At 41.2% G+C, this 57,671-nt stretch carries 50 protein-coding genes (2 of these 50 cut by a window edge); 32 read left to right on the top strand and 18 right to left on the bottom strand.

Annotated features, from left to right (window positions below):
• The 4 genes from ilvA to IF202_RS15860 all read left to right on the top strand — a co-directional run.
• A protein-coding gene (gene ilvA, locus IF202_RS15875) for a threonine ammonia-lyase, biosynthetic (RefSeq protein ID WP_191595901.1) crosses the window boundary here: on the top strand, positions 1-730 show its 3' end. Its footprint begins 776 nt before the window's first position; only the last 730 of its 1,506 coding nucleotides appear in the window; the start codon falls outside the window, past its left edge; it ends in the stop codon at positions 728-730.
• Positions 731-864: 134 nt separating this feature from the next.
• Positions 865-2,598: an arginine--tRNA ligase gene (argS, locus tag IF202_RS15870; protein WP_191595900.1), complete on the top strand. Its 1,734-nt coding sequence runs from the start codon at positions 865-867 to the stop codon at positions 2,596-2,598.
• Positions 2,599-2,722: 124 nt separating this feature from the next.
• Positions 2,723-3,709, top strand: coding sequence for a type I asparaginase (locus tag IF202_RS15865; RefSeq protein ID WP_191595899.1), 987 nt, complete (start codon positions 2,723-2,725; stop codon positions 3,707-3,709).
• A 49-nt stretch (positions 3,710-3,758) separates the two neighbouring features.
• The gene (locus IF202_RS15860; RefSeq protein ID WP_191595898.1) at positions 3,759-4,616 is read left to right on the top strand and encodes a DMT family transporter; all 858 of its coding nucleotides are present in this window, start codon (positions 3,759-3,761) and stop codon (positions 4,614-4,616) included.
• Here IF202_RS15860 and IF202_RS15855 read toward each other — a convergent pair.
• The 6 genes from IF202_RS15855 to IF202_RS15830 form a co-directional block, all read right to left on the bottom strand.
• A complete protein-coding gene (locus IF202_RS15855) occupies positions 4,609-5,235 on the bottom strand; it encodes a ubiquinone biosynthesis accessory factor UbiJ (protein ID WP_191595897.1) in 627 nt (208 codons plus the stop codon). The genes IF202_RS15860 and IF202_RS15855 overlap by 8 nt on opposite strands.
• A 43-nt stretch (positions 5,236-5,278) precedes the next feature.
• Positions 5,279-5,662 carry a gamma-butyrobetaine hydroxylase-like domain-containing protein gene (locus IF202_RS15850; protein ID WP_191595896.1) on the bottom strand — a complete coding sequence of 128 codons (384 nt, stop codon included), beginning with the start codon at positions 5,660-5,662 and terminating at the stop codon, positions 5,279-5,281.
• A gap of 33 nt (positions 5,663-5,695) precedes the next feature.
• Positions 5,696-7,018, bottom strand: coding sequence for an ATP-dependent protease ATPase subunit HslU (gene hslU, locus IF202_RS15845; protein ID WP_191595895.1), 1,323 nt, complete (start codon positions 7,016-7,018; stop codon positions 5,696-5,698).
• 47 nt (positions 7,019-7,065) lie between these two features.
• Positions 7,066-7,617, bottom strand: coding sequence for an ATP-dependent protease subunit HslV (hslV, locus tag IF202_RS15840; RefSeq protein WP_191595894.1), 552 nt, complete (start codon positions 7,615-7,617; stop codon positions 7,066-7,068).
• 111 nt (positions 7,618-7,728) lie between these two features.
• Entirely contained in the window at positions 7,729-8,340 is a 612-nt protein-coding gene (locus tag IF202_RS15835) for an SPOR domain-containing protein (protein WP_191595893.1), read from the bottom strand.
• A 56-nt stretch (positions 8,341-8,396) separates the two neighbouring features.
• Entirely contained in the window at positions 8,397-10,628 is a 2,232-nt protein-coding gene (locus tag IF202_RS15830; RefSeq protein ID WP_191595892.1) for a primosomal protein N', read from the bottom strand.
• A 291-nt stretch (positions 10,629-10,919) separates the two neighbouring features.
• Between IF202_RS15830 and rpmE the strand changes: the two genes are divergently transcribed.
• The 6 genes from rpmE to IF202_RS15800 all read left to right on the top strand — a co-directional run bounded on the left by rpmE (position 10,920) and on the right by IF202_RS15800 (position 16,343).
• Positions 10,920-11,135, top strand: coding sequence for a 50S ribosomal protein L31 (rpmE, locus tag IF202_RS15825; RefSeq protein WP_191595891.1), 216 nt, complete (start codon positions 10,920-10,922; stop codon positions 11,133-11,135).
• Between the two features lie 8 nt (positions 11,136-11,143).
• Positions 11,144-11,959, top strand: coding sequence for a thermonuclease family protein (locus IF202_RS15820; RefSeq protein WP_191595890.1), 816 nt, complete (start codon positions 11,144-11,146; stop codon positions 11,957-11,959).
• Between the two features lie 166 nt (positions 11,960-12,125).
• The gene (locus IF202_RS15815; protein WP_191595889.1) at positions 12,126-13,394 is read left to right on the top strand and encodes a malic enzyme-like NAD(P)-binding protein; all 1,269 of its coding nucleotides are present in this window, start codon (positions 12,126-12,128) and stop codon (positions 13,392-13,394) included.
• A gap of 200 nt (positions 13,395-13,594) precedes the next feature.
• Positions 13,595-14,266 (top strand): DUF6796 family protein, encoded by a 672-nt coding sequence (locus tag IF202_RS15810; RefSeq protein ID WP_191595888.1) that lies wholly within the window; start codon positions 13,595-13,597, stop codon positions 14,264-14,266.
• Positions 14,266-15,879 (top strand): CRTAC1 family protein, encoded by a 1,614-nt coding sequence (locus IF202_RS15805; RefSeq protein ID WP_191595887.1) that lies wholly within the window; start codon positions 14,266-14,268, stop codon positions 15,877-15,879. The genes IF202_RS15810 and IF202_RS15805 overlap by 1 nt, the downstream gene beginning before the upstream one ends.
• 32 nt (positions 15,880-15,911) lie before the next feature.
• Positions 15,912-16,343, top strand: a complete 432-nt coding sequence (locus IF202_RS15800) for a hypothetical protein (RefSeq protein ID WP_191595886.1) — start codon at positions 15,912-15,914, stop codon at positions 16,341-16,343.
• A 70-nt stretch (positions 16,344-16,413) separates the two neighbouring features.
• Here IF202_RS15800 and IF202_RS15795 read toward each other — a convergent pair whose 3' ends face one another.
• On the bottom strand, positions 16,414-18,858 hold the full coding sequence (locus IF202_RS15795) for a penicillin-binding protein 1A (RefSeq protein WP_191595885.1): 2,445 nt from the start codon (positions 18,856-18,858) through the stop codon (positions 16,414-16,416).
• Between the two features lie 158 nt (positions 18,859-19,016).
• On the opposite strand from IF202_RS15795, the gene IF202_RS15790 reads away from it, so the two are divergent.
• The 9 genes from IF202_RS15790 (at position 19,017) to IF202_RS15750 (ending at position 31,965) form a co-directional block, all read left to right on the top strand.
• The gene (locus IF202_RS15790; RefSeq protein WP_191595884.1) at positions 19,017-20,072 is read left to right on the top strand and encodes a hypothetical protein; all 1,056 of its coding nucleotides are present in this window, start codon (positions 19,017-19,019) and stop codon (positions 20,070-20,072) included.
• A complete protein-coding gene (locus IF202_RS15785) occupies positions 20,044-20,754 on the top strand; it encodes a hypothetical protein (RefSeq protein WP_191595883.1) in 711 nt (236 codons plus the stop codon). The genes IF202_RS15790 and IF202_RS15785 overlap by 29 nt, the downstream gene beginning before the upstream one ends.
• Positions 20,747-21,928: a type II and III secretion system protein gene (locus IF202_RS15780; RefSeq protein WP_191595882.1), complete on the top strand. Its 1,182-nt coding sequence runs from the start codon at positions 20,747-20,749 to the stop codon at positions 21,926-21,928. Before IF202_RS15785 ends, IF202_RS15780 begins: the two co-directional genes overlap by 8 nt.
• Before the next feature lie 42 nt (positions 21,929-21,970).
• Positions 21,971-22,519 (top strand): shikimate kinase, encoded by a 549-nt coding sequence (locus IF202_RS15775; protein WP_191595881.1) that lies wholly within the window; start codon positions 21,971-21,973, stop codon positions 22,517-22,519.
• Positions 22,519-23,625 carry a 3-dehydroquinate synthase gene (gene aroB, locus IF202_RS15770; RefSeq protein ID WP_191595880.1) on the top strand — a complete coding sequence of 369 codons (1,107 nt, stop codon included), beginning with the start codon at positions 22,519-22,521 and terminating at the stop codon, positions 23,623-23,625. Before IF202_RS15775 ends, aroB begins: the two co-directional genes overlap by 1 nt.
• Positions 23,626-23,686: 61 nt before the next feature.
• The gene (locus IF202_RS15765) at positions 23,687-25,216 is read left to right on the top strand and encodes an SPOR domain-containing protein (RefSeq protein ID WP_191595879.1); all 1,530 of its coding nucleotides are present in this window, start codon (positions 23,687-23,689) and stop codon (positions 25,214-25,216) included.
• Positions 25,217-25,662: 446 nt separating this feature from the next.
• Positions 25,663-30,114 (top strand): glutamate synthase large subunit, encoded by a 4,452-nt coding sequence (gltB, locus tag IF202_RS15760; RefSeq protein ID WP_191595878.1) that lies wholly within the window; start codon positions 25,663-25,665, stop codon positions 30,112-30,114.
• Between the two features lie 110 nt (positions 30,115-30,224).
• The gene (locus tag IF202_RS15755) at positions 30,225-31,646 is read left to right on the top strand and encodes an FAD-dependent oxidoreductase (protein ID WP_191595877.1); all 1,422 of its coding nucleotides are present in this window, start codon (positions 30,225-30,227) and stop codon (positions 31,644-31,646) included.
• A gap of 151 nt (positions 31,647-31,797) precedes the next feature.
• Complete coding sequence (locus IF202_RS15750; RefSeq protein ID WP_191595876.1) at positions 31,798-31,965, top strand: DUF6435 family protein; 168 nt, start codon at positions 31,798-31,800, stop codon at positions 31,963-31,965.
• 4 nt (positions 31,966-31,969) lie between these two features.
• Here the strand turns inward: IF202_RS15750 and IF202_RS15745 are convergent, their stop codons facing one another.
• From IF202_RS15745 to IF202_RS15735, 3 genes are all read right to left on the bottom strand, one after another.
• Positions 31,970-33,685, bottom strand: a complete 1,716-nt coding sequence (locus IF202_RS15745; RefSeq protein WP_191595875.1) for a putative bifunctional diguanylate cyclase/phosphodiesterase — start codon at positions 33,683-33,685, stop codon at positions 31,970-31,972.
• A 54-nt stretch (positions 33,686-33,739) separates the two neighbouring features.
• On the bottom strand, positions 33,740-34,354 hold the full coding sequence (locus IF202_RS15740; RefSeq protein ID WP_191595874.1) for a hypothetical protein: 615 nt from the start codon (positions 34,352-34,354) through the stop codon (positions 33,740-33,742).
• 172 nt (positions 34,355-34,526) lie between these two features.
• Positions 34,527-36,098 carry a cation:proton antiporter family protein gene (locus IF202_RS15735; RefSeq protein WP_191595873.1) on the bottom strand — a complete coding sequence of 524 codons (1,572 nt, stop codon included), beginning with the start codon at positions 36,096-36,098 and terminating at the stop codon, positions 34,527-34,529.
• Between the two features lie 190 nt (positions 36,099-36,288).
• Between IF202_RS15735 and IF202_RS15730 the strand changes: the two genes are divergently transcribed.
• The 6 genes from IF202_RS15730 (at position 36,289) to IF202_RS15705 (ending at position 41,697) form a co-directional block, all read left to right on the top strand.
• A complete protein-coding gene (locus tag IF202_RS15730) occupies positions 36,289-37,521 on the top strand; it encodes a multidrug effflux MFS transporter (RefSeq protein ID WP_191595872.1) in 1,233 nt (410 codons plus the stop codon).
• 123 nt (positions 37,522-37,644) lie between these two features.
• A complete protein-coding gene (locus tag IF202_RS15725; protein WP_191595871.1) occupies positions 37,645-38,973 on the top strand; it encodes an MATE family efflux transporter in 1,329 nt (442 codons plus the stop codon).
• 172 nt (positions 38,974-39,145) lie between these two features.
• Positions 39,146-39,841 carry a MotA/TolQ/ExbB proton channel family protein gene (locus tag IF202_RS15720; RefSeq protein WP_328797237.1) on the top strand — a complete coding sequence of 232 codons (696 nt, stop codon included), beginning with the start codon at positions 39,146-39,148 and terminating at the stop codon, positions 39,839-39,841.
• On the top strand, positions 39,831-40,256 hold the full coding sequence (locus IF202_RS15715) for an ExbD/TolR family protein (RefSeq protein WP_191595869.1): 426 nt from the start codon (positions 39,831-39,833) through the stop codon (positions 40,254-40,256). The genes IF202_RS15720 and IF202_RS15715 overlap by 11 nt, the downstream gene beginning before the upstream one ends.
• The gene (locus IF202_RS15710; RefSeq protein WP_191595868.1) at positions 40,253-40,684 is read left to right on the top strand and encodes an ExbD/TolR family protein; all 432 of its coding nucleotides are present in this window, start codon (positions 40,253-40,255) and stop codon (positions 40,682-40,684) included. The genes IF202_RS15715 and IF202_RS15710 overlap by 4 nt, the downstream gene beginning before the upstream one ends.
• The gene (locus IF202_RS15705) at positions 40,681-41,697 is read left to right on the top strand and encodes an energy transducer TonB (protein ID WP_191595867.1); all 1,017 of its coding nucleotides are present in this window, start codon (positions 40,681-40,683) and stop codon (positions 41,695-41,697) included. The genes IF202_RS15710 and IF202_RS15705 overlap by 4 nt, the downstream gene beginning before the upstream one ends.
• A gap of 94 nt (positions 41,698-41,791) precedes the next feature.
• On the opposite strand, the gene mltA is transcribed toward IF202_RS15705, so the two are convergent.
• Positions 41,792-43,030, bottom strand: a complete 1,239-nt coding sequence (gene mltA / locus IF202_RS15700) for a murein transglycosylase A (RefSeq protein WP_191595866.1) — start codon at positions 43,028-43,030, stop codon at positions 41,792-41,794.
• Between the two features lie 157 nt (positions 43,031-43,187).
• Positions 43,188-43,766 (bottom strand): DNA-J related domain-containing protein, encoded by a 579-nt coding sequence (locus tag IF202_RS15695; RefSeq protein WP_191595865.1) that lies wholly within the window; start codon positions 43,764-43,766, stop codon positions 43,188-43,190.
• Between the two features lie 107 nt (positions 43,767-43,873).
• On the opposite strand from IF202_RS15695, the gene IF202_RS15690 reads away from it, so the two are divergent.
• From IF202_RS15690 to IF202_RS17550, 7 genes are all read left to right on the top strand, one after another.
• Positions 43,874-44,551 (top strand): zinc metallopeptidase, encoded by a 678-nt coding sequence (locus IF202_RS15690; protein WP_191595864.1) that lies wholly within the window; start codon positions 43,874-43,876, stop codon positions 44,549-44,551.
• 453 nt (positions 44,552-45,004) lie between these two features.
• The gene (locus IF202_RS15685; RefSeq protein WP_191595863.1) at positions 45,005-47,248 is read left to right on the top strand and encodes a methyl-accepting chemotaxis protein; all 2,244 of its coding nucleotides are present in this window, start codon (positions 45,005-45,007) and stop codon (positions 47,246-47,248) included.
• Between the two features lie 146 nt (positions 47,249-47,394).
• Positions 47,395-48,894, top strand: a complete 1,500-nt coding sequence (locus tag IF202_RS15680; RefSeq protein WP_191595862.1) for an ATP-binding protein — start codon at positions 47,395-47,397, stop codon at positions 48,892-48,894.
• A gap of 2 nt (positions 48,895-48,896) precedes the next feature.
• Positions 48,897-49,577 carry a response regulator gene (locus tag IF202_RS15675; RefSeq protein WP_191595861.1) on the top strand — a complete coding sequence of 227 codons (681 nt, stop codon included), beginning with the start codon at positions 48,897-48,899 and terminating at the stop codon, positions 49,575-49,577.
• Between the two features lie 92 nt (positions 49,578-49,669).
• Positions 49,670-49,924 carry an EF-hand domain-containing protein gene (locus IF202_RS15670; protein ID WP_191595860.1) on the top strand — a complete coding sequence of 85 codons (255 nt, stop codon included), beginning with the start codon at positions 49,670-49,672 and terminating at the stop codon, positions 49,922-49,924.
• 20 nt (positions 49,925-49,944) lie between these two features.
• Complete coding sequence (locus IF202_RS15665; protein ID WP_191595859.1) at positions 49,945-50,352, top strand: DUF6515 family protein; 408 nt, start codon at positions 49,945-49,947, stop codon at positions 50,350-50,352.
• A 175-nt stretch (positions 50,353-50,527) separates the two neighbouring features.
• The gene (locus tag IF202_RS17550; RefSeq protein WP_235963579.1) at positions 50,528-51,031 is read left to right on the top strand and encodes a hypothetical protein; all 504 of its coding nucleotides are present in this window, start codon (positions 50,528-50,530) and stop codon (positions 51,029-51,031) included.
• A gap of 112 nt (positions 51,032-51,143) precedes the next feature.
• Here the strand turns inward: IF202_RS17550 and betA are convergent, their stop codons facing one another.
• From betA to IF202_RS15625, 6 genes are all read right to left on the bottom strand, one after another.
• Positions 51,144-52,811: a choline dehydrogenase gene (betA, locus tag IF202_RS15650; RefSeq protein WP_191595858.1), complete on the bottom strand. Its 1,668-nt coding sequence runs from the start codon at positions 52,809-52,811 to the stop codon at positions 51,144-51,146.
• Between the two features lie 28 nt (positions 52,812-52,839).
• Positions 52,840-54,297 carry a betaine-aldehyde dehydrogenase gene (gene betB, locus IF202_RS15645; protein ID WP_191595857.1) on the bottom strand — a complete coding sequence of 486 codons (1,458 nt, stop codon included), beginning with the start codon at positions 54,295-54,297 and terminating at the stop codon, positions 52,840-52,842.
• Positions 54,298-54,579: 282 nt separating this feature from the next.
• Positions 54,580-54,885, bottom strand: coding sequence for an isoamylase early set domain-containing protein (locus IF202_RS15640; protein ID WP_191595856.1), 306 nt, complete (start codon positions 54,883-54,885; stop codon positions 54,580-54,582).
• Between the two features lie 463 nt (positions 54,886-55,348).
• On the bottom strand, positions 55,349-57,064 hold the full coding sequence (locus tag IF202_RS15635; protein WP_191595855.1) for a GNAT family N-acyltransferase: 1,716 nt from the start codon (positions 57,062-57,064) through the stop codon (positions 55,349-55,351).
• Between the two features lie 154 nt (positions 57,065-57,218).
• Complete coding sequence (locus tag IF202_RS15630) at positions 57,219-57,419, bottom strand: hypothetical protein (protein WP_191595854.1); 201 nt, start codon at positions 57,417-57,419, stop codon at positions 57,219-57,221.
• A 192-nt stretch (positions 57,420-57,611) separates the two neighbouring features.
• Positions 57,612-57,671 carry the 3' portion of a hypothetical protein gene (locus tag IF202_RS15625; RefSeq protein WP_191595853.1) on the bottom strand. Its footprint extends 132 nt past the window's final position, so only the last 60 of its 192 coding nucleotides appear in the window; its start codon lies off the right edge, out of view; its stop codon occupies positions 57,612-57,614.

The raw sequence follows: 57,671 nt of genomic DNA, 5'->3' as shown, positions 1-57,671 counted from the left end.
AATGTGTGCCGCGATTAAAGACATCTACGATGACACTCGCGCTATCACAGAACCTGCAGGTGCTTGTGCACTAGCAGGACTTAAAAAATACATTGAGCGCGAAGGTGCAAAAGGTCAAACCTTAATCGCTATAAACAGTGGTGCGAACGTTAACTTTGACCGTTTGCGTCATGTTTCAGAGCGAGCAGAACTTGGCGAAAAACGTGAAGCTATTATTGCAGTGAAAATTCCAGAACACCCAGGTAGCTTCCAAGATTTTTGCCAAGCATTGGTAGGTCGTAGTATCACAGAATTTAACTACCGTTATGGCGATGACAACCAAGCCGTTATCTTTGTTGGAGTGGCCTTGGGCGGTAGCCCTCATAGTCGTAAAGAACTATTGGATGATTTGAAAGATTACGAAATCACCGATTTAACGGATGATGAAACCGCGAAAGTGCATGTTCGTCATATGATTGGCGGGCACTTACGCAGCGAGAAGGGCGAGTTGCTGTACAGTTTTGAGTTCCCTGAACGCCCAGGCGCTTTGTTGAAGTTTCTGAACATGCTGGGCGGTCAATGGAATATATCCATGTTCCATTATCGCAATCATGGTGATGCTTACGGTCGAGTTCTGGTTGGCTTGCAAGCCGTTGGTGAAGAAACCGACGTGACGCATTATTTAGACGAATTGGGTTACCCGTATCAAGACGAAAATAACAACGAAGCCTGCAAGTTGTTCTTTCGCTAAAGGCTTCGAAATCGGTTATTATTAGCGACATTATTTTTTCGAATTCAACCCTCTGACTGTTTTATCGGTCAGAGGGTTGTGTGATTCTGATGTGTTGTTTAAGAAACGACACACACTGTTAAAAGGTTTTCTTTGTGAACATTCAAACTCTTCTAAATCAACGTATTCAAGCAGCCATGGTTGCTGCTGGCGCATCGGACACTGCATCTGCCTTAGTTCGTCAATCAGCGAAAGTGCAGTTTGGCGACTACCAAGCAAATGGCATGATGGGCGCGGCGAAAGCGTTGAAAATGAACCCTCGTGATTTTGCTCAAGCAACACTTGATAAACTTGATTTATCAGACATCGCAGACAAAGTTGAAATTGCGGGCCCAGGTTTTATTAACATCTTTCTAAAAAATGTTTGGTTAGGCAAAGAGTTGGTTCAACTACGTAGCAGTGAACGCCTTGATGTGAATGAAGTTACTTCACCAGAAACGGTTGTAGTGGATTATTCAGCGCCTAACCTTGCGAAAGAAATGCATGTTGGTCATTTACGTTCTACCGTGATTGGCGACGCCGTCGTTCGCACTATGGAGTTTTTAGGTCATAACGTCGTTCGTCAAAACCACGTTGGTGATTGGGGAACCCAGTTCGGTATGCTATTGGCGTACATGGAACGTCTTCGAGCTGAAAATACAGAAATCAGCATGGTATTGTCAGACCTTGAAACCTTTTATCGTGCAGCGAAAACCTGTTTTGACGATGACGAAGCTTTTGCAACACGCGCTCGTGAATTGGTTGTTGCCTTGCAATCTGGCGATGAAGAGTGCTTGAAGCTTTGGGATGAATTTATCGAGATCTCCTTGCATCACTGTGAAGAGACTTATGCCATGTTGGGTGTCTCTTTAGAGCGCCAGCATGTGATGCCAGAAAGTGCTTACAACGATGATCTACAAAACGTCGTGAATGAGTTAACTGAGCAAGGTTTATTAAAAGAATCCAATGGCGCGCAATGTGTTTTCATGGAAGAGTTTGCCAATAAAGAAGGCGAAATCACGCCCGTTATTGTGCAGAAAACCGGTGGTGGTTTTTTATATGCGACAACGGATTTGGCTGCGGTTCGTTTTCGTCAACATACATTGAATGCAGATCGAGTTTTGTATTTTGTTGATGCTCGCCAATCGTTGCATTTTCAACAAATTTTCACCTTGTCCCGTAAAGCAGGCTTTGTAAAACCAGAAACACAATTAGAACATATGCCATTTGGTACTGTGATGGGCTCTGATGGCAAGCCTTTTAAAACACGCTCTGGTGGTGTTGCAAAATTATCTGCATTATTGGAAGAAGCACAAGAACGCGCTTATAAATTAGTCGCGTCTAAAAACGAAGGTATGGACGAAGAAGAGCTGCGTAACATTGCTCGCGTCGTTGGTATTTCTTCTGTGAAATATGCCGATTTGTCGAAAAACCGTACCAGTGATTACGTTTTCAACTGGGACACTATGTTGAGCTTTGAAGGCAATACAGCACCTTACTTGTTGTACGCTTATTCACGCGTGGCGAGTATCGTAAAACGCTCTGAAATGGATGTGGCTAGCTTGATTGGTGATATTTCGATTGTTGCTGATCAGGAGCGTGCACTAGCGGTTAAGTTGTGTCAGTTTGAAGAAGCTATCCAGCAAGTGGTGAATGATGGTATGCCGCATTTCTTATGTGCTTATCTATACGACTTAGCGGGTACTTTTATGAGTTTTTACGAAGCCTGCCCAATTTTAAATGCAGAAGATGATGTAAAACAGAGTCGTCTTCAATTGGCTTTGAATACCGCATCAACATTAAAACTAGGCCTATCATTATTGGGTATCGAAACACTAGAGCGTATGTAATATGTGTTTTACCTGATAAATAAACGAAAGGCGCTTTTTCTTTGTGATTAGCGCCTTTTTTTAGACACAAAATCAGGTCAAACGTCTGGCGAAATATAAAATTAAAAAGCAGGAAGAATATCGGATGAAGATTTATATCGCTTACGCAGGTGGAACCATTGGTATGGTGCCATCTGAGAATGGGTTTGTGCCTGATGCGGCTTTTGCAGATCATCTTTCGGAACAATTCAAAGGGTTTGATGAACTGACTCATGACTTTGTTATAGAGAGTTATCCTGAGTTGATTGACTCTTCCAATGCCACGCCAACAGATTGGGTGATGATTGCCCGTGATATTGAAAGTAAATGGCAATTGTTTGATGCTTTTATTGTCTTGCATGGTACAGATACCATGGCGTATACCGCAGCGGCATTGTCGTTCATGTTTACCAACAGCGATAAGCCAATTATTGTTACGGGTTCGCAAGTGCCAATGTTTAAAGCTCGTACAGATGCAATGATCAATGTATTGGGTGCCATCTCTGCTTGTGAAGAATCAGGGAATGAAGGCGTAGCTAATGGAGTGTCTTTATTCTTCGGTGGGCGCTTAATTGAAGGCGATCGTGCTCACAAAGCACACTCTAGTGATTGGCAGGCTTTCAGTTCTCCTAATTGCCTAGAACGTGGGATTTTAGGAATTGATTGGCGTTGGCAACAGAGTAATAAAGCAATTTCACCTATGACGGTTCAAATACCCGATATGGTAGAAAATGCGGTCACTATTCTCCCTGTTTTTCCCGGCGTACAAGCTGAACATTGGCAAGGTTTACTGAATAATAAAGTGAAAGGTGCTGTGTTATTAAGTTATGGTGCGGGAAACGCCCCAGATAAAAATGCTGCACTATTGGCTCTACTGAAAACCGCAACCGATCGAGGTGTGGTTATTGTTAATGTTAGCCAGTGTGGCGCAGGTAGTGTTGTTGCTGGGGCTTATGCAGCAGGTTCTGCATTAGTAGCGGCTGGTGTTACGTCAGGTAAAGATATGACGTACGAAGCGGCTTTTGTGAAACTGCATTTTTTACTTGGCTTAGGTTTGGACAGTAGAGACATTAAAGACGCTTTTGTACGATAGCATTCTACGAATGTGTCGTTTATTGATAATAGAAAAGGAAGTTAGATAAGTGGCATTTTTGTATATTCTCTTAGTCCTCATTTGGTCAATGGGATTTATCACCGGCAAGCTAATTGTTGGGCTCATTGATCCTAATGTGTTTTTGAGCATTCGTTTTGTGTGCGCAGGTTTATTGTTCACAGCCATTGCGTTATTACTGCGTCGACCGTTTCCTCAATGGAAGGAACTACCTAAGCACATTCTCGCTGGCATGCTGATGAATGGCTTCTATCTTGGTTTGGCTTATGTTGCTATTGCTGAGGGGTTGCCTGCAGGAATAATGGCTTTGATCGGAGCGTTACAACCCGCGTTAGTGACCTTGTTAGCGTTCTTGTTGATAAAAGAGAAAACCTCTTTTAAAGGCATTATCGGAATATTCGTCGGTATGTTTGGTTTGTTGTTGGTGGTGAGCCCAGCATTAGACATAAGCAGCGGTGGCGTTTCTGTACTTACCTTAGTGTTAGCTTGTACTGCAATATTAGCGCTTTCTCTTGGTGTTACTTACCAAAAAATGTCTATCTCATCGTCTGATATTTTCAGTTCTATGGCAGTGCAAAACCTTGCCGCGAGTGTTGTTTCCATTAGTTTTATGGTTTTTCTTGGTGAACATTTATTTGTTATGAAGTGGCAATCTTTTGCACTGGTCGTATGGGGCGTTCTTGTGTTGTCAGGAGGTGGTGTCTTCTTAATGGTCTGGTTGTTAAGAAAAACCAAAGCGTCTCAAGTTTCGACCATGCTATTACTCGCACCGCCTCTTGCAGCCATAGAAAGTTACTTCTTATTTAGCGAATCCATGAGCACGATTCAAATTGTGGGCTTTGTAGTAACTATTGCGGGTGTTTACTTGAGTAGGGCGAAAGCTAGCTAGAAAGTTTCTTTTCTAACATTCTTAACTTGGCTTCGGTGCGGTCTAGTGCTGTACCGAAGCGCTCAAGTTCATCAACGTAGTGATCAAACTCAATTTTACTTGGTAAAAGCTGGCTGTCGGTTTGTAGGTGATTAACAAGCTGGATGCGTGCGCTGGTAGTAAACTCTTTGCTCCATGTCCATTGCATACGTAGTAAGCGAGCCAAGGCTGAAGCGGGTAAGTCGCCGATATAATCGGCTAATAAACCTTCCCAATCAAATTCAAAATTTTCCATGACTTTATGTAATGTCATTAAGGCTTGAGCATTGCCTTGAATTCGTAAGTCGCCATCAAAGAACCCATCACCCTCCAGCAATTTTCTATAGGCTGAACTTGGGCCTTGAACTAACGTGTCGAGACGTGGATCGAGTTCAATCTCATCTAAGCTGTCAGGCTTATGAAGCATGACACCTTGTTCAAGAATATGAATTTGTAGAATGAAGGAGAAATCTTCAATATAAAGGAAAACTTGTTGCCCTGCCAGCTTGGCGAGACGTGTTTGGGAAGGTGAGTCCTGTTTGAGAGCAAGGTTGATTGCACTTTCTATCGCGCTGATTGCTGACAAACTAAGTGAGCTCATAAAGGTCTTCCCAATGTGTGATAAGAGCGTTAAGCCGCAAAGCTTAAAGCTGGTGTATTTGAATCACAGAAGTGTCCCGCGTCTGACCGTCTTTTTCAAGGCGATCAAGATACATTTTCCAGAGTTCTTGGTGATTTTTTCCTATGTTGTACAGATATTCCCAGGAATATAGCCCCGTATCGTGACCATCATCGAAGGATATCTTTAGTGCATAATTGCCAGCGCCTTCCACATTTTGAATCGCTACGTGCTTTTTACCGTATTGAAGAATAGGCATTTGCATGCCATGACCTCTCACTTCAGCTGAAGGTGAGTGAACACGAAGATATTCCGCGCTAAGGCGAAAGGATTGACCATCGGCAAACGTCAACGCCAATTCACGAGATTGCTTGTGGTAGTGAATCTTTGTTGGTGCTGGCGTTGCCATGGCGCTGTCCTCTTTTCTTGAGTTCGTTCGTCGTTACAAGATGTACTTGCTTAAGTCTTCGTTTTCGGCAATTTCACCCAACTGCTCATCAACATAAGCGGCTGTAATATCAACAGTTTGGTCATCAGGCATGTCACTGGCAGAATAAGAAACTTCTTCTAACAAGCGTTCTAGTACGGTGTGTAGACGACGTGCGCCGATGTTTTCAGTGCGTTCATTAACTTGAAACGCAATTTCAGCAAGACGGTGAATACCTTCTTCCGTGAAGTTCAAATTGATATTTTCAGTTTTTGCCAAAGCAACATATTGCTTTGTTAACGATGCGCTTGGTTCAACCAGAATTCGTTTGAAGTCATCAACAGTAAGAGCGTCTAGCTCAACACGAATAGGCAAGCGACCTTGTAGCTCAGGTATCAAATCAGATGGTTTGGATAAGTGAAACGCCCCAGAAGCAATAAACAAGATATGATCTGTTTTGATCATTCCGTATTTTGTTGTCACTGTGCAACCTTCAACCAAAGGTAATAAATCGCGCTGTACGCCTTCACGGGAGACTTCGCCTCCTGAGCGTTCAGAGCTTTTTGCGACCTTATCGATTTCGTCTAAAAAGACGATACCGTTTTGCTCGACGGCTTCGACAGCACGGGCTTTTAATTCGTCTTCATTAACAAGCTTAGCGGCTTCTTCATCACGAACGTGGCGCAAAGCGTCTTTTATTTTCATCTTACGTTTTTTGGTTTTGTTTGAACCAAGGCTCGAAAACATGTTCTGTAGCTGGCTGGTCATCTCTTCCATACCAGGTGGCGTCATAATTTCTACGCCTGCTGGTGTATCAGCTATATCAATGTCGATTTCTTTATCGTCTAGCTGTCCTTCACGCAGTTTTTTGCGGAAAGTCTGACGAGTGCTACTGTCTTCTAATTCAGGGTCACCGCCGCGCGCTGGTGGCAGCAAAACGTCTAGAATTCTATCTTCTGCTGCATCTTCGGCTTTATGGCGTAATGCGGTAGTTTCTTGCTCTCGCAGCATTTTGATCGCCATTTCGACAAGATCACGAATAATGGACTCTACATCGCGACCAACATAGCCTACTTCAGTGAATTTTGTGGCTTCAATTTTGATGAAAGGTGCGTTGGAAAGTTTGGCTAAACGACGAGCAATTTCCGTTTTACCAACGCCTGTTGGCCCTATCATCAAAATATTTTTAGGAGTTACTTCTGCACGCATGTCTTCTGGTAATTGCATGCGGCGCCAGCGGTTACGAAGTGCAACGGCAACTGCACGCTTGGCTTTTTGTTGGCCAATAATATGTTTGTCTAGGGCGTTAACCGTCTCTCTTGGGGTCATGCTGCTCATATTAGTTCTCTACTATTCTGTTGTTGTTTGTTGGTCTCGCCTTATTGTTAGGCGGATTGGTCTTCAATCTTAGGATCAATAGTGATCTCTTCAACCGTTAATGTATGGTTGGTGAAGACACAGATATCTGCCGCAATATTGAGACTTTTTTCTACTATTTCTTTAGCAGATAAATCTGTGTTGTCGATAAGCGCTCGAGCGGCGGCTTCCGCATAATTACCACCAGAACCAATGGCTAATGCACCATGTTGAGGTTCAACCACATCCCCTGTTCCTGTAATGATGAGTGTGCTCTCTTTGTTTGCGACAACAAGCATGGCTTCGAGTTTGCGTAACGCTCGATCAGAACGCCAATCTTTAGCAAGGTCAACGGCTGCACGTACAAGCTGGCCTTGATGCTTTTCTAGCTGACCTTCAAAGCGTTCAAACAGTGTGAAAGCATCTGCCGTGCCGCCAGCAAATCCTGCAATTACTTCGCCATGGTATAAACGACGCACTTTTCTAGCGTTGCCTTTCATCACGGTGTTGCCTAAAGAGACTTGTCCATCGCCGCCTACAACGACTTGGTTTCCTTTACGTACAGTCAGAATTGTTGTCATGGTCTACTCCAGTTTCGATATTAACGAAATGGGGGCGAGCGGAGGGATTTCAACCGAAGAAATGCACACAGTTATGGCTTTCATGTTCTGTGTGCATTTTAGACGAGGTTATTACTCTTTTGGAATTTTGTAAGAGTAAGGCGATATTTGCATTGAAACGAGCTTATCTTTTGTTCGGTTCATTTTTGAGCGTGATTGATAAGGGCCAAGAACGATACGGTACCAAGGTTGCTCATCTTTACCTATGGTCTTACGAATACTGGTTTCGACGAGCCCTGAGATAATGAGTTTGGCTCGTAAACGGTCTGCATCATCAGAGTTACGGAATGATGCGGCCTGTAGCATGTAATAGAAATCTTGTTCGCCGCGTGGTGTTGATTGGTAAGCGTCGACATGGCTGGTATCAACTTCACTGTCTTGCAGTATTTGGTAAAACTCAAAGGTGTCCTTTTTAGGCTCAGCTTCGACTATTGGTACTGCTTCGGTCTTAGTCTTAGTCTTAGTTACTACTGGGGCTGGTTCTACTTTAATGACTTTAACAGGCGCTGGCTTTGGCTTCACTTGATTGAGTTGTGTCAGCCCATAAATAAAGGCGACAAGAATAGCAGGGACTAAAAGCCATAACCACCAAGGTGTTTTACGTTTAGGTGGTGGCGATGATCGACGCGTTGCCCCTTTGCTTGGGCTACGTCTTTTTGTTGCGATTTGAATAGGGTTAAACATATTTTTGGCTTTTAGAAGTTGATGTACCGTGTATTTGGCTCATTATGCTTGCTCAATCAGTAAGTTTCCAGTGGATCTACGTCGATTGCAAAACGAATTCTGTTTTGTCTCGTGGATTGCTCTAGCCATTTTGTCATCATTTGGGTTGCTTGGTGCAAAGGAGCACGCTGTGCTGACTTGATTGAGATAAGTGCTCTGTGTTGTCCTGCTTTGCGCACTATGATTGCTGTATAAGGTCCAACAAGATACACATCTTTTGAGAAGTACGGCTCTAAATCGTTTCTCATCGCCGCTAAAAGCTGCATAGCTTCGTGTTCATTTCCAGATTCGGCTCGAACAATAACTTGATGGAAAAAGGGTGGAAGAGACAGAGATTTACGCTCAGACAATCCATCTATGGCAAAATGTTCGTAGCCAAGATTGCATAAACATTCAATCGCAGCGTGATCGGGATGGTAGGTTTGTAACAGAACATGACCAGGTTTCTTAGCACGACCTGCACGCCCTGCTACTTGAGTAATAAGCTGAGCGGTGCGCTCCATGCCACGAAAATCTGAGGAAAAAAGCCCTGCATCAGCATCCATAATGACTACTAAGGTGACATTTGGGAAGTGATGACCTTTTGCTAACATCTGTGTACCAATAAGAATGGCTTGATCGTGTTCATGGATTTTTTGTGTGAGCTTTTCCATGGCCGATTTACGTTGAGTGCTGTCTCTATCCACTCTAAGTATGGGAGTGTCCTTAAATAGAGTAGTGAGTTGGGTCTCGATCTGTTCGGTACCTTCGCCTACGGTAAAAAGCTCTTCTGATTGGCATTCTGGACAGGTATGTAGCAAAGCTTTTTGTGTGTCACAGTGATGGCAATGCAGTTTGTTAGCACGTTTGTGTACGGTTAGGTTAACATCGCAATGGTCGCAAGCGGCAATCCAACCACATTGATGGCACATTAGGGTAGGTGCATAACCTCGGCGATTTAAGAATATCAGTACTTGTTCTTTTCGGTCTAAACAAAGCTTTATTGACGCCAGTGCATGTTCACTGAAACCATGAACTAAGGTTTTTCCTCGTAAATCCACTCGCTCCATTTCCGGAATATGAGCGTTGCCCGCGCGTTTACGTAACTTGAGCCATGTGAAGCGCTTTTGTAGAGCGTTAGTTAAGCTTTCATAAGAGGGCGTGGCCGATGCTAATAAAACTGGAATATCTAGAGCTTGTGCGCGTTTAATAGCAAGATCACGGGCATGATAACGAAAGCCCTCATGTTGTTTGTAAGATGTGTCGTGTTCTTCGTCTATGACGATAAGACCAAGGTTTGGGGCCGGAATAAAAGCCGCTGAACGTGTGCCTATAATAATTTTCGCATGACCGTTTGCTGCGAGTAACCAAGCGTCTAGTCGCTCTCTGTCACTCATGTTGGAATGCATTAAAACAATGTCAGTATTAAAGCGAACTTCAAAGCGTTTTAGTGTCTGAGGTGTAAGGCCAATCTCTGGCACCATTACTAAAATTTGTTTACCTTCTTCGATAAGGCGTTCCATCAGGCGCAAAAACACTTCGGTCTTCCCACTGCCTGTCACACCATCTAATAATGAAACATTGAAGTGATGACGAGAATCTAATAACTCTTCTGTGGCGATGGCCTGTTCTGGATTAAGTGTCGGTGGTACTTGGGTTTGATGCGCGTGTTTTTCTCCACCTTTATTGAATGACCTTGGTTCTCTGCGTAATAGACCTTTTTCTTCAAGTGTTTTTCCTGCCGATGGTGCAAGGTCTAGAACCGATGCGGCGTGCTGACTTAGACCGTTAGGATGCTGTTGTACCGCTTTTAGAAAATCTTGTTGGCGAGGCGCTCGTTTAAGCTCGTCGAGTGAAATAGTTTGTCCTTCTGGTGTTGTTAGCCACCAATTTTCGGTACGAAACTCTGCGTTTTCACCTTTGCGTAATAGTACTGGAAGCGCATGAAAGATGACGTCACCAATTGGATGATGATAATAACGCGCTGCCCATTCACATAGAGCCATTAATTCTTTCGTAATAACAGGGCTTTCATCGACTAGAGATGTAAAGGGTTTAACTTGCTCAGGATCCCAGTCGCTAGTTTCACTTAAGGCAACGATAACACCTAGACGACTACTCTTTCCGAATGGCACCTTGATGCGCATTCCTGGTTTCAATTCATGTCTTAATGCTAGGGCTTTAGGTACTTTATAATCAAACAAGGTACGCATTGGCACAGGCAATGCGACTTTGATGAAAGGGTAAGGTGTTAAAAGCGCCTCTTGCATGTGTTGAGTTCAGACCTTGTTTAATAACGTGAAAAATTGCGTGATGTAATCGAGAATCAAGTGTACGTCAGAGTGATGGTTCGGTGCGAGTGACAATTTTATAAGAAAGTGTGGAATTTATAAGGATAGGGCGATAAAAAAGTTGCTTATTTAGTGATTCATCAATAAAGTAGGCGGCTATTAAAACTGCGGTACAATTTCTGTACAGCAAAACGTGCGGTGCTTGGCAAGGTAATTTATTACCCATTTCTATTGATCAAGTGGCGGCACATAAAACCAAAGGTAAATACAATGAAAAACGATATTCATCCAGCTTACGCGGCAATTACTGCAACTTGTACTTGTGGTAACACTCTGAACCTTAACTCAACTGCGGGTAAAGACATGCACCTTGATGTATGCGGCAACTGCCACCCATTCTACACAGGCCAACAAAAAATGTTGGATACTGGTGGTCGTGTTGATCGCTTTAACAAGCGTTTCGGAGCACGTCGTACTACTAAGTAATTGGTAGAATGACAGTGATCGCATTTAAAAGGCGCCAAGTTTTCTTGGCGCCTTTTTTATTTCTAGTGCTTGTTTTTCAAGTTTATTCTGTCCAAGTTCACGCAGCTCAAACATACGAAAGTTGTAAAGCGACAGGCTTGCTTGAAAAGGCCAAAATTAAGCGCATTGTTGATGGTGACACTCTGCACTTAGTAGATGGTCGTAAGGTTCGCTTTGTTGGTATTAATACACCGGAGCTAGATCATAAAAATGGTGAGCATGATCCTTATGCTGTAGAAGCCAGACAATTTCTCGATTCCCTTCTCGATCAGTTTGTTTATGTCCAAACGTCTAAAAGTCAACGTGACCGCTATGGTCGATATTTATATTATCTTTTTGATGAAAAGCATCAGTCACTTACAGGCCAGTTATTAGCTGAAGGGCTTGGTTATCGAATTGCATACCCTCCTAATTTAAAATATCAATCGTGTTTCCAAGAAACAGAGAACGCCGCTAGGCATGCGAAAAAAGGTATTTGGCGGCAGCATTCATTGCAATGGCAGCCTAAAGGTGGGTTTACTCTTTCTAGAGTTTTTGTGACCACAGTAACGAAAAATCGCGGAGGCTGGTGGTTAGAAACCGATCAAGACTTAGTGGTTAATCTGCCTCCGAATGTTATGGATTATTGGCCTGCCCAGACCGTGTTTAATTTTGAAGGTAAAGAAATAGAAGTGCGTGGTTGGCAGCATCAAAGGAAAGGTCGAAAATCCGCTTTTAAAACTTGGGTTCTTTCAGTAAAACATCCTAATGATTTACTTGAAATTAAAGTGTCTATTAATCATTAAGATAGAATATTCCTATGGTTTTATGCTTTAAAGTCTAGAGTAGATAGACTATTCTGACAGGTGAAAATTATAAGGTGCTACCTTTTGAACATTGACAGTTTAAAAGCAAGGCCCAGTTTGGCTAAATAAAACTAATGAATAACACCAAATAGACGGAAACATCATAATGGCTGAAGATATTAAGCAAGCTGCATTGGATTATCATGAACATCCAATTCCAGGCAAATTAAGCGTAACAATTACTAAACCTACGGCTACCGCTCGTGACCTCTCTCTAGCTTATAGTCCAGGTGTAGCTGAACCTTGTCGTGAAATCGCCAAAGACCCAGAAAATGCTTACCGCTACACAGGTAAGGGTAATCTAGTTGCGGTTATTTCTGATGGTTCTGCAATTCTTGGCTTGGGCAATCTAGGTCCGTTGGCAAGTAAGCCTGTAATGGAAGGTAAAGGGTTATTGTTTAAACGCTTTGCTGGTATCAATTCTGTTGATGTGGAAGTGGAATCTGAAAGCCCACAAGCTTTTATCGATACTGTTGCTCGTATTGCTAATACTTACGGTGGCATCAATTTAGAAGACATCAAAGCACCTGAGTGTTTTGAGATAGAACGTCAATTGATTGAGCGTTGTTCAATTCCTGTTTTTCATGATGATCAACATGGTACCGCGATTGTAACGGCGGCAGGTCTATTGAACGCGCTTGAGCTTCAAGGTAAAAACATTGCGGATGCAAAAATTGTTTGCCTAGGTGCTGGTGCTGCAGCGACAGCTTGTATGAAGCTGATTATTGCTTGTGGTGCACAACGTGAAAACATCTTCGTTCTTGACCGTAAAGGTGTGATTCACTCCGGACGTGACGATCTGAATCAGTTTAAAGCTATGTTTGCGATTGATACAGATAAGCGCACATTGGATGATGCAATTGTTGGCGCTGATGTTTTCATCGGCGTATCTGGTCCAGATCTATTTACTGCAGACCAGCTTAGCAAAATGGCGCCAAACCCAATTGTTTTTGCTTGTTCAAACCCTGATCCAGAAATCAATCCAGAGTTGGCTCGCGCGACTCGTGATGATTTGATCATGGCGACAGGCCGTTCTGATTACCCGAACCAAGTAAATAACGTACTTGGTTTTCCTTTCATCTTCCGTGGTGCATTAGACGTTCGTGCGACTAAGATCAACGAAGAAATGAAAGTAGCAGCGGTTCACGCATTGAAAGACCTTGCGAAAGAAGCGGCTCCTGCAGATGTTGTTGCAGCCTATGGCGGTACAGCACTAAGCTTTGGTAAAGAATACATCTTGCCAAAACCAATGGATGCTCGCCTTCTTAATGTAGTTTCTGCAGCGGTTGCTCGTGCAGCGGTAGATTCTGGTGTAGCAATGCTTCCATACCCAGATTTTTACCCTCTGGAAAACCTTGATCACTTCGGTGCTTAAGTTAAAAATATAGCGTTTTAAAAAAGGGCGATACCTGACTCCAGGTATCGCCCTTTTTTATTGTCAAAAAATTATGGACAGCATGATCGTCCAATTATTAAGTAATACATGATTTTATTTCCGGAACCTTTTTCCTATATAGGCATCTACACTTATCATTTTAATTGTTTGTTTCTTATTCTGTGTTAAATAGGGTTTTTATGAATGTCTTTGTGTTAACGGGAATAATGGGGCTACTGGCTTCCGTGGTGGTTGGTACAGGAGAGTACCTTTTGCATTACGATCCTCTTGCGCGTTTTGCTGCTGGTGGTTTTGGTTTTATGCAAGGAATCGGTACTGATCGTACAACTATAGGCCATTTCTTAGGTGTATTTGGCGCCTTACTCTATCCAATAGGTTGTTATCATTTATATCTCATGTTGAAACCTGCTTCGAACAAGTTGGCGTTTAGTGCTTTTATAATTGGTTCAATGGGGTTCATGGTTGGTGTGGTGTGGATAGGTTCAAGAGCCAGTATTTCGGCTTTGATGCAGTTACCAGAAAGTGCAGAAATAGATGCGCTGGTTGCTTTATACGATTTGCGTTATGAAACCCTGCTACAAGTAGTTCGACTGACAACCTTGTTTCTCTCTATCATTTTCATTGTTTTGATCCTTAAAGGTAAAACTCATTACCCTAAATGGATGGCCTTTTTCAGCCCTATTTTACTTATTGTTGCTAGCTTTCTAGTTTATCTAGCAGTGCCACAACTAGGTAAGCATGTCATGCCTATTGCTTTGAACGTTGCTTTTTTTATCGTATTTAGCTTGTCTGTATTAGTGGCGTTAAAAAATAAACCCAGAGTATGTTTAGTCGATGGAGAAGTGAAATAATGAGCATTAAAAAATTACTGACCTCGATTCTTTGTTATGCCGTGCTCGCTATTGCTCTTTTGTTCGCAGCGCTAACTTGGCTTAGTGTACATGATAGAGCGGATGACTATGGTGTATCCAGTGACGGTTTAACTATTCCTACTTTTACCGAAAAAACGCTGCCATTTGTGCCGGGCTATGATGAAACGCGTACCTTACCATTTACAGCCAGTGCCATAATAGACATTGATAATGACGGAGTTGAAGAGTTGTTTATTGGCGGTGGCATGGATCAAAACGATGTTTTCTACGCTTACAAAGGTGGTGAGTTTATCGATATTACGGCATCAACTCAATGGCGTAAAAATACATCAGATGATACCTATGGCGCTGTAACGATGGATTTAGACCATGATGGCGATACTGACATGCTGATTGCTCGTCAATCGGGTGTGTGGCAATACACGAACAATTCGGGTGTCTTTACTAGTGTTAAGTTAGATTTAGATCTTGATGAAAAAACCGTGCCGCTATCTGTTGCGATTGCGGATTTGAATCGTGATGGTTTGTTCGATATGTATGTTTCTGGCTACATTGCTCGTGAGCATGTAGAAGGGGAAACCATTTTCAACCAAGTTTACGGTGGTATCAGTGGTTTGTACCTGAACACGGGAACGGGCTTTGAAAACATCACTAAAACCTCAGGACTGGAATATCAGCATAATACGTTCCAAGCGATTTTTATTGATGTCGACAATGACAGTTTAGAAGACTTAGTTGTTGCTCACGACACTGGTCAGGTTCGTACTTGGAAAAATCTAGGCGGTCTTAAGTTCGAAAATATGCCAAACCCAACCAGCGATTATTTTTCTTATCCTATGGGCATTGCCGTGAGTGATTTGGGTAATAACGATTTGCCTGATTTCTTTTTTTCTAACGTTGGCTCAACGACGCCGGATGCGATTGTTCGAGGTGATTTAAGAGAAGAGCAAGTCTTGCATAAAAAATGGTTGATGTTCGAAAACCAAGGTGGCTTTGAATTCGAAGATACTGCTCAAGAACGTAAATTGGCTGACTATGAATTTTCATGGGGTGCCATTTTCGAAGACTTTAACCTTGATGGTAAAGATGACCTAGTGGTTTCAGAAAACTATGTTGGCTTCCCAACTCATGCTGTGCCTTTCTGGCGTTTAGATGGTCGTTTCTTGCTACAAACAGATTCTGGCGAGTTCAGTGAAGTCGGCGATAAGGCGGGCGTACAAAATCGATTTTTCGGTATTTCTCCTTTAACAGCAGACTTTAACCAAGACGGCGCTCCAGATTTGGTTCATATCAACTTGTTGGGCGAGCAAAAAGTCTTTTTGAGTAATGCTCCTAGTAATAACTTCTTGAAGGTTAAGTTGGCTAATACGGTTGAGTCTATTGGTGCCAAAGTCACCGTTACTTTGGCTGATGGCAGTGTCGTCAAGCAAACCTATATTGTAGGTGAAGGCTTATGCTCAGACCAAAGTCATACCATGGTATTCGGTCTAGCTCAGTCAGCTGCAACAGAAATAAAAATTGATTACTTAGACGGAAGCCAGTCAAAAGTGCATGGTGATTACCGTAATGAAACTTACATCCCAGCGTTTTAATCAATAAGAATAGAGAATTAGTAGAGAGTATTATGAATACGAACAGAATTATTTTTATCAGCTTGTTGCTGCTTGTGTTGTATGGATTTTTCGGTGCCTTAGCGATTAGTTATCAGAATTTTCTAAACAATGCTTGCCCACATTTGTTTTCCATTCCGGTATGTTATGTTGTTTTGGCTGCTTACAGTCTTATGTTGATGTCACTTTTGATTCCACATAAAGGCTGTAAACATCACTTCTTCAGTATTGGTTGGGGCATTGCGTTTATTATTGCTTTGTTGGCTTCTGTTGCTGAGTTCTTTTCTGCTGGAGCTGTGTGTCCAACCGCACAGGCTGGTATGAGAGGGGGTTCTAATTTGAATGTTGTTATTCCAACTTGTTATATCTCTCTTGCCTTGTTGGTAGCTGTTTTAATGTTGTTTATTAAAGGCCCATATAAAAAGTTATGCGTTTTACCTACCTAAACTAAATCTTTATTTTCTATCTGGTTGTACTTAGAACAACCAGATAGAAAAAACAGTCAAAATAAAGTAATCAGAATAAGTTTTCTAATGCGTTATTTTCTTGTTTCTCTTCCTGAGATTCATTGCCTAAAATATTGTTTTGCATAGGCAGGTTTAGATTACGCTCTGGTGGCACGTTGTCCTTCCTGAAAATTTCAAAAATAGCATCGGCCTGTCCCGGTAATGAGCGTTCACCTGTTTTCGGGTCAATTCTGACTGTAACTAATGAGGAAGGTTTAGGGACAAACGAAGACTCAGAACCCTGTAATGCATAACGCATGTAATCGATCCAAGGCGGTAGTGATACTGAACCACCCCATTCTCCTCGACCGAGAGGGGATGAATTATCAAAACCGCTCCAAACAGAGGTTACTATGTCGCCATTAAAACCAGAAAACCAAGCGTCACGGCCATCGTTAGTTGTACCCGTTTTCCCCGCAATATCGTCACGGCTAAGGACAAGAGCACGTCGACCTGTTCCATACTTTATGACATCTCGCATCATGTCATAAATGATGTAGTTGACTTCAGGGTCGAGAACTTGAGGCGCAATAGGTAAGCTGCGAATACCGCCAATAGTGTCAAACAATCCCATTTGAGTTTCATCATCTGTGGTTTTTTCTAAGGCAGTACAGGTAACACAAACGGTGACTGGGTTTGCTTGAAAAAGCGTTTCGTTATTGCGGTCGATGATTTCGTTAATCAAATAAGGTTGTACCTGATAGCCACCATTGGAAAACACCGCATAGCCTGTGGCTATTTGCAGAGGCGATAAATTCGCGCTACCTAAAGAAAGCGACAGGTTGTGAGGTAACTCATCAGGATCAAAACCAAATCGACGTAAGAAATCTAGTGTTGGGCGAATACCTAGTTCATCTAACAAACGAACCGAGACAATATTCTGTGACCGATAAAGTGCTTGTCGTAACCGTGTTGGGCCATAGAACTTTCCTCCATCATTGGTTGGACGCCAAGCAGAGGCCAAGCTTGAATCATTAAAAACAACTGGAGCATCATTAATAATGCTAGCGGCGGTATAACCACGGCTTAATGCACTTGCATAGACGAAAGGTTTAAAATTCGACCCTGGCTGACGCTTAGACTGTGTGATTCGGTTAAATTTATTCTCATAATAATTGAAGCCACCAACCAATGCTTGAATAGCGCCATCTTTACTATTAAGGGAAATGAGGGCGGTCTGTACCTTGGGTTTTTGTGTCAATTTCCAGCCAAGCTCAGAGTCAGGACGCAAGCGAATGATGTCTCCAGGGACTAACACATCACCGACTGTGACGGGCATTTTACCTTGGTAGTCTTCATCTATATACGGTTTTGCCCATTTAATAGCATCCCAAACTAAAGTGGTTTGTTTACCATCTGATAGACGCACGCTAGCGGTTTTTTCATCTGTTGCAATAACTAACGCTGTTTCCCAGTCTTCGAATCCACTGATGTTTTTTAATACATCTTGTTGTTCTTCTAAAGACGCTTCAACAAGATCAATACGGGTTTCAATAGGCCCTCGATAACCGTGACGTGCATCATAATTTAATACTCCATTCGATACTGCTGTATTCGCTGCCTTTTGGCGACCTGAATCTATAGTGGTATAAACCGTCATACCTGTACTGTAAAGGTCGTCGCCAAAGGTGCTATAAAGTTCAGAGCGAACCATTTCAGCAATGTAGCCAGCTTCTATATCTGGTGTAACCCCATGGTTTTTTGCTGTAATTGGTGCTTCAACCGCAGTTTGATAAGCTTCTTTATCTATCATCCCCAGTGATAGCATACGCTGTAGAATCCAATTGCGGCGAATTAGTGCTCTTGAAGGGTTCGCCACTGGATTGTATCGAGAAGGCGCTTTTGGCAAGCCCGCAATCATGGCAAGTTGGGCGAGGTCCAATTCAGCAAGACTTTTATCGTAATATACTTGTGCCGCCGCTTCGAAACCGTAAGCTCGGTTACCCAAGTAAATTTTATTTACGTAGAGCTCAAGTATCTCGTGTTTGGTTAACTCACGTTCCATTTTCAATGAAATGAAAATCTCTGTGAATTTTCGTGTGAAGGTTTGCTCAAATGATAAAAAGTAGTTTCTGGCAACCTGCATGGTGATGGTGCTACCACCACCTTGTTTTTGACCTGTTGTGATTAGCTGAACAACCGCTCGTCCTAATCCAAAAACATCAACACCAGGGTGATGGTAAAAATTAGTATCTTCCGCAGATAAAATGGCATTTTCTAGATCTAGAGGTATTTCCGCATAATTGATCGGCGTTCGGCGCTGATCGCCAAATTCACCAATAAGCTGATTATCAGCAGTGTAGATACGTAAAGGGATTCTTAGTTCAATGTCTTTTAGCTCATCTACAGTAGGTATTTTGTCTTTTACACTGTAGTAAATACCATAGGTTATTCCTGCTGCGCAAAGAGCACCAAAAAGGCCTAATAAAAATAATATTTTGAGTGCTTTAGCCATATGAAACCAAATTATGCCAGATGAAAAGAAATATTATACCTAAGAACTCCGCAAAAATGACGGTTAACTTTGCATAAAATCGTGTTATCTTGTTAACAATTGGCATGGAAGCCAATTGGAAAATGTTGCTCTGCTGCTTACTATTTCAAGGATGAACTATGAAGCTTATGACTGGCTATTCTGTCGCGGTATACACCGCAGAAAACTGTGCTCTGTATGATTTGGATGAGCTCGATGAGGTGGTTGATTATTTAGACCAATCCCATTGTTCACTTCCAGATAAAGCACAGCTAATATCGATTCAAAAAAACTTTTCAACTTGTCACCACCCCAATACTTCCAACCTAATGATTTTGATACCTGATGACTGGTTGTCAATTTCACAACATAAACTTGATACCTCGATACCTTCTGCACTATTACCCTTGGCTTCGTTGAGCTATGCAGTCGAAACCACATTTTCAACACCTGAAGCTCTATTGTTTAGTTATCAGCAAGAAGCTATACAGCCCAAACAGTGTCAATTGACGGTTTTTGCTTGCTCGGCGGATTGGTATGAACAACTCTGTTTACCTTTTAAAGAGTTGGGGGCATCCTGCCTCGTTATGTCGATAAGGCAATGGAAAACACTTAAGTTAGGAAATAAGTCATGGTCTTATTTATCGAAACGGGCTTTGTCTGTGTATCAACCAGATTATGAAAAACGCAAAAAGCGTAAAAGACTTTGGATTTGTTTGGTCTTGCTTAGTGCGCTTACTCATAGCGTGGCTTATGGTTATTATCTTTCTTTACGTAAGAATACAGAGCAGGCTCTTGTTGATCGACAAAGTGTACTGGCGGAAAAAGCTCTCTGGGTCTCTGCACAAAATTCCAGTGTTTTTGTTGAGTCGGCTTTAACGCTTGTGCAAGCACTGCCTCCTTCTGTTCGCCTTGTCTCATTTAATGGTGAGCCTGATGTTGTGAGTTTTCAGTTGACGTTATCTTGGACAGACTTAAATATCTTGCTGGTTAATTGGCGCAAGCAATATCCGTCATGGCATTGGCAAATAGAGAGACTATTTCCGTTAACAGATTCCTACCAACAACAGCCTGATCAACAGCTCCACAAATTACAACTTGATCAATTCAAGGAAGATCCTTCCCTTTCTCTAGACAATGTATCGAGTAAAGAGCAGGAGGTGGTAGATGTTTCTGTCTCAATATTTAAAAAATAATATGACAACACTGTATGACATCAAAGGGTCTTTAGTTGGTCTTCTTGTTGTATTGCAATTGGCTGTTTGGTATCCACTGATTTCTCAAAATCAGGAGGAGATGGAACATCTTTTAAAGCAGAAAGATCTAACACGAGCTGAATGGGAAGGGATTAAAATGCAGTCCAAGCGCATTGAGCAGGTTATGTTTTCTGATGTGCTTTGGGCTACACAGGAAATCACATCGACAACAGACTTAATTGCTACACAGTTGAAATTAGAGGGTGTCGCATCTATTTTCGAGTGGCAAGCATGGCTTGAGCGTGTTGAAGAGTTGTTTGCTTTAGGGGTGATGTTAGCGAGTTGGAAATTAGAGCCTAATGGTGAATGGGGTGGGCGCTTATTATTCGATATTAAGGCGCCTAAGAAGAATAGAGAATATCATAATTGGTTACCTACAAAATTACGAATAGGGGACTTTGTCGCAAAAGATTGGAGTTTACTGTCCATTATGCGAGTCGGAGAAAAAACATCTGCTTTGCTAGAATATAAACGCCACCGGCATTGGGTACGACAAGGTAGTTGGCTACCTTCTGCTGGATTGTCTGTTGAAACAGTCTCTTTTGATCAAATTACCTTGATGTCAAAAGATGGTACTCAAAGAGCGTTAATAGTGCGAGAAACAGGAGAAGGTAATGAGTAAGCTTTTGATAAATGGATTTATCGTCATGCTTTTTATATTGCCGCGGCCTTTGCTTGCAATGGATGTTTATTTTGAGTCGAAGCCACTGCAAGATGTATTGCCTTGGTTAGCCTCTCAAATGAACGAAAGTGTGGTGATTAGCTCAGAAATACAAAGTGTTTTAACTTTATCTATTAAAAATGCTAGTTGGCGAGATGTCATGGAAGCCGTTGCACAACAGCCTAATATTCGACTTGAGTGGCAGGGGAATGTAGCTGTTCTGATTTCAGAGAGGGAATCAACATTAAAAAATGTAAAAAAAACTTCAGCGCTTTGTCAGCGATTTTACTGGACTTTAAAGCACGCTAAAGCGGAGAAAGTAGGCGTGCATTTACTGACTTTATACCCGTCAATGTCTTTGGTTGTGGATAGTCGCACTAACTCAATTGTGGCTAATTTTTGTGATTCTTCTAAAATTTTAAAAGAAACATTAGTTTGGCTTGATGCGCCACTAAGACAAATTGAAATTAGTGCGCAAATAGCCCAAGTAAGCAATACAGCACAATCTCAATTTGGAGTGAACTGGCAGGCAAACCTTTCTGAAGGCGTTAGATCATCGATTGGTGGCGCTGTAGATTTAGGCGCTCTGGTTCCAACGAGCAGTTTGAGTTTTTCTAATACAGGAGGTTTGAGTTTATTAAGTTTGACTTTAGATTTAATGGAAAGCGAAGGGTTTGCCAACATCGTTTCTAAACCTAAAATTGTTACATCAGAAGGGCAAATGGCCAGAATAGAATCAGGCACAGAAGTACCTTATCAAACGGTTACGGATGATAAAGTCAGTGTCGAGTTTCGCCAAGCGGCTTTAATGTTAGAGGTGACTCCGTTCGTAAAGGATGGAGATCATATTTTGTTATCTCTAAATATCCATCAAGATTCAGTTGGTGACTTAGTGAATGGAGTCCCTAGCTTAAAAACCAATCGTTTAAAAACGCAGGTAGTTGTTAAGAATCAAGAAACCTTGGTTTTAGGTGGTATTTTTAGAGAGGAAACCTTTGAATATGAGAGTCGAGTCCCTTTCCTTAGCGACATTCCTTGGTTGGGTGCATTATTTAAAAGACGCTCAGAACAGCAAGAAAAGGTTGAATTACTTGTATTTATTACGCCAAAGCTGCTACAAATGTCAGTTAACTAGGCCGCAGTTTAATTCTGCTTAATTCCGATATAATTGAATACAATGACAAAAATCCCCAATATTATTTTAGTAGGCCCTATGGGCGCAGGAAAAACGACAATAGGTCGTTTAATTTCTCAATCGATGGGTAAGCACTTTTATGATCTTGATAAAGTCATAGAAGACAATGCAGGTGCTGATATTCCTTGGATATTTGAAAAGGAAGGTGAAGAAGGTTTTCGAAAACGTGAAACCCAAGCATTAGAGTCTATTGTTCACTCTGACACAAACGATTTAGTATTAGCGACTGGTGGCGGTGTTGTGATGCGTAAGGAGAATGTAGACATTCTTCGTGACGATGCACTAGTGGTTTATTTGTACGCTTCTGTCGCACAGCAGTTGTATCGTACTTCTAAAAGTACACATCGTCCTTTATTGCAAACCGGAGACCCGAGAGCAACATTAAAAAAGCTATTTGAAGTTCGTGACCCTCTTTATCGAGATGTGGCGACTTTAGTGATTGAAACTGATGCGCGTCATCCAAAATCTGTCGCCAATAAGGTGTTAGATGCGATTAAGCGCCATCTAGAAATGGAGACTTCTGTATCTTAATGCGTATGTTAACCGTTGATCTTGGCGATCGTAGTTACCCTATTTTTATTGGGCATGGTATTCGTCAGCAAAAAACACTTTTTGATGATGCGATTCATGGCAAGCAAGTCATGGTAGTGACGAATGAAACGATAGCCCCTTTGTATTTAGATGCTTTAGTGTCAATGCTGTCTGTAGATTACAAGGTGGATACTTGCGTATTACCTGATGGGGAAGTGTTTAAAACACTGGATACGTACGGCATGATTATGACGTCTTTGCTAGAAGCGAAACATAACCGTACCACGACTGTAATTGCTTTAGGGGGTGGTGTTGTTGGTGATATGGCTGGTTTTGCTGCGGCGACATATCAACGAGGCGTGCCTTTTATTCAAGTCCCAACAACCTTGTTGTCTCAAGTCGATTCTTCGGTGGGTGGCAAGACAGGTGTTAATCACCCGCTAGGCAAGAACATGATCGGGGCGTTTTATCAGCCTCAAGCGGTTATTATTGATACAGAAACTTTATCTAGTCTACCGCAGCGTGAACTCTCAGCTGGCATGGCTGAAGTTATTAAATATGGTTTAATTTGTGACGAGCCGTTTTTTGATTGGCTAGAGCAAGAAATGTTTGGTTTGATGGCATTAGATAATGAAAAAATTAGCGATGCCATTTATAAATCTTGTTTAGCAAAAGCGAATGTTGTTGCGCAAGATGAAAGAGAAGGCGGTATTCGAGCTATTTTGAATCTGGGCCATACCTTCGGCCATGCGATTGAAACTGAGATGGGTTATGGTAACTGGTTACATGGTGAAGCTGTTTCGGTTGGTAGTGTGTTGGCCGTTGATCTTTCTTGGCGTATGGGGAATATAACCGACCAAGATATGAGCCGCACTATTGCACTATTTCAAGCTGCTAATTTACCGATTCTGCCACCTAAAAACATGACACTTGAAAGTTTTATCGAACGTATGGCATTGGATAAAAAAGTACTAGATGGCAGTCTACGTTTAGTTTTATTAAGTGCTTTAGGTGATGCTCTAGTGACCTCCGATTTTCCTATGGAAGATTTTAACGCATGCATTATAGATGCGCTTGAAGCAAGTAAGCAGGCTAATCTTACCTAGTTCCATGTTACTGAATGCGATATGATTTAATATTGTTAGTGATTATTGTTAAAGGATGACTATGGCCAAGCAAGACTTTCAGTTTGATTTAGAGAATGCCCTAGATCAGCCGCCTAAAGCGACGCTGAGAGATCCTTTTGGCTCAAAAGATTCATCTGTTTATTTTGCATCCGAAGAAGGTAATCAGCAACTTGCCTTGCTAGAGCATTTAAGTCGATATAGTAGCTTGCTTTCGGTTGTTCAAGGCCCACAAGGCAGTGGTAAAAGCCGTTTTATGATGGAGTTCGCACGACATCAGGATGAAACGACCATCGTCAGCCATGTTAAAGCAAGTATGTTAATGACAGCAGGTCAGTTACTACCTGCTATATATAAAGGCTTCGCTGGTCACTTTTCACAGCCACCTAATGAAACGACTTTTGGTCCTTTACTGAAGTTTTCCCATGATTTAGAAGAAAAAGGACAATCCGCTCTTATCCTTGTTGATAATGCACAAGAGCTGAATACAGACGCTATTAGTATGTTGGTTGATATGATGTCTTTAGCAACCGATAACCAAACGGTTCCTCATATTGTTTTATTTAGTGAATACCCTTTATCTCGAAATTTAGACACTTATCAAAGTTCGCGTTATGAACAACTCAGCCATTCTCTTACTTTAGCTCCTTACTCGTTAGAGCAGACTCGAGCTTATTTACTTCATCGAGTTCGTGCCGTTGGTGGTGGAATTAATCTCCCGTTTAATGAAAAGCAAGTGTTGCAGATTTATCAAGAATCCTTTGGTTATCCAGGGCGTATAAATCAAGTTGCTCAAGCAATGATGGGAACAGGAGATAAAGCGGCCAAATCTGGTTTAGGTTTTAACCTTGCTATGGGCTTTCCTTTAGCTCACATGGCGCTGCTTTCTATCGTGATGCTCGGTATTTTAGTTGCTGTGCTTTTCTCTGATAAAAAAGAAGACGCAGCAGTAACGGCTAGAGCTGGTAATGTTATTCCTTTGAGCCCAAGACAAGGTCAATCATCGGAAGAAACCATCGCGCGTATTGATGCTATGCAACGTAGCATTGGGCAAGATGGTAGTATTGTTTTGCCACCGATTCCGGTTGAAAATTCGCAACCCGCTATTAGTACGTCTAGCCCGTTAGTTACGACTGAGCCAACGGTCGCAATAGGGGCAATTGAAACCGCTCCAATTCGCTCTGCTACCCCTTTGAATGAAGCGGCTCCAGAGCCTGACGTTTCATCAGTTTTAGTGCCAAAAACCGAACAGGTTAATGTCATCCGAGATCCTTTTGACAAAACACAATGGTGGCTCTCGCAAAATCCAAACCGTTATACATTGCAACTCTTGGGTACTCATAACCTAGGCACGGTGAAAGAGTTTATACGAGACCAAGGCAGTGTTGATGCGTTTGGATACTTTAAGTCCAAGCATAATGGAAAAGATTGGTTTGTTGTTGTGTATGGTTCATATCGAAACAGAAGTGAAGCTATCGCGGCGGCTGAGTCGCTTCCAACTGATATTCGAGCATTGAATCCTTGGGCGAGAAGCGCTAGCGGTATACAAGGTGATATCAAGAAAGCGCAATAACGGTCTTTATTTTTGCGCTTTTTGGTTTTCTATCTTCCACTTCCAGCTTATCAGCCTATAAAATCTTATGAAAAATGCTATTTATGGCACTTTTGTATAGTGCAATACGTAATTTAGTAAAATTAACTGTAATTCTCTAAAAAACCTGTATGAACAGTGGAATTTTCTGTTTGGAAAAACTCCAGCAATAGATAATTCTCTAACTCCCTCTTATTTGCCTCTAAATACCCTGTAAAAAGCGTCAAAATAACAGAAATCAAGTCTGCCTCAATTTGAGTAGTACCCTACGGCGAGGTAGTATGATCGTCCATTTAAGTGGTCTTTTGGGTGCATGATACTCATTCTCAAAGCGAAGATGTCTACATTACTATTTCTTAGCCCAGCCACCGATATTCGAATTTTCATCTAATTATTATAATTTACGTTTTAACTGTGGGAGTTGGTGTATGAATGCAGGCCTTTATCGTCCTGGCGAGTTCAAAGACAACTGTGGCTTTGGCTTAATCGCTCATATGGAAGGCAATACAAGTCATGAATTGCTTAAAACAGCGATTCAATCTTTGACATGTATGACACATCGTGGCGGTATTGCCGCTGATGGAAAAACCGGTGACGGTTGTGGTCTATTGATACAGAAACCTGATGCTTTTCTACGCGCTGAAGCTACATCTTTGTTTAAACATACTTTGTCTGATCTATATGGGATCGGCATGGTCTTTTTAGATCAAGACGGAACCTTGGCAACAGAGCAGCGTGACGTATTAACAAAAGAACTAGAAAACCAAGGGTTAAACGTAGTGGGTTGGCGTGATGTGCCAATTGACCCTTCTTGCCTAGGTCGTATTGCGGTGGAAGGTTTGCCACGTATTGAGCAGGTTTTTGTTGATAGTAATCGAATGGATGCTCGTACTTTTGCTACGCGTTTATTTGTTGCACGTCGCCAGGCTGAAATGGCACTGACGCAGTATGAAAATTTTTACGTTTGCTCTTTGTCTGACAAAGTATTGTCTTATAAAGGCCTGATGATGCCCGTCGATTTGCCTTCTTTTTATAAAGATTTAGGCAATGAAAAGCTACAAACGGCGATTTGTGTTTTCCATCAACGTTTCTCTACTAATACATTACCAAGATGGCCGTTAGCTCAGCCATTTCGTATGTTGGCACACAATGGTGAAATCAACACGATAGACGGTAACCGTAACTGGGCATTGGCTCGTGCCAATAAATTGCGTTCACCTTTGATTCCTGAGCTGCAAGATTTACAACCTCTTGTTAACTTGACCGGTTCTGACTCCTCTTCCATGGATAACATGTTGGAAGTGCTTGTCACTGGCGGTATGGATATTTTCCGTGCGGCACGTTTGATTATCCCGCCAGCATGGCAAAACGTAGAAAATATGGATCCTGAGATTCGTGCTTTTTATGAATACAACTCTATGCACATGGAGCCTTGGGATGGCCCTGCAGGCTTAGTGATGACTGATGGTCGTCATGCGATTTGTATGCTTGACCGTAATGGCTTGCGCCCTTCTCGTTGGGTAATTACTAAAAATGGTTTTATCACGCTAGCATCAGAAATCGGTACTTATGACTACAAACCAGAAGATGTTGTAGCTAAAGGCCGTGTAGGTCCTGGTCAAATGTTGGTGGTTGATACCCAGACAGGCAAAATATTACACACTAATGACATAGATAATCGTTTGAAAACGCTTCATCCATACAAAAAATGGTTGAAACAAGAAGCTATTCGTATTGAAACTATTTTGGTGGAATCGACTCAAGAATTTGATTCTTTCACGAAAGATGAAATGCTGACGTATCAGAAAATGTTCCAAGTGTCCTTTGAAGAGCGAGAGCAAATATTCCGACCATTAGCAGAAAGTGGTCATGAAGCTGTTGGTTCTATGGGTGATGACACGCCTATGGCTGTTATGTCTAGCCAAACGCGCCCTGTGACAGATTATTTCCGTCAAAAATTCGCTCAGGTAACCAATCCACCAATCGATCCACTACGTGAATCGATTGTGATGTCGCTGGAAACTTGTATCGGTGTTGAGCGTAACTTGTTTGAAGAAACGCCAAAGCACGCTAATCGTATTATTTTGTCGTCACCGATATTCTCTGCTCGTAAATTTACCCGTTTACTAGCAATGAATGATCATAGGTTCCGCTTGGTGCGCTTAAGCACAAACTACAATCCAGAAGATGCCTCTCTGGAACAAGCGATTAAAGACTTGCAAGCAAAAGCCGAAGAAGAAGTACGTAATGGCGCGGTTATTCTTGTGTTAACTGACCGAGACATTTCAAAATCACACTTACCTATTCCTGCGCCAATGGCGGTTGGAGCAGTGCATCATCATTTGTCAATAAAAGGCCTGCGTTGTGATTCTAATATCATTGCAGATACTGGTTTTGCACGTGACCCGCATCAGTTTGCTGTGTTGTTAGGCTTTGGTGCGACAGCGGTTTATCCATACCTTTCTTATCGTTTAATCAACGACATGGTTGATAAAGGCGAAGTAATGGGTGATCCGATTGCTTGTCATGGTAAATACCGTAAAGGCATCAACAAAGGTTTAATGAAGATCTTATCTAAAATGGGCATCTCAACCATGGCATCTTACCGTGGTGCGCAGTTGTTTGAAGCCATTGGTTTAGATACTGATGTTGTTGATCTTTGCTTTAAAGGTGTATCTAGCCGTATTAAAGGTGCGAAGTTTGAAAATTTCCAAGATGAGCAAGCAAAAATTGCTAATAATGCTTGGAAACTACGCAAACCTATTCAGCAAGGTGGTTATTTAAAATATGTACATGATGCTGAGTACCACGCGTTCAATCCAGACGTAGTTCGTAATTTACAAACAGCAGTAGGCAGCGGTAAGTTTGAAGATTTTACTAAATATGCAGAACTCGTAAATACACGTCCAGCTTCTATGTTGCGCGATATGTTCGGCTTATCAGATAAAGCCAAAGCAATCCCTATTGATACTGTTGAATCTATTGAAGCGATATTGCCACGTTTTGACTCTGCTGGTATGTCTTTGGGAGCCTTGTCTCCAGAAGCCCATGAAGCCTTAGCTCAAGCGATGAATGAATTAGGTTGTCGTTCTAATTCTGGTGAGGGTGGTGAAGATCCTGCTCGTCACGGTACAGAGCGTCGCTCTAAAATTAAGCAAATCGCTTCTGGTCGTTTTGGTGTAACACCTGAGTATCTCGTAAACGCAGAAGTGCTACAAATTAAAGTAGCTCAAGGCGCGAAACCGGGTGAAGGTGGTCAGTTACCTGGTGGCAAAGTAAATGGCTTAATTGCACGTCTACGTTACGCTGTTCCGGGTGTTACCTTAATTTCACCTCCACCACATCATGATATTTACTCTATTGAAGATTTGGCGCAGCTAATTTTCGACTTGAAACAAGTTAATCCAGAAGCACTTGTTTCTGTGAAACTTGTGTCAGAGCCGGGAGTAGGAACGATTGCCGCTGGTGTTGCGAAAGCCTATGCCGATTTGATTACTATTTCTGGTTATGACGGCGGTACGGCAGCGTCACCAATTACATCGATCCGACATGCCGGTTCTCCATGGGAACTGGGCTTGGCTGAAGCGCAACAAGCGCTCCGCTCGAATGATTTGCGTGGCAAGATTCGTTTACAAACAGACGGCGGTTTAAAAACCGGACTGGATGTTGTGAAGGCCGCTATTCTTGGTGCAGAAAGCTTTGGTTTTGGTACAACACCAATGATTGCAATGGGGTGTAAATTCTTACGAATTTGTCACCTGAATAACTGTGCGACAGGCGTTGCGACTCAAGATGAAGGTCTACGTGATGATCATTTCATCGGCACGGTTGATATGATCAAGAACTTCTTCTTGTTCATCGCACAAGACACTCGTCTGTGGTTAGCAAAACTAGGTGTTGCTCGTTTGCAGGATTTGATTGGTCGCTCTGACTTGCTGTCATTGCTTCCTGGAGAAACCGATAAACAACGTAATTTGGATTTGTCTCCTATTTTGAATAATGATGCGATTCCAGCGGATAAGCCTCAATATTGCGATTTGCCTTTCAACCCACCACACGATAAGGGCCTATTAGCACTTAAAATGTGGGACACAATGAAAGACGTGATCGAAGAAAAAGAAGGTGGAGAGTTTGAATTTCATGTGACTAACTGCGACCGTTCTATCGGTGCGCGTTTGTCTGGTGAAATAGCGAAGCGCTACGGCAACCAAGGCATGGCAGATGTACCTCTTACGCTGAAATTGACGGGTACAGCAGGTCAAAGCTTTGGGGTTTGGAATGCTGGTGGTTTGAACATGTACCTAGACGGTGATGCAAACGACTACGTTGGTAAAGGCATGACTGGTGGTAAACTTGTGATTCGTCCGCCGAAAGGCTCGTCTTTTGAATCGCAAAAATCAGCCATTATTGGTAACACTTGCTTGTATGGCGCAACCGGCGGTAAGTTATTTGCTGCAGGTACAGCTGGTGAACGTTTTGCTGTACGAAACTCAGGTACGCATACCGTTATCGAAGGTGCGGGTGATCACTGTTGTGAATACATGACAGGCGGTATGGTCACTGTTCTTGGTAATACAGGTTATAACTTTGGTGCTGGTATGACTGGCGGCTTTGCCTACGTACTCGACTTAGATCGTACTTTCGTCGATAAGTACAATCATGAGTTGGTCGAAATTCATCGCATTGGTTCAGAGTTAACGGAAGAATATCGTTCGCATCTTCGTTCTGTGATTGAAGAATATGTTCGTGAAACTGACAGCGAGTGGGGTCATGAAATTCTAGAAAACTTCTATGACTACATAGGTAAATTCTGGCTAGTAAAACCAAAAGCAGCAAGTTTAAGTGCGCTATTGGCTAGTACTCGTCAACGTCCGGAATAAAATACGCTGTTATGGTGCTTGGCTATAAAACTAAGTGCCATGAATGAATCAGTCTGACCCATTTGAGAGAAGCGCCGTTTGTTTACAAGCGGCCGAGGAGATAGCAGCTTATGTCTGAGCGCTTGAACAACGCATTTCAATTCGTCGAAGTGGATCGTAAAGATCCAAAGAAAAAGCCTTTAATTACACGTAAGGCACAATTCGTCGAAATTTATAAACCTTTTGAAGAAGCGGGTGCAAAAGATCAGTCTCATCGCTGTTTAGAATGCGGTAACCCGTATTGTGAATGGAAATGCCCTGTACATAACTATATTCCAAACTGGCTTAAGCTTGTCAGTGAAGGCAGTATTTTAGAAGCGGCTGAATTGAGCCATCAAACCAACTCATTACCAGAAGTATGTGGTCGAGTTTGCCCACAAGACCGCCTTTGTGAAGGTGCTTGTACATTGGGTGAAGGTGGTTTTGGTGCCGTTACTATCGGTTCCGTTGAGAAATACATTACTGACACGGCGTTTGCTTTAGGTTGGCGTCCAGATATGTCGAATGTCGTGCCTGTTAATAAAACTGTGGCAATCGTTGGTGCTGGGCCTGCAGGTCTTGCTTGTGCTGATATCTTGGTACGTAATGGTATTAAACCTGTTGTCTTTGATAAGTATCCAGAAATTGGTGGCTTGCTAACGTTTGGTATTCCAGAATTTAAGCTGGAAAAAAGTGTTATGACACGCCGTCGTGAAGTATTTGAAGAGATGGGTGTGGAGTTCGTTTTAGGAACTTCTGTTGGCGATGACGTACCATTTGAACATGTGTTAGAAGAGTACGATGCTGTTTTTCTTGGAATGGGTACGTACAAATACATGAAGGGCGGTTTTCCAGGTGAAGAGCTTCCAGGTGTTTACGATGCTTTGGATTACTTAATTTCTAACGTTAATCATTGCTTAGATTTTGAAGAAGACGAAGCTGACTACATCAACTTAAAAGGTAAGAAAGTCGTTGTCTTAGGTGGTGGCGATACTGCGATGGATTGTAATCGTACTGCGATTCGTCAAGGGGCTAAGAGTGTATCTTGTGCTTACCGCCGTGACCAAGAAAATATGCCGGGTTCTCGTAAAGAAGTGCAAAACGCAAAAGAAGAGGGTGTACAGTTCCTCTTTAATCGCCAGCCAGTAGAAATTGTTGGCGATGGTAAGGTAGAAGGCATTAAAGTTGTTGAAACTAGAATGGGCGAGCCTGATGAAAATGGCCGTCGTAGCGCAGAAGTGGTTGAAGGCAGCGAGCAAATTATTCCTGCTGATGCCATTCTAGTGGCGTTTGGTTTCCAAGCGAGTCCAGCACCGTGGTTCGAGACATTTGGCATTGAAACTGATACTCGTGGTCGTGTTCTTGCGCCGAAGAAAGGTAAGTTTATGTTCCAAACTACCAACGAAAAAATCTTCGCTGGTGGTGATATGGTTCGTGGTTCTGATTTAGTGGTTACTGCCATTGATGAAGGTCGTAAAGCCGCTGAAGGTATTATGGACTTCTTAGACGTTTAATTCTGTCTATTGAACAGTAAAAATAAAAAAACGCCAAACAGGAAAATCTGTTTGGCGTTTTTTTATTGTAATAATGATCTATCTGCGATGCTTGTGCGTAATATACATATAGACACTTTATTTTTCGTACGATTAAACAAATAGGCTAATTATGTTCAATTTCCTAAAATCAGACCCAATTAAAAAACTCGATAAAGAATATGGCGTTTTATTGGAGCAGGCCATGCAAGCACAGCGTCGTGGAGATATAGAAGGATACGCGAAACTGACAGAACAGGCGGAAGCGGTTAAAGCGAAATTGGATGAAGCAAAGGGCTAATTTATTAAGGTAGCTTCCTTTTACTTTCTATAAAAAAGGGCAAGTCATCTACTTGCATTGGGCGGGCGTACAAATAACCTTGCCCAGATTTTACTCCTAAATCAGAAAGTAGTTTATATTGACCTTCTCTTTCTATACCTTCTGCAATCGTCTCCAATTCGAGTGCATCAGCTAATTGCGTGATAGAGCGAATAATAGCGCAAGTTTTATCGTCCGTATCTGATAGGTTTATGAAAGATTGATCTATTTTGATTTTATCTAAAGGTAAGTTTTGCAAGTAAGACAGTGATGAAAAACCAGTGCCAAAATCATCTAACGCAATTTTGACTCCCATTTCTTTTAATCCCATCAAAAATTGAAATGCAGGCGTTTGGTCTGTCATCAATACCGATTCAGTGATTTCAATTTCTAACCGATGAGGTGGTAGTTGAGTATTATGTAACACGCTTTTTACTTCTGCGAGAAAATCAGTTCTTTCTATTTGAATATACGAAACATTAACGGCGACATACAAATCAGAAGGCCATTTTTTTGCTTCAAAACAGGCTTGCTCTAAAACCCAAATTCCAAGTGGAATAATTAAACCGCTTTCTTCTGCAATTGAGATGAAGTGTATCGGTGTAATTAATCCTCGCTTTGGGTGTTGCCAGCGTACCAGTGCTTCAAAACCAATGAGCTTGCCTGTTATGAGGTCTAGTTGAGGCTGATAATGCAGAACAAACTCATTGTCGGAGATGGATTTTCTCATCTCACTTAATACTTGGCTTTTATGATTCGCTGTTTCTTCCATGGCTGGATCGAAGAAGCAGATGGCATCACGACCTGCTTCTTTTGCTGCGTAGAGTGCTAAGTCACTCGCTCTTAAGAGCGTTTCGATAGAACCAATGTTTTGGTTAGTAAAGGCAATACCAATACTGGTGCGTATTTCGATTTGGTTTTCACCATAGTGCCAAGGTTCCGAAATAGTGTATTTTATCTTTTCGCTTAAAGCTCTCATTATTGACTGACCAGAAGCGTTAGGAACAATGATGGCGAATTCGTCTCCACCTAATCTAGCAAGAATGGCACCCTGAGGTGTATTTTCCTTGAGTCGTTTACTGGCTTCAACGAGTAATCCGTCGCCTGCTGCATGACCAAAAGCGTCATTAATCATCTTGAAGTTATCCAAATCTAATAACATCAATGCACAAGGGGAATGATGATTAACAGATTCAGAGCAAAGCAGAAGTAATTGTTCGTTAAAGAAGTGACGATTACCTATCTTAGTCAAGGTGTCTGTGTTTGCTTGTTTTATCATTTCTCGCTCACGCAAGACGACACTAGTGATGTCTGATGTGACACCGCGCAAGCCATTAAACTTTTTGTCTTTATCAAGCAATATTTTGGCAGAGAAAGACCACCATCTAGTTTCGTGACCTAGATTGACAGGGATAACAATACTACTGACGTCGCTATTTGTAGTGAGGGCTCTAGTCATTTTTTTAAACTGAGTGGCTGAATTTGTTTCGTTTGTTGCTAACAAGCTTTCAATAATATCGATATAAGTAAGAGTTAAAAGCCTATCCGCATCAGTATCGGTTGCCTCAATTAGTTTTTGAGAAAGGTGCCGGAGATGACCTTTTTTATTGGTTTCCCATAACCAGTCACTGGCTTTTTCTTCAAAATCGTTGAGTAATAAACTGACCGTTTGGTGTTGATTTTCAATCTTAGTTTCAGCCATTAATCCTTCTAAATATTGGCGCGAAGAAATGATAATAACGAAGCATAAAAACGTTCAATATAGAGCTGCTAACACCGCCAATAATAAATACGTATCACCGAAAAAATACAGTAGTCCGAATATCAAACCAGCGCTTACACTAATAGTCCACATCAGACCAACAAGTGGAATACTGGCAAACATCCATCCACCACTGGAGATAAAGGCGGAAATAATAGAAAACAGGAATATCCGTTCATAATCGGTAAAAAGACTAAATAGATGGATGACTAATGCAGCATAAAGAATCCCAGCAACACTCATTTTTAGTGCTAGAAAATACACCATTTTTTTAGAAACGTGGCGGCTATTATCTGGGTCACGAATAATATAAACCCACCACATAATCAATTCAGATGTGGCAATCATGGTCAGTAATATAGACCAAACAAGAAGAAGGCTATTGTTTACCGAGCTCCAAGCAAAAAATAGAGCTAAGCCAACCGATGAATAAGTTTCAATACCAGCTAAAGGAAGTAGTCGAACAATTGCACAAAACTGATAATAACGATAAGTGTCTGCTAGTTCATTAGGAATAGGGGAACGATTGAAAAAAACAGTAATAATTTTATAGAAATCAGCTGTGTTTTTTTCCTTTACGACATGGTCGGTTTTAGACTGAAATGACACATTTTTTCCTAATACTTCCATGCAATATATGCTTACTTCTACCTTTTGATACAAGTAGTTAGCTTATACATTATAGCTCTGTAGACGCTTAAAAAACGCACAGTGTTTTGTATTTTAATGTGTCGAATGTGTGACCGCTCGTACCTTCCTTGGTGAGCTTTACTAGCTAATTTTAGTTGGATGGGCGAATCAAGGTCAAACTTTCTTCTGCGAAACCCGTACCGGCTTCCGTGTAGAAGTTGAAGACATTGTCTATACCGGAAGCAAGAAGTATTTCACGCTCATCTTGATAGCGAGCAATAGCGGCGATGTGGCCCTGATAATTTGCTTTACGCAGCTGTATTGCAATATTGGTGCTGTCTTCTGCTATTGGTAATGCCAACATGATAAGTCGAATACCTGCCGTGTCTAGGCGTTCCCAAAGGTCGGCATCTTCACCGTCGCCATAGAAGGCATTTTCATTTGCATCTTGCATGAGCTTGATACGGTTCCTATCTGCGTCCATTCCTGCAACATTATCTCCAATAAGGTTTTTAATAGAATCGAAAGCACCTCGTCCAACTCGGCCTAAACCAACGATTAACACCTCGGCATCTTTAGGCTGAGTGAATACATCTTCTGGTAGACACTTTGGGCGCTCATATTGGCGAATTATTTCTTTATTTTTCCGATAGAGTCTATGTGATTGACGGTAAATGACACTGGTAATAACGAATGAAAAAGACACCGCAAGCGCCAAGATAACCAGCCACTCTTTTTCTATCCAGCCATTTGCCACACTTAGTGCGACAACGATGAGGCCAAATTCGCTGTAGTTCGAGAGAATCAGAGCAGATAGAAACGATGTTCGGCCGCGCAGTTTGAATTTGGTTAATAAAATAAAGAATAGGGCAAACTTCGCCAGAATAACGAAGGTAATAATTAAGCTCATGCCTATCATTTCAAGTGTCGGTAAGGCAGTGAAGCCAATAGATAGGAAAAAACCAATCAAGAATAAATCTTTGAAATTCATCAAGGATTTATTCATTTCAGATGACTTAGAATGGGAAGCCAATAAAATGCCAAAAATTAATGCGCCTAGGTCACCTTTTACGCCAACAAGGTAAAATAGTTCATAGCCACCAAGTGCTAACACTATCCCTGTCAATGGCAACATTTCACCATGGCCGACTCGATCGACCACTTTATTAATGAGAGGGCGAATCAGTAATAATCCAAATAAACCAAGCGCCCAAATAGACGGTACTTTACCTGTTGCTGCGACTAAGAAAACCACGGCAACTATGTCTTGCATGACCAATATACCAAGAGACAATTGTCCATGTCGTGTTTTGAGTTCACCACTTTCTTCAAGTAATTTCATTACACATACCGTACTTGAAAAACTTAATGCAAAGCCTATCAGAGCTGCAGTTTTAAAATCGAGAAGACTAAAATAGGGCAAGCTTAACGTGCCAAGCAATAGCGCAATGCCACCAAAAAGTATGGTCCAAGTACCCATGTGGCTGAGTGTGGAAGCCCATACTTCACGTTTGAGTAAGTCTTTAACATGTAATTTTAGACCAATACTGAATAGCATTAAGGTGATGCCGATATTCGCAAGAGAGTCCAATGTACTGCTTGCTTCAAATCCTAAATAATTAAGTAAAAAACCAGCCAGTAAGAAACCAATGAGCGGTGGTAAATTGATCATCTTGACTGCTAGGCCGCAGACAAATGCGAATAAAATCCAAGTAAATTCCATACAGTCCTTCTAAATAAATGGGATGGCTAAAGGGGACGATTATCATACGAAATTTACTCGAACCGTGCAGCTTGTTATCTTGTTATTTCAATATCTTATGACGCTATAAAAGCATAGTTCATAAATTAGCTTTTTCATTGTCGCTCTCGGCGAGTAAACTTATTTGATTTGACGTTCCATAGGGCAATATATGTCTGATTCTATTTCCTCATTAACAGATAAATCTATTAAATATCTTCCCGAAAAAGAGTTGGTAGCGCTATTTGCTTTAATGATGTCACTCACCGCTCTCAGTATGGATGCCATGTTACCTGCGTTTCCTAATATCGCTGAAGCGCTAGCAATAGAAGACTATCAAAAGACGCAGTGGATAGTGTCGGCGATGATTTTCGGCATGGTATTTGGAGAGATTGTTTTTGGTCCTTTGTCTGATGCAATTGGCCGTAAAAAAAGTATCGTTCTGGGTATTAGTATTTATATTGTCGGTTCTATCATTGCTTTATCTGCATCCTCCCTCACTGTATTTCTAATTGGACGTATGATTCAAGGGTTTGGTGTTGCAGGACCTAAAATCGCATCGCGAGCGCTGATTCGAGACATCTATAAAGGTGCTGCTATGGCTCGTATTATGTCATTTGTGATGATGGTCTTCATGCTTGTACCGCTATTAGCGCCGTCTGTTGGGTGGCTGGTTTTGCAAGTCGCAGATTGGCGGTGGATTTTTGTTTTATTAATTACTCAAGCGTCTCTCGCAGCGATTTGGCTTATGTTGAGGCAACCTGAGACCTTATTAAAAGAAAACCGTATTCCGCTTAACCGAAAGCGCTTAATGACTGATGTCCGTATGATTTTAAGACGTCGAGATGTAATGGCGTTTACCCTGTTATTAGGCTCTATTTTTGCTGGTTTGATGTTGCATATCAGTACTGCTCAATCCTTGTTTCAAGATGTTTACAAAGTCGGTGATCGGTTTCCGTTATTTTTCGCCATGCTGGCAATTGGCTCATCTGTTATTAACTTTTCGAACGGAAAAATTGTACAAAGAGTAGGCATGCTTACCTGTGTCAGCATGGCGTTAAGTGTCTTATTAGCCACCTCTTTTATGTTACTTGGACTGGCGTTTTTTTATGATGGAGTGCCGCCTTTTATGATGTTTATGGGATTAGGCATGATTATGTTTTCTTGTTTTGGCATGATCTTCGGAAATGTGAATGCAATGGCTATGGAACCGTTAGGTAAAATGGCAGGGTTAGGTGCCTCATTAATTTCATCTTTATCCAGCTTAATCGCGATTATTTTTGCTACATTTGTGGGGCAGTTCTATCATTCTACAGTTACGCCTCTGGCGAGTGGTTTTGTATTATTTGCATTGATTGCACTGGTATCCCTAAATTACGGTAATCGATTTAGGCAAGTCGATTAGGTGGATGTATTGTTAAGCAATCTAAGGTGAGTGAAACGAAATGATGAAAATTTTATCGCTACCATCAACCTTCTTCAAAATAGGGTAGAATCTCCGCTCATTTATTTTTATCAAGAGAAGGTCATGTCCGCCCAAACGCCACCAACGGAATCATTAGCGAAACAACTCTTTTCCATGACATGGCCTATGTTGTTTGGCATTTTGTCGATGATGAGCTTTCAACTTGTGGACAGTGCTTTTATTGGTCAGCTCGGTATTCTTCCTTTAGCCGCTCAAGGCTTTACCTTACCAATTCAAATGATTGTAATTGGCTTGCAGGTTGGACTTGGTATCGCAACGACAGCGATTATTGCCAGAGCACTTGGTGCTGGAAACGAACGTTACGGCAAACAACTTGGTGGTTTAGTTTTAATGATAGGCAGTGTGGGCATGGTGTGTTTTTGTCTGCTGATTTGGTGGTTGCGCCATCCTATCTTAATGTTACTGAGTGCGCCTGATTCTATTTTTCCTATTATAGATGCTTACTGGCCTTATTGGTTATTAAGTGTTTGGATTGGCGCGCTAACGTATTTTTACTACAGTATTTGCCGGTCTAACGGTAATACTTTTTTACCTGGCATTATGATGGTGGTTACTAGTCTATTGAATCTGATATTAGACCCTATTTTTATTTTTACTTTGGAATTGGGCTTAAATGGTGCCGCAATAGCAACGATACTGTCATTCACTATTGGCTTGTTAATTGTTGCTTCACAAGTAACACGCAAGCATTGGGTATCGTTTGATTGGAAAGATCTAAACATAGGGAAAAGCTTGGCGTCGATCGGGCATATTATGGGGCCAGCAATGGTCAGTCAGTTGTTGCCTTCTGCTTCTTCCATATTAGCGACAAAGCTGATTGCTGGTTTTGGTACAGCAGCGGTTGCTTCTTGGGCATTAGGCTCACGCTTTGAATTTTTTATTATTGTCTCTGTTTTAGCGTTAACCATGTCTATACCACCAATGGTGGGCCGTTTATTGGGGGCAAAAAATATCGCTGGTATTCGTGAAGTGGTGTCTATTGCTTGTCGGTTTATTATTGTTTCTCAATTGCTTATTGCAGTAGTCACTTTTGCTGCATCAGGCTTCCTTGCTGAGTTAATGACCAGTGAAAAAACCGTTTCTGATATTTTAAGTTGGCATCTGATGTTGGTGCCCGTCAGCCTTGGCTCACTGGGTGTTTGTATGTTGATGGTGTCAGTTTCAAATGCCTTGGGGAAATCCTACACAGGGCTTACTATTTCTGCTCTGCGTTTGTTTGCTTTCTTCCTGCCTTGCTTGTGGATAGGGTCTGAATTAGCCGGCTTAAAAGGCATCTTTGTCGGTGTATTAATAGGTAACTTACTGGCTGGGTTGTGTGCGTGGTACATGTACCATAGCGTGATTGATAGGTTAGAAAAAGAAATTAACTAAACCTCATAATACCTTTTAGCTCTATAGTATTGACTCATATTTTCCACTTTAAATTGAGAAAAACCAACTCGCCTCTTGGCCTCTCTAGATAACTATGTATTGAAAATGTAGTTGATAATAACTATCATTAACTACATTATTATTTAATGAAAAGTATTCAATGGAGAGTGTCGTGGAAAACTCAGTGCAACGAAAAATTATCGATTTCTTAGAGGTCGGTGGACCAGTTGTTTGGATTCTCATGGTGTTCTCTGTGATTGCTTTGACGATTGTGCTTTTAAAGCTTTGGCAGTTGGCATCTCTTCGTGCTGAAAGTGTAAAAACATCCGAGTTAGCTTTGGATGAATGGCGTCGTGGAAGTGCAGATAAAGCGCTTGAAAAACTAAATACTAAACGACCAATTGATGCCGTGGTTAGTTACACTATGCAAGCCTTGCTGGCTGGAAACCCCAATGCAGAATTAATTCGCGAAGAATCTGAACGTCGAGCGATGGATCAACTAAGTAAATTGCGATCTTATCTTCGACCTTTAGAAATTATTGCTACTTTGAGCCCGTTGTTAGGTTTGTTAGGTACGGTTCTTGGAATGATTACTGCGTTCCAACAAATGGAAGGTGCAGGCAACCAAGTAGATCCTTCTGTGCTGTCTGGTGGCATCTGGCAGGCGTTGCTTACAACTGCGGTCGGTTTAGCGGTGGCGATTCCTGTGGTGACGTTACAAAGTTGGCTAGAGCGCAAAGTAGAGCGTATTGCTCATAATATGAATGATGCAGTGACTCAAGTATTCACCGCCAATAATACGATTAAAGCGATAGACGAGATGTCTCTAACAAAAGAGATCAAGCAAGAGACCTTGCATGTCGCTTAACCTATCTCAACCTAAACGCAAAAATGCGATTAGCTTAACGCCACTTATTGATGTGGTGTTTATTCTCCTGCTATTTTTCATGTTGACCTCTAGCTTTGTACCTTGGCGTATTATTGATACACCTTTGTCTGTAGCAACAGATAAGCCTAAAGATATCGCAGAACAAGAGAACCTAATTCTTACTCTAAAGTCTAACAATAACCAAGTCTGGTTCGAGGGCGGTGCGATTTATTTTGCGGATCAAGCTCGCTTTGAACAGCTAGTAATGGATCATAATAATGGCGTCTTTATGATCAAAGCAGAAGTCGGCGTCACGCTTCAAACCTTGTTACATTTGGCTGATCAACTAAAACTTCATGGTGCAAAATCTGTGTCTATTGCTAATGCCTTTGCAATGACGGCAGAGAGCAAATGAAAATAGGTCAGAAGTTCACCACAAAAAACGTCAATAATGACGACAACATGGTGCCTCTTATTAACGTTGTTTTCTTGATGTTAGTATTTTTCATGGTAGCGGGGCAAATTCGGAAGGCCGACCCTATTCCTGTTGTTCCTCCTTATTCTGTAAACGAAGCACGCGCCGCCACCGATCCAAATGTAGAAATTGTGGTAGGGGTAGATAGCACTCTTTATATTGATGATAAGTTCATTGAGATCAATCGTGTTCAAGCTTATTTGGAGCAGCGTTTTTTAGAAGATTCAAATCAAGAAAATTTTTGGGTGCAAATTAAAGCGGATGGAGGCATTCCATTAGAAAAACTTAGGCCTATTTTTAATCAAGTTCGTTTGGCAGGCTTAACCAAAGTTAGTCTGGCAACTCAGTTAGAGCGAGGGAATCCATGATTTCTGCTCGTCATTGGTTGATTGCTAGTGGTTTGGCTGTTTCTGTTCATGCTGGTGCATTTTTCGCAGTGTTTTATAACCCTATTTCAGAAGAAGGGAGTCAAGGCGTCGGTTCTCAAGGCATTGAATTTGGTCTTGGCATTGCCGGTGATCTTGGTGTTGCGGTACAAACAACCGCGTCTCAAGAAGATGTAAAAAAGATAGAAGAGCCAATAGAAGATATAGAAGAAGAGCTAGAGCCTGAGCCAATTGAAGAGGCTGAAGTAGTCAAACCAGAACCAATTATTGAACCGGAGCCAATTGAAGAGCCTGAGACTGTTGTTGAACCTGATCCAATTATTGAACCAGAAGTCATTGAAGAGCCTGAGACTGTTGTTGAACCTGATCCAATTATTGAACCAGAAGTCATTGAAGAAACTGAAATTATTGAGCCAGAAATAGTTGAGCCTGAACCTATTGAAGTAAAGCAGGTTTCACCTATAGAGGTGAAACAGCCAGACCCTAAACCTAAAGCGGTTGAAAAGCCAAAAGCAGTTAAACCGCCTGAGCCAATAAAAGAAAAACCAATGGTGAAAGTGGCTCCTAAGATGGTAACAGTACCTAAGGCCACTCCTACTCCTAAGGCTAAGCCTACGTCTGTTGCATCACCATCGGTGGCGAATCAAAAAGCCACTACTGGCACCGCTAATTCTGCAAGTAATGGTGGCAACCTAGGAGCTAAAGCGAGCTATTTAACGCAGCTCGCATCGATCTTAGCCAGGAATAAAAAATACCCTAGAGCTTCTCGGCGCCGTAGTGAAGAAGGGGTGGTTACTTTGACATTCGTAGTACACAAAGATGGTAAAGTGACAGGAGTAAGTATCACCAAAAGCTCAGGTTATAAACGTTTAGATAAGGCGGTATTAGATATGATAAAACGTTCAACGCCTTTGCCTGTATTTTCTAAAGACATGGTTGAAGATGAGATACGTATTAATCTTCCTGTATCGTTTAAATTAAGTGATTTACAGTAGGGTCTAGGTAAGTTTCTTAAATAAAAGAAACGCCGTGTTTTAATTTCAAGTTATAAAACACGGCGTTTTTTTATGTCATTATTTCTCTATCTTATTATTCAGAGACCAAAGATTTGGAACTGGATATTTTTGGTAAGAGTAACCAGACCTTACCAAATTGCTTTAATTGGCCTGCATGGAAGCGGGCTTCTTCTCCAATGCCTTGATACCAGTCTATGTGCCCTGGTCCTTTTATTGCACCACCTTTGTCTTGCGCAAGTAACAGCCGGAACTCGTGGCCAACTAAGTTGCCATTTAAATCGAGCTTAGGTACTTGAGCTAATAATATAGAACCCAGAGGGATGACTTTAGGATCAACCGCTGCTGAATATAATGGTGTTAAAGGAACGTTTGCTGCTCCTATCGGTTTTTGTGGACCTTCACTAAAGAATAAGTAACTAGGATTAGTCGACAGTATTTCTCTGTTTCTTTCTGGGTTATCTGCTAGCCATTGGCGAATGCTTTGAGCTGAAATATCTGCCCTGTCGATTTCACCTCTTTCAATCAATTCTTTGCCTATACTGCGATAAGCATGACCATTGACGCCTCCCCAAGATAGTAGTTTACGCTCGCCATCTTCATACTCAATGACACCAGAGCCTTGAACATGTAAGAAAAAATTATCGACTAGGTCTGATGTGTAAGCAATCTCTAGTTCCTGACCAGAAAGAGCATTTTCAAAATCAATTTCTTCACGCGAAGGGAAGTTACCCTCTGAGTTTCGCTGTAAGGGTTTGCGATAAAGTGGATAGCGGTAGACTTCGTCGGGCAAGTGTCGAACCGGTAGAATAGGCACATAATAGCCCGTAATTTGAACGTTACCACGTTGGTCTTGTCCTGCTAATTGGTGAGCAATGATCTGTGGTTGTTGAGTCGGGTCTTCTAGCCAGTGGCTTATTTCGTTAGCCACTGCCCTTAGGTCTGCAGTGTTGGTTTGTGCATTTTCAAGAAAATACTGCTTATCCGATATTCGATTTAAATAGGTAATTTGCTGTTGTAGCCCAAATTGAAATTCGTCGCTGGGATAAGGTAAGCCCGGAGGGAGGCTTTCTTGTAAATATAAAGACTCACGCTTTAATGCTGTGGTGTCTCTACCGTTATTTTCAAAGTCGTTAGAATGATCAATCTCATGAACACTGCAGCTGATAGCGAATACACAGAAAGAAACAATATATAAAGGGCGATGTAATGCGCGAGTCTGTTTTTTTATTGATGTAAGGTTTTGAAATATATAGGCAAAAATAATATTCTCTCTTATATTAAAAATAATATCAGCAAGGTTAATCGGTAGCATAGATTAATAGTGTAGATCGATTTTTTGAACCGAGCATAATCAACAAAATACGAAAAGTACTTAATTACAAATAGATAAGATAATCTATCTTGGATAGTTATAAGAGTGAAATCAATGTCTAAATAGGTATTTTACACTTTAAAATCAGACTCTTGAGTCAAAACATTAAATATTCATAAGCCTGACGTAGGTCGATGAAAAGATCTTGATCGCCACCTCGGTCTGGATGATGCTGTTGAGCTAATTTACGATACTGTTGCTTGATGTCGGCTTTGCTTGGGTTGCTGTCTTCGATTTCTAGAGTTTTTAATGCGGAATCTCGATCACCATTTAAGCTGATACCATTATAAAAACTGTTTAGTAAACGAGAAACCTCATCAACATTCGTTTTTTCGTATTCACTCCAATCTAAATAATAAGCTGCCAATTTTGCGTCTACACTGTTGCTTAATGTCGTTGTATCGGATAATTGAACCTGAGTTCTACTAAGTAAATGAATACGAGTAGAGCAAATGCTAAGCATGATGTTTTCTTCTTGCCAGAGACTGGCTTGCAGTTGATACAAGGCATTCATAATAAGAAAGTGCTGTCGGAAAAGTAGTAAGTTGACATCTTCTGCGAGATTTTTGAACTCTGGTAACTGACCTCTTAGTTCTTTTAGGATGTCGAATTCGCTCATGCCATTCGGATGATTTTTTAGAATCGTGAGAATTGGACCAACCAAAGGATTCTTCATATCTGGCTCTTATGATGTAATGATGATGACAGTGTATGTGATGAAACCGAAAAGGGTCAAAGCTGAGCCCCATATTTTTATTATTAGGAATACATTTAAACAAAATTATGTTGTGGATTATTGGTATTGCAATCGCTCTCTTATTGTTCGTTGGGCCAAGTGTGTGGGTGAAATACACCTTAAAACGTTATGCAACGGATCGTGATGATTTACCTGGAACGGGTGGTGAACTTGCGAAGCACTTTGTGAAACGTTTTGAACTGAACGATGTCAAAATTGAAGCCGCACAGGAAGGCCGTGATCATTTTGATTTTGGGCAGCACGTTGTTCGTCTTAGTCCAAGCGTTCTTAATGGTCGTTCTTTGACAGCGGTTGCTGTGGCCACTCACGAAATAGGTCACGCCATTGCTCATGAAAAAAAGCAAAAAATCTCGCATTTAAGCTCAAGATACTTACCGTTTGCACATTTTGCTCGACGCATTACCGCAGGTTTATTAATTGGCTGGCCGATTATTTCTGCGTTGTTGCATCTACCTTATGCCGTTGCACTTCACGCTTTAGTGGTGGGCTTGTCTGGTTTGTTAGCGGTTGTTGTTCAATTGGCAATCTTGCCAGAAGAATGGGACGCCAGCTTCAATAAAGCACTGCCAATCCTTGCAGAAGGCAACTACATCCCACAAGAAGACTTACCAAAAGTGAAGAGAATCCTCACCGCCTGTGCCATGACCTATGTCGCAGCTGCTTTGGTTAAGGTTTTATTTGTGTGGCGTTGGTTTAGGCGTTAGCAGTTATTGCGCTGTTATAAGGATAAAATTTTTAGTGACGGAATGTCGTATCTGTCACTAAATGGATATGTTATTTTTAATTGAAATAGATATTCGGAAACGCAAATAAAGAAGGGGAATATTTGATTATTTCTTTTCCTTTTTTATGTGAATATAAAAACATAAACACTTCTCATTCATATCTATTCGTATTTCTGTCCTAAATTATTATCAATATAATACTATATTGCCGATAGTAGTAAGCTTTCTTATCATTAAGTTTAGTAAAAACAAATTTTTACATTTACGTACAATAAAGCCTATATAAAAAGGTTTAATGTGTCGTGTATCAACAACTAAATTTTTTATTTGATTATTATAAAAAATAAAATAACCAAGCATATGATTGCTTATCAGAATTTAATGATATTACTCGACTGCAATGGATTATTTTTCGGGTTTAGAGGAAAAAAAATGACGTTCAAAAAACAAATATTAATAATATTAGTTTTAGTAGGATTGATTCCGGCTTTAATTGTAACTGGTATAGCTCTGTACTCTTCGTCCTCGTCGATGACGAGCATGGCATATAATCAGTTATCTTCGCTTCGTGAAACTAAAAAAGATGTGGTGGAAGAATACTTACATGGCCTTGAAGATGTGATTAGCTTGGTAGCAGGCAGTCCCGAAATCAAACGTGACCTCATTGATTTTGATAATGCCTATCAAAATCTCTTAACAAAAGACTTCGTCAAATTACCTGATATTAATACTGTACGTAGTGATTTATTACGTTTCTATAAGAATGAATTTGAGCCGGCTTTAGTTGAAAATAGTAATGGTTTGAAGACCCCCTCTATGGCATCCCTTATTGACCCGCTAACAGATACAGCAGCAATCTTGCAATATGCGTATATTTCAAATAATTCAAATGAAGTGGGCAGCAAGGGAAAATTACTCGATTCAAAATCGGGTTTTGAATATGACGCAGTTCATAAAAAAGCACATGTATATTTAACAGAGTTACAGGAAAAATTTGAATTTTACGATGTCTTCTTAGTAAATCAAGAAGGAGATATGGTTTATAGCGTCTTTAAAGAACTTGATTTTGCAACCTCTCTAGCAGATGGTCCTTACCGTGATAGTGGTCTTGGAGAAGCTTACCGGAGAGGTATAAAACCCGAAAAAGGTGCTAAAGTATTTATAGATTTTTCCCTTTATGTTCCTTCTTATAATGCGCCTGCCGGGTTTATTGCCTCACCTATTATTGATGATGATGGTACTCACTTAGGTGTGATTATTGCTCAGTTCCCGATTCAAAAGTTAAATGAGCTGATGGCAAAAAGACAAGGACTTGGTGAAACTGGAGAGACTTATCTTGTTGGTAAAGATAAGTTGATGCGCTCAGATTCCTTTTTAGACCCAGTAAACCATTCTGTTTTTGCTTCTTTTCAAACACCTGAAAAAGGCTCGGTAGATACTGAAGCTGCTCGAAGAGCCATACAGGGCGAACGAGGCATAGGTATTATTACAGATTATAATGGTAACTCAGTTCTTTCTGCCTACACACCGCTTGATGTTGATGGCTTAGGTTGGAATTTATTAGTTGAGATCGATGAATCTGAAGCCTTGGCAAGTACGCACGAGTTTTTTCAGGTAATTACCGTTGTGGTTATTATGATGATGATAATCGTCGCATTTGTTGCTGTGGCTGTTGTCAAAATGATCACCAAGCCTTTGGGTGGCGATCCTAAAGAAATACAGGCAATTGTGAATACTATTGCAGATGGTGATTTGACTTATGAATTTGATACATCAGTTTCTTCTTCTAGTATTTATGGCTCTATGGCCAAAATGACATTGAATTTAAAAGAATTAATCGGTCAGATTCGTCAAACTATCCACACTCAAGGTGAAACATCTCATCAACTGGGTGTGATTACTGAAGATACTAGCGCCAATATCCAAACTCAGCATTCAAGTACTACACAAATTGCGGCCGCAATGAACGAAATGACAACTTCTTTCTTAGAGGTATCGCAAAACATACAAGAAGCAGCCCTAGCATCGGAAGAGGCAAATTTGAATCTTGATGAAAGTTTGTCGTATGTTTCCAAAGCAGCAGATGACATTCATGATGTTGCAGAAGAGCTAAAACGATCTCAAGGTTCCGTTGATCGTCTTGCACAACGTACTGCAGATATTTCTGCGGTAGTTGAAACCATTCAAGGAATATCAGATCAGACTAACTTATTGGCACTTAACGCTGCGATAGAAGCCGCAAGAGCCGGTGAAACTGGTCGAGGTTTTGCGGTAGTTGCAGACGAGGTGCGTGGGTTAGCTCAAAGAACTCAGCATGAAACACAGCAAATTTCGTCTATTGTTGAAGCGCTGCAGAGTGGTTCCCAAGAAGCTCAAGGTATGATTCATTCTAGTGTGAAGAGTGCTGAAGACGTAGCGGGTAAATCAAAAGCAACCTTAGGCAAATTAAATACAGCAGTAGTTAATGTGAAGCGCGTTTCTGATATCTCTATGCAGGTGTCTAGTGCGTCAGAGCAGCAAACAGGTGTGGCAAATGAGATAAGTGAAAGCTTGGAGTCCGTTACTGCTTTGTCTTCCGAAAATGAGCAATCTATTAACACTATTTTCCATTCTGGTGAGACAATTAAGTCTTTATCTGATGAACTTAACAATCAAATCCAGCGCTTTAAAATCTAATTAGCAAAAGACTTTTCGAAGCGTTAAAAGCCAAACTGGGAGCAGTTTGGCTTTTTTTTGTTGTGAGAGCAATGGAATCAAGACAGAATAAAATACACTAGGATGTGTCTATTTTATTTTGTCTAACATGTATATAAAGGGAGTCTGTGCGTATTTCTATTTTTTCCAAGCTATTTATATCCTTGTTTGTCACCAGTATTTTATTGGTTATCAGCATGTCTTTTCTTGTGGGCTACAGCTTTAAATCTGGTTTCCAAGGGTACCTCAACCAACAAGAAAAAATAAAAATTATCCAACTAACATCTGTTTTCTCTGAATATTACTCAGAGCATAATGGTTGGCAGGTATTACGAGAACGACCAGAGATATGGGGACAAATTATTGGCGATCCTGGTGCGCCTTTTCCTGTTGAAAAAAGTCGTCGATTTTCTTCATTTCATCAAGAGCCTAAGTTTCATAACCCCCCGTCTTTTCATCAAAATCCGGATAGACCGAATTCAGAAAGGCTTCTTCGCCCACCCCGAAATCTTCCAATACAGGAAGAGTTGAGTCCGATTAGCCATCGTATTTATTTGGAAAATACACAAGGTAAATGGGTTGTTGGTGCCGTTCCTTGGATTCAAAATCAGAAGGAAGCGGAACGGTTAAAAGAACCGATATTAGTAGATTCTAAAACGGTAGGTTGGCTAGTTTTACAACAGAAAAACTTACTTAGTGGACCTCTTGTTGAACAGTTTTATTCTCAGCAGAAAAGTAATTTATATTGGATTGTTGGATTGGCTGGGCTTGCTTCTCTTATTGTTGCTTTGTGTCTAGTTCGGGTTTTTCTGTCGCCCTTGAAACGTCTAAAGCAAGGTGCAACCGCATTATCTGAAGGAAATTATAATGTCAATTTTCAGATCCGAAGTAACGACGAGTTTGGTGAATTGTCAGATAGCTTTGAGTATCTTGTGGGTAGTCTAAAGCAACAGAAAGAAAACCGAGAGCAATGGTTGGTGGATATCTCACATGAATTACGCACACCTATTGCTGTTCTGAGAAGTGAGTTAGAAGCCATTCAAGATGGTATTCGACAGCCAGAAATGCGACGTATGGACTCAATGCATGATCAAGTTATGGGGCTTCGTAGGCTAGTAGATGATCTTTATTTGCTGTCAAAAACAGATTCTGGTGTATATCAAATGGACACTAAGACACTAGACCTTGCCCAGTTAGTAGAACGGGTTGTGTTGACGTTTGAACATAGACTTCAACAAGATGGGTTGGATTTAGTTTTTATAAAACCAGAAAAGCTAATTTTTATTAAAGGTGACGAAAAAACGTTGGAGCAGCTTTTGATGAATCTATTGGAAAACAGTTTGCGCTATACGGATGCTCCAGGGCAGATTCATCTTTCGATTATTGAGGTAGAAAAAGATCTCGTTTTACGTGTTGAAGATTCGTCTCCAAGTGTTGAAAAAGAACACCTGCCAAATCTGTTTAAACGCTTATATCGAGTCGATAAATCTCGAAGCCGTCAATACGGTGGTTCAGGCTTAGGCTTGTCAATTTGTCGCAACATCGTCATCATGCACGGCGGTGAGATCCTAGCGAGTGAATCCGAGTTAGGTGGTTTGGCCATCGATATTAGATTAAAAAGAGAGTAATAATGAGCGATACAAAAAAGTTTATCTTGGTAGTTGAAGATGAACCAACCTTGTCGGCTATCCTCTGTGAGTATTTTGAACATGCAGGATTTCGTGCCCAAAGTATTGATGATGGTGCTGTCGTCATCGACTTTGTTAGAAAGCATACACCAGATTTAATTATTCTGGATTTGATGCTGCCAAATCGAGATGGGTTAGGTATTTATCGTGAAATTCGTACATTTAGTGAAGTGCCTATTATTATGGCGACCGCTAAAGTCGAAGAAATTGATCGTTTAATTGGCCTTGAACTCGGTGCAGATGATTATATCTGTAAGCCATATAGCACGAGAGAAGTGGTAGTAAGGGCAAAGAATCTTTTGCGGCGTAACAACACATCGGCTTTTATTTCTCAGGATGATTTAGTTATTAATGAGCCTTCTATGACGGCAACATTTCATCAGCAGAGGCTTTCACTCACGCCTGCTGAGTTTCGGATTCTAGTTTTTTTAATGAAAAATCACGGGAAAATATACAGTCGAGATCAGCTCATGAATCATATTTATTCTGATGATCGAGTTGTCGCTGATCGAACAATCGATAGTCATATCAAAAATGTACGCCGTAAATTAGCCGAAGTTGACCCATCATCAGACTGTATTAAATCTGTTTACGGTGTCGGTTATAAATTTGACGTTATGTAGGCGTTTTCTCCATATTCAGTACAAGTTTTCGAAATATACTTTCCCTGTTCCATTATCTATTTAGTGTTTTATACACACTCAGGAAGTACATTATGAAGACAATATTATCTACGGTATTTTTGCCTGTTATGACGGCAAGTATTTTATCTCTTTTCTCTGTAAGCAGCTTGGCTAATGGACAGCCACCGAAAGAGCCACCATCTTTTGATCAGATGGATTCTAATGGTGATGAGGTTCTAACAAAAGATGAGCTTAAAGGGCCTTTACTCGATGACTTCGAACGCTTTGACATAGACGGTAGCGGTTCGTTAACAAAAAACGAATTACCTGAACCACCTAATCATTAATTAAGATTGAGGAAAGGGTTATGACGTTTCGCTCTATTATTGCTCTTAGTTGTTGTCTTACTTTAGCTGGCTGTGCTGGCGGACCTAGAGGGTTTGGTGGCGCTCCTTTTGGATTGCTCGCATTAGGCACAGGCATCGCCATTGGTTCTGTTTTTACAACTTTGCCTCATCGTCATACTGTAATAGATAACCGTACCTATTATTCAGATGGTGTTTTTTATCGAGAGTCGGATTCGCCTCGGGGCTATACCGTTATTACGCCATCTCCAGGAGTATGGGTAGACGAAATCCCTGAAGAGCATCGAGTCATTCGCTACAAGAGCCAAGATTACTTTACTAGTAAAGGTGTTTGGTATCGGTTTGATGTTAAGCGAAAACGATACAAGGTTGTTGAAAGTCCGATTGAAGAGTCGAGTTATGAAGATTAAGTCTAATTATTCGATAGTTTGTCGAAACAAGAGGCGTCTTTGATGCTTTATATGTGAAAATTAACATATATGAAAAAAAATATCAGGTGAGTGGTGTTTGTCATTTTTTTGTAATGTAAGTCTTTCATTATGGGTTTATTCAATTTTAAAAAATCCATCTTATGAAGGTACTATTATGAATAAAAGCAAACTTGTTATTGCCATGTTTTTGGGCGGCGCTCTAAGTGCTTGCTCTTCTATTTCTTCTGAGTCTTCTATGGCTTCTAAGTACGATATTGAAGGCTTTAAAACGGAAATAGAAGACGGTCGGCTTTGGGTGTTTGAAGAAGATTCCGAAGAATTAGCATTCTTTAAAGAGCATGGTGAGCCAGCAAAGCAGTTCACTAATATTGGTTCTGGTCCAGAAGGCATGACACTTAAAGCAGCAAGCCAAGAGTCTTTGGATAAGTATCTAAAAGCTATCTCTGGTGGTTCTGAATTCGACATTGACGGCTTTACAACGCAAGTAGAAGACGGTCGTCTTTGGGTATTTGAAGAAGGCTCTGAAGATTTAGCTTTCTTTGAAGAACATGGCGAGCCAGCAAAACAGTATACTAGTATTGGCACAGGTCCAAATGGCATGACAGTTAAAGCGGCAAGCCAAGAAACTTTGGATAAATACCTATCTACTTACAAATAATAAATGATGAAGTAATCATTTTTTTAAATAGATATTTATTGCTTAAAATAAAAACACCAAACTGATCCAGCTTGGTGTTTTTATGTCATGAAATACAGGGATATAACGAAGATTAACGCTGTTTGGTTTCGTATTCTGGGTGAATCCAAACTGGCACATTCAGGCTAGGTAGCGCGTCTTTTCCTAGAATTATGTCAGCTGCTTTTTCAGCCACCATAATGGTTGGCGCATTCAAGTTACCATTGGTGATCGTTGGGAATATAGAAGAATCTACTACACGTAAGTTCTCGATACCGCGAACTTGGCAGGCTTCATTCAATACCGCCATCGGGTCATTGTCATCACCCATTTTACAGGTACAAGATGGATGGTAGGCACTTTCTACGTTCTCTTTTACCCACTGATCAATATCTTCATCACTCTGAATATTCATACCAGGTTGAATCTCTTCTCCGCGGTATGCATCTAATGCCGGTTGCTGAAGAACTTCACGAGTCAGGCGAATCGTATCGCGCCAGTCTTGTTTGTCTTGTTCTGTTGAAATGTAATTGAATAAGATACGAGGCTTTGCGGCAGGGTCAGACGACTCAATCCATAACTTACCACGGCTTTCTGGTTTGTTTGGACCAACATGTACTTGGAAACCATGACCATCAAATGCCGCTTGGCCATCGTAACGCATCGCCGCTGGTAAGAAATGATATTGAATGTTTGGTGCTTTCAGCCCTGCACGAGAGCGAATGAAACCACAAGATTCAAAGTGATTCGTTGCACCTAAGCCACTTTTGAATAACATCCAACGTGTACCAATTAAGCCTTTACTAATTAAGTTTAGTTTACCGTTTAAGGTTGTTGGCTGTGTACAACGATATTGGAAATACACTTCCAAGTGGTCTTGTAAGTTTTCACCCACACCTGGCAATTCATGAACCAGTGGTACAGCTGCTTTTTCTAATACGTCTTTTGGACCCACGCCAGACAATTGTAGTAATTGTGGGGAGCCAACAGAACCTGCGGAAAGAATCACTTCTTTGCTCGCGTTCACTTGGCTTGTTTTGCCATTTTTACTGAACTCAATGCCAACCGCTTTTTTACCATCAAAAATGACTTTGTGGCTAAGTACACCTGTTTTTAAAGTCAGATTAGAGCGTTTCATTGCACGACGTAAATAGGCATTAGAGGTAGACGCACGAACGCCATTTTTCACCGTCATATGCATTGGGCCAAAGCCCTCTTGACGGTGACCATTGTAGTCGGCTGTTTCGCCATAGCCTGCTTGGTTACCCGCATCAATAAAAGCTTGATACAAGGGATTATAAGTCATGTCGTTGCCGTTATTTGTCGACAACGGACCTTCGCCACCGCGGTAAGTATCTGCGCCGTCTTTCCAAGACTCTGCTTTTTTAAAGTAGGGCAAGCAAGTTTGGTAATTCCAGCCAGCTGCACCGTTTTCTTCCCACTGGTCAAAATCACACGCGTGACCACGAACATAGACCATGCCATTAATCGAAGATGAGCCCCCCAACACTTTACCACGAGGGCAATGCATTTCTCGGTTGTCTAGGCCTGGCTCTTTGTCTGAATGAAACTGCCAAGCGTATTTATCTGAGTTCATTGGGTAAGACAAGGCGGTTGGCATTTGGATAAAAATACTTTTATCCGAACCGCCCATTTCTAATAAAAGTACCTTGTGTTCACCGCTTTCTGTCAGTCGATCAGCCAATACACATCCAGCGGAACCAGCACCAACGATGACGTAATCATAAATTTCGTTTGTCATGACTTTTCCCATTTAGTAAGAGTCTCGTTTAGTAAGGGTTTTGAACGTCGTTAAGATCGACAAATACGCTCTTAGTTTGTGTGTAATGGTATAAAGTATCGATGCCGTTTTCACGACCAACACCGGATTCTTTGTAGCCGCCTACAGGCATTTCAGCAGGAGAAGAGCCCCAAGCGTTAATCCAGCAAATACCAGCCTGCATTTGGCCAATAACACGATGAGCACGAGCGAAGTCTTTCGTAAATACACCTGCGGCTAAACCAAATTTAGTGTCGTTAGCGCGTTTAATAACTTCATCTTCTTCTGTGAAGCTTAATACCGACATTACAGGTCCGAAGATCTCGTCTCGTACTTGAGGCATATCATCGGTGCAATTAGTGAATACAGTCGGCGCAACAAATGCGCCTTTATCTAAGCCGTTTTCAGTCACTTGATAGCCACCACAAAGTAAGGTTGCACCAGCGTCTTTTGCTGCCTGTATGTAGCCTAATACTTTGTTCATGTGATCTTTAGAAATCAAAGCTCCAACTTGCGTGGCCATGTCCATTGGATCTCCAATGATCATAGCTTCTGTACGAACTTTAAGTTCTTTAGTGAAAGCGTCCATGATGTCTGCGTGAACAAATACACGTGTGCCGTTTGTACAGACTTCCCCTTGGGTGTAGAAATTAGCCAACATAGCGGCAGAAACGGCTTGATCAACAGGCATATCTGGGAAAATGATCATTGGCGATTTACCACCCAGTTCCATGGTCACATCTTTTAAAGACTGAGCAGAAGCGGCCATGACTTTTTTACCTGTTCCTACTTCACCAGTGAAAGAGACTTTATCGATTTCTGGGTGCGCGGTAATCATTTGGCCGGTACGACCATCACCTTGAATAACGTTGAAAACACCATCTGGCAAACCTGCCTGGGTGTAAATTTCAGCAAGTTTAAGCGCTGTTAGAGGTGTTTCTTCAGATGGTTTAAATATCATCGCATTACCAGCAGCAAGCGCAGGGCCAGACTTCCACATAGCGATTTGTATCGGATAGTTCCATGCGCCAATACCAGCACAAATTCCTAATGGTTCACGACGAGTATAGAAGAAGTTTCCGTTACCAAGGTCTTGGTATTCACCTTGAATTTTATCTGCTAGACCTGCGTAATATTCAATAACGTCGGCACCGGTTTCGATGTCTACGCAAATGGCTTCTTGTAGTGGTTTACCTGTGTCTAATACCTCTAGACGAGCAAGATCTTCGTTGTTGTCACGAAGCAATTCAGCGGCTTTTTTAAGAATACGACCGCGTTCTACAGGACTCATTGCTGCCCAAATTTTTTGGCCTTTTTTGGCAGATTCAACAGCAGCGTCTAACTCAGCTTGTCCTGCGTGTTCAACAGTGGCAATCACCTCTCCTGTAGCCGGGTTGATAGTGTCGAAATGTTCCCCACTAGTTGATGCATGGTAACGACCGTGAATGTATTGCTGTTGATGTGCCATGGTAAACCTCTTTAATTCGTTTGCTGTTCGATGCTCTAGTGTAGCAGATGCATCGGTTTGTATTGCTCGTTTTGGTTTTTATTAAACGAGCGTTTAATAAAAACAATTGTACACATTTTTATTATGTAATGGCAGTCGCTGGTGTTTTTGGGACGCTAAAGGAAAGCTTATTCGCTATTTATGACGTTAATGTGTCGTTATGGGAGAAGGTGAGAGGATATGGAATAAGGTCTGCGCCTTGTTATATATTCTGTGTATGAAAAGGCGCAGATCTGTTTCAAGTTAAAGGTATAAAACGCTGTTTGTATCTTGGCTAATTGGGCTCTGCACATAAGAATCCGCCATCTCATCATTTAGCCAGCTACCGTCATCAATGACATATCGAAATTGGTATGTATGGTCAATATCTAGTTTTAATGTAGAGGAATACTCACCTGTTTTTTTCTTGCTTAATGGGGTTGCAGAAGCATCCCAATTATTAAAATCACCGACAACAGAAATTTTTGTTGCTTCGCCAATAGCTTCTGAAGGTAAGGTGAATTTTACTTTGCATTGAGGTTTGGTTTTTAAATAGGTTTTCTCAATCATTGTTAGCTCCATAGTCCTGAGGACAAAATAAAGGCTACTGCAAAAGCCTGAGGGTAAGTTGTTTTAACAAGCAAAGCTTACGCCATATTTTCTAAGTAATTAATTTCTTGAAGGAAAGTTGAGTGTGTTTTTCACAGTGTAGTTTTGTCTATCTTTTTATTATTGAAATCGGAATCTCATGCACTTTTTTAGCGCTTGTTTTTTGGAATATAGTGATATGTTTCTAATGCTTTTACAGTCTAACCAGCAGTGCAAATATACATTTATAACTGTGTTGGTCATCTATACTGAAACGACATCTAAAAAAACAGCAGAGGTGTTTTTATGGAATTTCAAATGATAGTTCTTATCGTGTTAAGTGTCATTCTTGTGATGAAAATAATATATCTGGTTTTTTTCAAACAACCGGAGAAGGACTATGATCATCACTCCCATAGTCACCATCACGACCCAAAGTCGTAATTTAATTGTGGCCTCGGTAGCGTTTATGTTTCGCTTCTTTAACTGTGGTTAGGTCTACTAGGACTAAACCGTCTACGCAGTAGCCAAAGTCGGCATCGACTCCAAAGTCTAAGAAGCGTACACCACCAGGTTCACACAGTTCACTGTATTGCTTAAAGAGTGTTGGAACACTGGCACCGAAATGACTGAGTTGTTCCTTTAGTACTCTAAAATCTTCTTCGTAATTGTCTCCGCAGAAAACGCCTGAAATAATTTCTGCATGCTCTATATTTACTTGGTATGGCGTAAAAGATCGGGCTAAATGCTCTTTGTCTGAAAAATACAGCTTATAAAAAGAGACAATGAAATCTTTGGCTGCTTGAGGGTAACTATTGCTTAAGCTAACAGGGCCGAACATGTAGCGTATTTCTGGGTGTCGATCCAAATATGCACCAATGCCATACCATAAATAATCTAAGCTGCGCTTGCCCCAATATTTAGGTTGAATAAAGCTGCGACCAAGTTCAATACCTTGTTCGAAGTAAGGTTCCATGTCGCAGGAATACTTAAATAATTCAGCACTATAAATAGAATTCGGTTTGTCTTCTTTCATATAACGAGCGACTTCACCGATGCGATAAGCACCAACAATTTCTAATGCTTCTTCATCCCAAAGAATAAGGTGACGATAATGTTGATCGAATTTATCCAAGTCAGAACGCTCGCCAGTCCCTTCGCCTACCTTACGAAAAGCAATCTCGCGTAAACGACCAATCTCCTTCATGGTGACGGACATTGGATCGTAGTCAAACAAGTAAATTTGTTTGTTGTCTTTGGTGCTTCCAAGGTGTTCAGACTGTTTCAATTCTAGTTTTATTTGTTGTCGATTTTGTGGGTGCTCAACCGTTTTTTCTGTTTTTAATAACGGTTTTTTCCCTTTAGCTATTCGGTACAAATGACGTTTCACTAGTTTGTTTTTTTCTTTATCGCTAAGAGGTAATTTAGCTAATTCTTGAATAGGGATAGCTTGGCCAACTTGCATTGGGATTTTACGATTTTTTTGACGAAACATTTCATTCGCAAGTTGAATGGTTGAAAGCGGCCGATATAACAATGAGCTAGTATAAAACAGCATAGAATTACGACCACCAATATGAACCGGCAACAGAGGGCTGTTTGTCTTTTGAGCGAGTTTTAAGTAATTCTGGTTCCAGTTTTGGTCTTTTACACCACTTGGAGATAGGCGAGAGACTTCACCAGCAGGAAAAATAATGACAGCTTCTTCATTGTGAAGACAGTTCATAATCGCTTTGAGTTGCTGTCGACCTGTTTTTCCACCGATATTGTCTACGGGTAAAACGAGATTTTTTAATCCGTCAAATCCCATAAGTAGGTCATTAGCGACAATTTTTACATCGGATCTAATTTCACCAATTAATCTTAGTAACGCTAAGCCATCTAAAGCGCCAAGAGGGTGGTTTGCAATGATCATAGCTCGCCCGCTAGCGGGAATATTGCGACGATCTACTTGGCTCACTTGATAGCTGAAGTTGAAATGATCTAACACACGATCAATAAATTCGAAGCCGACACAGCCGTAGTTGGTTTCCAGGAATTGATTAACTTCACTTTCGTGGAATAAACGTTTTAATACGCTTAACGTAGGGCGTGTAATAAGTGGGCTTTTGTCGAAAAATTGAGGAGATTTATTAACAATCATTTGCTCGACTTGTATCACAGTGTTGCTCCTCGTTTGTAAGTGTCTTTAGTTGGCTTACAGTGAGGGTAGAGTGTGAATATTACGATGACGTGACGATTGCGTGGCAAAAATGTGACGACACCTTATTTTAAGAAGTGTGAAGTCGTGCAATATAAAGGAAATACTAAAAATATTACTCGGAAGATGAGTCTTTACTGTCGTCGAATTTGTAGAAAAAATTCCATAAACAGTAAGTCGTTATGCCTGCTGCCATCATGGCCCAAATTGGTTCATTAGACATCCATTCTACAATGGACCAAGCAACGCAGAATAAAGTAGCTGCAACACGACGCCATTTAGGCTGAAAAAATGCACGATCAGATTCGGTAAGCATAATATATTCATCTTTCATGGAAGTAGACTAGAAGTCTGAATTCAATTGATAACTGTGGATTTGAGGCGCCAACCTATGTTCATTTTAGGGTGTCTAACCAGATGTTAGGGTAATCACTCTAGAACGGTTTCTATAGAGTTGGCGTACAAATGGAAACAGAAGATATTTATGAAAGGTAAAAAACCTTAAACTTTAAGATGGAGTTTGTGGTTTTGTTTTACTGTTTCCAAGGGAAATATGACGTGATCCTGT

It is taken from the genome of Marinomonas colpomeniae, from assembly GCF_014803385.1.
GTDB classification, from domain to species: Bacteria; Pseudomonadota; Gammaproteobacteria; order Pseudomonadales; family Marinomonadaceae; genus Marinomonas; species Marinomonas colpomeniae.
This window is presented reverse-complemented; position numbering and strand designations above follow the sequence as displayed.

What these genes read in the sequence shown, in the direction of transcription:
- IF202_RS15850 (WP_191595896.1), bottom strand. Translation starts at nt 5,662, where the DNA reads ATGGCAACGCCAGCACCAACAAAGATTCACTACCACAAGCAATCTCGT.
- IF202_RS15780 (WP_191595882.1), top strand. Translation starts at nt 20,747, where the DNA reads ATGAGTAAGCTTTTGATAAATGGATTTATCGTCATGCTTTTTATATTG.
- IF202_RS15640 (WP_191595856.1), bottom strand. Translation starts at nt 54,885, where the DNA reads ATGATTGAGAAAACCTATTTAAAAACCAAACCTCAATGCAAAGTAAAA.
- betB (WP_191595857.1), bottom strand. Translation starts at nt 54,297, where the DNA reads ATGGCACATCAACAGCAATACATTCACGGTCGTTACCATGCATCAACT.
- rpmE (WP_191595891.1), top strand. Translation starts at nt 10,920, where the DNA reads ATGAAAAACGATATTCATCCAGCTTACGCGGCAATTACTGCAACTTGT.
- IF202_RS15690 (WP_191595864.1), top strand. Translation starts at nt 43,874, where the DNA reads ATGTTGTGGATTATTGGTATTGCAATCGCTCTCTTATTGTTCGTTGGG.
- IF202_RS15670 (WP_191595860.1), top strand. Translation starts at nt 49,670, where the DNA reads ATGAAGACAATATTATCTACGGTATTTTTGCCTGTTATGACGGCAAGT.
- IF202_RS15800 (WP_191595886.1), top strand. Translation starts at nt 15,912, where the DNA reads ATGAATACGAACAGAATTATTTTTATCAGCTTGTTGCTGCTTGTGTTG.
- IF202_RS15735 (WP_191595873.1), bottom strand. Translation starts at nt 36,098, where the DNA reads ATGGAATTTACTTGGATTTTATTCGCATTTGTCTGCGGCCTAGCAGTC.
- IF202_RS15630 (WP_191595854.1), bottom strand. Translation starts at nt 57,419, where the DNA reads ATGCTTACCGAATCTGATCGTGCATTTTTTCAGCCTAAATGGCGTCGT.
- IF202_RS15855 (WP_191595897.1), bottom strand. Translation starts at nt 5,235, where the DNA reads ATGAGCTCACTTAGTTTGTCAGCAATCAGCGCGATAGAAAGTGCAATC.
- IF202_RS15725 (WP_191595871.1), top strand. Translation starts at nt 37,645, where the DNA reads ATGTCCGCCCAAACGCCACCAACGGAATCATTAGCGAAACAACTCTTT.
- IF202_RS15730 (WP_191595872.1), top strand. Translation starts at nt 36,289, where the DNA reads ATGTCTGATTCTATTTCCTCATTAACAGATAAATCTATTAAATATCTT.
- mltA (WP_191595866.1), bottom strand. Translation starts at nt 43,030, where the DNA reads ATGCTACCGATTAACCTTGCTGATATTATTTTTAATATAAGAGAGAAT.
- IF202_RS15745 (WP_191595875.1), bottom strand. Translation starts at nt 33,685, where the DNA reads ATGGCTGAAACTAAGATTGAAAATCAACACCAAACGGTCAGTTTATTA.
- IF202_RS15750 (WP_191595876.1), top strand. Translation starts at nt 31,798, where the DNA reads ATGTTCAATTTCCTAAAATCAGACCCAATTAAAAAACTCGATAAAGAA.
- IF202_RS17550 (WP_235963579.1), top strand. Translation starts at nt 50,528, where the DNA reads ATGAATAAAAGCAAACTTGTTATTGCCATGTTTTTGGGCGGCGCTCTA.
- IF202_RS15810 (WP_191595888.1), top strand. Translation starts at nt 13,595, where the DNA reads ATGAATGTCTTTGTGTTAACGGGAATAATGGGGCTACTGGCTTCCGTG.
- IF202_RS15835 (WP_191595893.1), bottom strand. Translation starts at nt 8,340, where the DNA reads ATGTTTAACCCTATTCAAATCGCAACAAAAAGACGTAGCCCAAGCAAA.
- IF202_RS15695 (WP_191595865.1), bottom strand. Translation starts at nt 43,766, where the DNA reads ATGAAGAATCCTTTGGTTGGTCCAATTCTCACGATTCTAAAAAATCAT.
- IF202_RS15775 (WP_191595881.1), top strand. Translation starts at nt 21,971, where the DNA reads ATGACAAAAATCCCCAATATTATTTTAGTAGGCCCTATGGGCGCAGGA.
- betA (WP_191595858.1), bottom strand. Translation starts at nt 52,811, where the DNA reads ATGACAAACGAAATTTATGATTACGTCATCGTTGGTGCTGGTTCCGCT.
- IF202_RS15805 (WP_191595887.1), top strand. Translation starts at nt 14,266, where the DNA reads ATGAGCATTAAAAAATTACTGACCTCGATTCTTTGTTATGCCGTGCTC.
- IF202_RS15685 (WP_191595863.1), top strand. Translation starts at nt 45,005, where the DNA reads ATGACGTTCAAAAAACAAATATTAATAATATTAGTTTTAGTAGGATTG.
- IF202_RS15830 (WP_191595892.1), bottom strand. Translation starts at nt 10,628, where the DNA reads ATGCAAGAGGCGCTTTTAACACCTTACCCTTTCATCAAAGTCGCATTG.
- gltB (WP_191595878.1), top strand. Translation starts at nt 25,663, where the DNA reads ATGAATGCAGGCCTTTATCGTCCTGGCGAGTTCAAAGACAACTGTGGC.
- IF202_RS15755 (WP_191595877.1), top strand. Translation starts at nt 30,225, where the DNA reads ATGTCTGAGCGCTTGAACAACGCATTTCAATTCGTCGAAGTGGATCGT.
- IF202_RS15705 (WP_191595867.1), top strand. Translation starts at nt 40,681, where the DNA reads ATGATTTCTGCTCGTCATTGGTTGATTGCTAGTGGTTTGGCTGTTTCT.
- IF202_RS15790 (WP_191595884.1), top strand. Translation starts at nt 19,017, where the DNA reads ATGAAGCTTATGACTGGCTATTCTGTCGCGGTATACACCGCAGAAAAC.
- IF202_RS15785 (WP_191595883.1), top strand. Translation starts at nt 20,044, where the DNA reads ATGTTTCTGTCTCAATATTTAAAAAATAATATGACAACACTGTATGAC.
- IF202_RS15710 (WP_191595868.1), top strand. Translation starts at nt 40,253, where the DNA reads ATGAAAATAGGTCAGAAGTTCACCACAAAAAACGTCAATAATGACGAC.
- hslU (WP_191595895.1), bottom strand. Translation starts at nt 7,018, where the DNA reads ATGAGCAGCATGACCCCAAGAGAGACGGTTAACGCCCTAGACAAACAT.
- IF202_RS15675 (WP_191595861.1), top strand. Translation starts at nt 48,897, where the DNA reads ATGAGCGATACAAAAAAGTTTATCTTGGTAGTTGAAGATGAACCAACC.
- IF202_RS15865 (WP_191595899.1), top strand. Translation starts at nt 2,723, where the DNA reads ATGAAGATTTATATCGCTTACGCAGGTGGAACCATTGGTATGGTGCCA.
- aroB (WP_191595880.1), top strand. Translation starts at nt 22,519, where the DNA reads ATGCGTATGTTAACCGTTGATCTTGGCGATCGTAGTTACCCTATTTTT.
- IF202_RS15820 (WP_191595890.1), top strand. Translation starts at nt 11,144, where the DNA reads ATGACAGTGATCGCATTTAAAAGGCGCCAAGTTTTCTTGGCGCCTTTT.
- IF202_RS15795 (WP_191595885.1), bottom strand. Translation starts at nt 18,858, where the DNA reads ATGGCTAAAGCACTCAAAATATTATTTTTATTAGGCCTTTTTGGTGCT.
- IF202_RS15815 (WP_191595889.1), top strand. Translation starts at nt 12,126, where the DNA reads ATGGCTGAAGATATTAAGCAAGCTGCATTGGATTATCATGAACATCCA.
- IF202_RS15665 (WP_191595859.1), top strand. Translation starts at nt 49,945, where the DNA reads ATGACGTTTCGCTCTATTATTGCTCTTAGTTGTTGTCTTACTTTAGCT.
- IF202_RS15765 (WP_191595879.1), top strand. Translation starts at nt 23,687, where the DNA reads ATGGCCAAGCAAGACTTTCAGTTTGATTTAGAGAATGCCCTAGATCAG.
- hslV (WP_191595894.1), bottom strand. Translation starts at nt 7,617, where the DNA reads ATGACAACAATTCTGACTGTACGTAAAGGAAACCAAGTCGTTGTAGGC.
- IF202_RS15715 (WP_191595869.1), top strand. Translation starts at nt 39,831, where the DNA reads ATGTCGCTTAACCTATCTCAACCTAAACGCAAAAATGCGATTAGCTTA.